This window comes from Sutcliffiella deserti (assembly GCF_020037475.1).
GTDB lineage: Bacteria > Bacillota > Bacilli > Bacillales > Bacillaceae_I > Sutcliffiella_A > Sutcliffiella_A deserti.
The window spans coordinates 115,343-173,013 of record NZ_JAIQDB010000005.1 but is presented as its reverse complement, the minus strand read 5'-3'; the positions used below and the strand labels follow the sequence as shown (position 1 = coordinate 173,013).

Genomic DNA, 57,671 nt, shown 5'->3' with positions numbered 1-57,671 from the left:
ATGAGGCAGTTGCATAATGAATTTCTCGGGATTACTTATTCGTTTACGGTTTACAAGGTAAGACCAAAATTGCTTAGAAACTTGAAAATCTTCATTTATCTTTATCGCTTTGCTTATATCTATTGAACCATCCGGCTTTTCGACCGTGTAGTTAAGTTCACAAAGTGCCGCATGACCTGTTCCCGCATTATTCCACTCGTTCGAACTCTCTTCACCTGCGCTCGCAAGCTTCTCGAAGACGGTAATTTTCCAGTCCGGCACTAATTCTTTCAGCAGTGAACCCAAAGTCGCACTCATGATTCCTGCACCAATTAAGATAACGTCTGTTGTAGTAGTTTGTCTGTTGCTCATATTTACCATCCTTATATCCTAAAATTTGCAGAAAGGATGTATGCGCTTCCGCTCAACTTACCAAGTCGCACATCTTTTCTGAAGAAAATTCACCTAACCATAGTGTATCACTAATTATTTAAAGATTAAAATATTTATTTACTATTATATGAGAGTTAAAACCTCAGGGACACAGGGGCAGGTACCACGACCCATTTCCACTTTACACTATTAAAGAAAATAATGGTTATTATTACCTATAAAGTTACTATAGCACCTTAACTGTGATAACTCCAGTTGTGAAACTTAAACTGTCTTCTTACCCTTCGTTTCCTCATAGTTTTGTCCACACCGTGTTGGTATAGGCGATTTTCATCCCAGCGCGTTCCATATTTCTATGACTCGCGCTACCAAAGGCTGCCTGTCCCATAATAAATTGACAGCCTGTATCTACTGCCTGTTGAATCCGTTTCTGAATGAGGGCAGTGTGAACCCCGTTGTTTCTATAGGAGGGTATAGTTGTTGATGCTGCTAACGTCGCAACGTCATTTTTTCGAAACAGAACGCCAACACCAGCTGGCTCCCCTTTGGCTCTTGCCATATAAAAGGTCCAGTTAGTGCTCTTTGCAAGAACCCGGTTGTTTGCCGTGATATAATCCGTTAATGCTGTTGGCATGCCAAAGCCATTTGTGTAGATTTCGCCAAATATATTAAAGTTAGTCTCAGCTAGTTTTTCAAGAACAATCGATGAAGGCTGCTCATCAGCCGCCACTTTCTCCTCACTCGCTAAGCTTCGGTATAACGAGGTGTAGAAACCGCTTTGAAAAAAGCCTATTTGACTAAGCTTTCTGAAGAGCTCCTCGGTCGCATAGGCTGGGGTGACTTCAAACCTTGCAGGAATTTCTCTACTAGTATAAAAATCTATTATTTCATCTATGTCCCCTATATTTTCATCACTAATTCCCTTTACTGTGTTAAACGATGGACCAGGAATATTTTTGACCGAAAATGCCATCGCATTCCCAAACCTTTTCATCTCCACGCCCATTGCATTATTATTCATTCCTTTTACTCTCATCAATCTGTCTTCCAATGCTTCTATCTCTGACTGCTCCACCATATTTTCCTGAACTTTAAATAGGCTGGACATGTTATCACTCCAAGGGATTTTATATTTTTTGAAAGTTGATTTCCGCGAAAGCCGTCGCAAGATTATTCTACCTTTACACTTTTTCTGGTGCGATGAGGTCCGTATCCGGCGGTGTATAACCAAGCTGCCGCCCCATTTTTACCATTTGGCCTTTGTGGTGGAATTCGTGGGTGGTGGTGTGCGTGAAAAGCCATAAGGTGCTAAATTCTGAGGTTTCCCCACTTTTAAAGGTAAAGGGAATAGTGTGCTCCCAATTATCTTTATATTTAGACAAAAATTCATCAACAATTTCGTCCGTACTCTTGAAAAGCTCTCGCATTTCTTGCACACTGTTCACAGTCTCCGGATCAATTTTGACAATAGATTTTCCGAGCCCATGACTCCCCAGCCAAAATTGATAGCAGCCTGCAATATGTGCGTGCATATCTCGAATAGAATCCCCGCTAAAGTTGGCCAGTCCTTTTACATAATCCGTATGAGACATGTCCTCACAATAGCAAAATAATATTTCCCTCGTACGTTTAATCCAATCATATTGACTTGCTAACAAATCCATCTTCAAAACTCCTTCTCTACTTTGTAATATAGGAATATTCCGACTTTAGTTAATAGTATTATATCGAAACAGGGGAGTGTCTTGTGTTTACACAACCCTTCTTTCTATTATTTCGAAAAACTATCTTGCTCCATTTTCTCCATAATAGCATCTAACTTTTGTTCTATATTATTTAATTTTTCATTTCGATAAGCTGCATTAACCAATAACCTTCTAATAAATAGAGTGAATGAAACACAGCCCGTTATTATAATGCCCAAAACTAAAAGTTGAAAAATCAAATCTATCATAATATATACCCCCTACTAATCCTACCTGTCAGATTCACTTATTTATAATATTTTTCACGTCAGCTACTTTCATAAAGGAGCATCTAGTTTCCCAACAACCTCTTCATTTTCCATATCCACATACACTATTAAGTTCCCTGAAGTAACAGTTTCCGTGTGGTTGAATGTCACCATGTACAACTTTTTCCCCACCAGGTTCGCACCCAGTTGCTTGCCCAGCTCCTCACTTACGGTCAGTTCCCGAACAGACGAATCCTTTGGACTTACCAGAATCCTTTCACGCTCTTCACTTGTTAATTCATTAAAAGCGATCATTTCAATCGGCATTTTCGTTTCTTCATAAAAAGAATTTGCTAGGATAAATAAAAACAAGACACAAACGGAAACCAGTAGTACTCTCATCAGTTCATCCCCTTCTTATGATCGATAATCCTCCTGCTCAAAGTTTAGGTCCGTCTTAACCTCTCCAAACCTGATTTTAATGTTCTTGTTCTTAAGTTTGTAATGGACCGCCTCACTTTCTCCATCCTCGTTTTCAAAAATAAGACTTGCCACTTCATAATAATAGAACGGCTTTTCTGTCCCAAAGTTTCGTGGACCCTCATTAATCGCTTCGATTATCTCATCGATCCGCTCTTTCTCCTCAATAACAGCCACACCCTCATGCGGCATTTTAATTGTTAGCTTTGTATATTCTCCATCTATCACTTTATGGTGATTAAACCAAAGTAAAAAGAGGATGAACAATCCTGCCACGATTAATAAATTTCTAACAACTGATTTAAAACTAATTTTTATCTCCTCCTATTATTTTTAGTTCATTTTTCAAAGCCTCAATCCCACTCATCACTTCTAACAGATTCTGCCCGCCATTCATATTGTTCCTCGCATGAAGCAGCACAGGCCGGATAGACTCCACAGATCGACCGAACTCATACATCCAGTCATACCTCGGAACCATCCATGTATGAAAATGATGCGTCGTGTCTTCATTATAAAAGTAATAAACATATTCGATCCCCAGTACATCCCTTTGTGCCTTCCTGATTTTGGACAGCACTTTTATATAGTCTAGCTTCTCTTCTTCCGTTAATTCGTCAAAGCATTTGATATGGCGTTTGGAGGCCAAGATGATCAATCCCTTTATCGGATATGCTACATCCTGATGTGCATGAAAGTGTTCCGTTTCTAGCACCACACCACCGTCCGGTTCAATTAATCCGCTCGTTAACGCACAGCTCAAACACTCCACTTCCACTGTTTGACCATTTGATAAAGTGATCTGTCGCACACATCTAACCTCCTAGTAAGAGCCAGGAAAATTAAAGTTGATTTCCCCTTTTTCATATTCTTAATATACCTTTTTGAAAAGTTAATCTAGTATTTTTTTTTGAATCCCTTGAGTCACAACAACTCTCAATTTTTTAAAACAAACGTTTGATTGAAAAAATCTATCGTAGAAAAATATACACTTTCGCTCATTAACCGACAGACGGGTCGAGGGACCTGTCCCTCTGACCCAATTATAGCAAAATATAGAAAATTAGTATTTGAAAAAATGAGAAATTTAACGGAGATTTGGCGTCCTGAGGGTTGGAATTCAAGTAAACTGTGTTCTTGTTTTATCGATGATATATACTGAGTGAGGAATTACAACAGAAATGGAATGGTACAGAATACATGGTAGTTGGAGGTATAAATAAGGCAGCTGAGAAGTTAAGGTGGTACTTAGGAGTTGTACGATGTAAGTGTAGTGTCATTAGTTCCTTTCGATGGTAAAAGATGTGCAACTAGGTAGGGATAGGTCCTTAGAGAAACTATTTTGTTCGTCTGTTCTAAAGTGACACTACTTTTCTATAAATTTACGTGCATGTTAGTGCACCAACTCGTCCTTCATGGCACAATTCTAGTCATTATTTTTATGTTTTAAAATAAATACTTCTCTTTCTAATTTGTTGACCTTATTAGCGATAAACTCTACGTCATTCATGCTTGATTCGTTTGTTAATTCAAACTGTCCTCCAATACCATCGAGCTTTGCTTCAATTGTGTTAAAACGTCGATCCATTGTGTTAAACCGTTGATGCATTTCTGTTTTCATATCAGACACTTCTCTTCTCATATCAGTCATGTCTGTTCTCATACTTTTCACTTCTACATTAAGTTTAGTAAGTAAATCGATAATTTGTCTTTCCATGTTAACACCTCCTTTTTCATTATTATAATTGATATTGAGATGACTTTCATTTCTTGCTTTAAAAAGATTTACAGGAAAGACTTTGTAAGGGTCGCAGGGACAGGTCCCTCGACCCAATTTGTTCGATTTTTATTAAATTCATTGGACTGAGAGAAATTCAAGCTTGAAAAACCGGGGATTACTCACTGCTTATGCAAGTCGCACTGGCACAAAAAACCTTCCAAACATAACAAGTATGTGGAAGGCATCGAAAAACTATATCAGCTTTAAAAACATGCTCGAAGATTTTCTTCAGCAGTCCTGGGTTTTCTTCCAAACATGAAAGTAAAAACGAACACTCTTTCCATTGCTCACTTGGAAATAAGGAGTTTCCCCTTTGTTCATATCTATATTAAAGTGTGTTATTTTCATCTACCACACCTCACCTAATTATTTCTTCCAAAACCCCTAGCCTTCTTCATTAACTCATTTACAAACTTCTGTTTCCCCACCTGATAGTTATGATGGCTTTCAGGAAACTGTTTTGCTAATTTCAGTTTTACATCTCCATAAGCCTTTGCATCCTCTGAATTTGCCATTAGATACGCTTTGAAATCCAGATGATCTTTTATATTTTCATGTCCGACCTGAAAAATATGTACATGATGTGTTCTTTTATCCTTCCCTTTTGAAAAATACCTTCTCCCAGCAATTCCATTCTCGCCCTTTGGTTTATACCCAGCTTTTCTTAACGCTTCATTATATTGATCAATCTTTTCAATTTCTTTCACAACGACCAAAATATCTATAATAGGCTTTGCGTAACCAATTACTGGAACAGATGTACTACCAATGTGAAAAATAGCTGTCAATTCCTCTCTCAGAATTTCACTTAGTAATTTTTCTTCTTGATTATAGGAAATTACCCATTCTTTAGTCCATGGCATAATAGTGGTTTTTCTCATAAGAATCCCCTACCTTTTTTAATTATGCAATTGCCTCTTATTGAAACCTATACTACTATAAAAATAGGAAAGGAAGTGATAAAAATGGAAGACAGTAAACACTTATACAAAGAGGGAAATTACCGCTTCTGGCTAGATACAGAAAAAGGTTACCTCCGCTTGAAATTGGATGGCAGTTCTGAGCTATATACCATTCCGAAAGACACCAAGCTTTACGATCGGTTAATGAATGATGTGTTTGGGAAGCAGAAAGAAGCGCAGAAAGAATAGAGTTATAAAATACATACACTCACTAAAAATACCAACAAAACCTTACGTATCAAGGTTTATCGGGGTTTTTAAACTATGTGCTTGAAATCAAACCGGTTCTTTAATTTTGTTTTGATTTCGACACTATCTTCCTTGGATAACCGATTCAAGTATATGGCTTCTTCTTTTCCTTTTTTAAGTTTTAAGTAGAGGTCTTCTTCGATTTGAACAACACTATTTACTTCCGTATAGGGAATAGTTTTTCTTGAGAGTAAATTCCCTCTATAGATGGAAAGAAAATGATCTTCCAATATAATATAATGCTGCTTACTTAGCTTAAAATAATAGGTCGCTTTATACCCTGCCAATACTATCACAGCGACTAGAATAACGATATTGATTGCCTTTGTAAACGCATTTAAATATGGGTCTTGCATGCTAGAAATAGTGTGAATGCTAAAGAACACAATAACAAGCAGCGCGGCTATTCCCTTCAACCAGTGCTTATTGTCATTAAATTTATATTTCATGATAGCCTCCTTATGGAAAGTTATGAAATGCAGATTTTTAAAATTACCTCTAATATCTTCTGGATAGTGAATTATAAATAACCTAATCTTCAAATATATGTATCACAGTATACGCTCTTATTTTACCATATTTTTACTCAATAAATGTGAAAAAGCAGTGAGATTTCAAAGTCGAAATCCACTGCTTCCTTTTGTGATAATCTTCTATTGTGTTAACGTATTGGTCACCATCATCACGGTTACAACAATGGCATAAATGATTCCACCTAGGTAAGGGTTGTTGGTTTCTTTGAAAATACTTCTAGTAATGAAGGCGGAGAGTGGAATAATTATTACGATTGGGAAAAGCCATATACCTACTATTGGGGAAACACTAGTAAAATAGTAGTGCCCTGTTACAAAGAAAGCGGTATATTGAATCGCGATTATAACGGCAGCGCTTAGTCCATTGAAGACGGCGAGTATCGCGATGTTCGACCATTTTTTCTTTCCAGTCAAATAGTTAAACGAGTTTACCGCAATAGAGTTTGCAACATAAAACGCTAGTAAAAACGGAAGATACTTAAGCACCAATACCAGTTTATCCGGTGTGAATGCTTTGATAGCGATAACCCATAATCGGAAATCCGCTTTAAAGAAGTAATCTGCCACAAAAACGATGCTAAATGCTGCTACCGAAACGAGGATACTTAAAAGAATCGTTTTGAAGAGCATATTTGCTTTTATTTTCACGCCGGTCATTTCTAAACTAAAGCCCGTTCCTTTTAGGTAGAACTTATACGTAGCGTATAAAATAGCTAGCGTAACAATACCCATAACCAACGACCATACCCCAATATAGAAAACAGGTGCTTGCGGGAAAAAGTCAGGACGGTTCGTGCTGGCCCACGTAAATAGTTTCAGGTAAGAATAACCCGAAATAATGGCACTCACAATAAGTCCACCCCAGAACCAGGCGATACCCCTTCCCACTGGTGCAGAAGCCGGAGTTACCTTTGCTTTCGCACGTAAACTTTCAAAAGCAGATGTATAAAGCATTACTTTTGTAAAACTTACGATAAACAAGAAGAACCCAACCAATCCAATAAAGTTAAAGAACGTTTTAAACTGCCATACTTGACTGCCCGGCTCCAAATTGCTCGATGAACCTAGCGAGTCTTCAAAAAATTCAAGGCTGTCTTTTACAACCGTTGCAGAAAGATGATTCCACGGATGTATTTGGTTTGGAGTATAAATAACACGACTCACATTCTGTCCGTCTATTTCTTGCTTGTAAATGTTGCTTTCTACCCTTTCCTCTTTAGGATCTGTTCCAAAATGCAAGAACGATTGCGCAAATTCAGTGTGAATAAATTCTCTTGGAGGCGTGATACTTCCATCCTCTGCAATACTACGGAAAAAGAACTCATCATATTGAGCAGCGATAATTCCTACATCTCGCGTTCCATAGTTGTTTGTATATTCCTGGTCACTATTTCTCATACTCCAATAAAGTGGTTCGCCTGGATCACTAGAGTACATCGCATCGTTTGCTACTAAAAGCACGGAGGAAATTAGCCTTTCACTAGGATCCTTCTTATTATCTTCTAACACCGACCAGTTGGCTGCTCTCGCTCCATTGGAGTGGCCTGTTACACCGATCTTTGTTGTATCTACATAAGGTAGACTTGCCATTAGTTCTACGGCATCATACATACCTGTTCCACGATTTGCCCATTCTTCTGGGCTTACAACGTCAGAGTTTCCGTGTCCGTACATGTCAATCGACATCACCACATAACCACGACGGGAATATTCTACATAATTCAAATCCTGCATCTCCCTGTTGTTATACCAACCGTGGCTCGTCACAATCGCTGGTGCTGGATTGTCTTTGGTAGCGCTTTCAGGAATGAGCAGTAAAGCACTCATTGTATAACCAGATGGTGTTTCCCATCTTATATCTTTTACCGTTACCTTCCCAGCTGAAGTTTGTACAACAGCCGCTCCTACCATACTGATCAAACAAAGGATTAATGAAATAGCCAGTAACCTAAGAGACTTACGTTTCCCTTCCATCCCTTTCTTCATCTCCTCTCTATCTCCATCCTTCAAAATAAGAAGGCTTATTTATATAGTAATCACAAAAACTTGTAATATTCCTATTTTAGAGTGAAGATTTTCGGCGGACGAAAGGAAAAATACGGTATCAAAGTTTGCTTATTGCCAAACTTAGATACCGCATTGGATCTCTTATACACTCGGTAACCTCTCCATTTGAAGTCGAGATNGCGGACGAAAGGAAAAATACGGTATCAAAGTTTGCTTATTGCCAAACTTAGATACCGCATTGGATCTCTTATACACTCGGTAACCTCTCCATTTGAAGTCGAGATGCTACCGACCTAAGAGTTTATTAAGATCGTTTTTTTTTTTTTGCGCTGTTGCTGACGAGTAGTTAATTGGATTCGAGAAACAATAACACTCAAAGTAGAGGAAATTATTACAAGAAGAGAACCACTGCTGGATTGTGGAGTTTCTTTCAGGTGCAATAAAAAAGTGGGTCGAGGAACCTGTCCCTCCGACCCACTTTTTTTATATGCTTATGTCTCGTTTCTGGAAGAATAGGAATGTTAGTGCCATAAAGATGGCGTAGTATACTAGTAAGATCGTCAGAGAGAATGGTAGAGTGACGTCTTGCAGTATTTTATCCTGTATTGCATAGACGGTTAAGTCCATGTGAGGGAAAATTAGGAATTTTACCCATGTGAATTTTTCTGCCAAGAAGATAATGATACCACCTAATACGGACGAGATGAACAGTACTGCAATTCCGATACCAACTGCCAATGCCTGACTTTTGAAGAGAGTCGATAGCATGAATGATATAGTCATGACCATCAATAAGCTCGGCAGGTAGTAGAGAATGCTTGTGAAAAATTGGGTTCCGATGGCAACTTCCTTTTGACCATCCATCGTATATACCATGGATTTCATGTTAAAATCTCCAACGCCAAAGAAGATGACACCTACAATATATCCTGCTAACAGAAGTACTGAGAGCATCGCAAAGGAGTATAGAAGTACAGATATATATTTTGACAGCAAGATACTCCAGCGGCGATGAGGACGGATTAATAGCTGCTTGATTGTTCCATCCGAAAATTCAGCTGCTACGTTTGCACTACATAAAATGACCGTAAACAGAGTAACCAAAATTGTCAATCCAAACACCACATCATTCATGAAGTGCCAGCTTACCTTTTCCGTTGGGTTGATGTTCGAATCGATTAATTGCTGTTTTTGATCAATTTCTGATTGATAGAATTCCTTCTCCTCTTCCGGCACTTCCGCCAGAATGGAATCTAATTCCGCTATTTCAGCCTGTGTGTCACTTTGCCAATTTTCGTTTGTCTCAAAAACATTCTGATAGATAAAAGCTCCTGCCACCACACCCAGAACAAGGATCGCTATGTATGCCCAACTGGATATCTTTGAAAATATTTTCATTATTTCATTTTTGATTAGTCCAATCATACCATTTGCTCCTTTTTATCCTTGTTGGTTAATTCTAAGAATCGATCCTCAAGAGTTGCTTTGAGCATAACGATTCCGTAAACATCAATATTTTGTTGCACAAACAGACGATTTATCTTGGCAACTTCTTCTTTACCGATGGATAGGGAAACTTCTGTTGCATTCTTTTTCAATACTTTACCGGAAAGTTCATTTTCCTCTAAAATAGCGAGGGCCGCATCCATATCACTTACTTCAAAAGCATACTCTCTTAATGCTTCTTCACCAGTGCCGACTGATTCGTTCATCGTGGAAATATGTATAAGCTCCCCTTTTTCAATAATGGCAAATCGGTCACACATCAGTTGCATTTCTGATAACAAGTGAGAAGAAACGACAACTGAAATGCCATTATTGGCAAGCAAACGTAAATAATCACGGAACTCACGAATTCCCTGAGGATCAAGTCCATTTGTCGGCTCATCAAGAATCAGTAACGACGGTTCATGCAATAATGCTTGCGCTACCCCAAGACGCTGTCTCATCCCTAAGGAATAGGTTTTCACTTTATTATGAATTGCTTCATTAAGACCAACGAGACTTACCATTTCTTCAATTCGTTCTTTTGTAATTGTTCTAGTTGCCATGTTGGCATAATGCTTAATATTTTTGTATCCAGACATGTACTTATAGAACTCAGGATTCTCTACAATCGCTCCCATTTCACTCATGGCAGTTTTAAAAGAGTCATCCAAATTATGGCCATTAATAATAACACTTCCGCCTGTGCGATTGATTAAGTTGACTATCATTCTGATAATGGTAGTTTTCCCTGCACCATTGGGTCCAAGAAGTCCAAAAATCTCTCCCTTTTCCACTTCAAAACTTACATCCTTAACAATCGTTTTGCTACCAATCTTCTTTGTTAAATTCTTCACTTCTAATGCATAACGAGACATATTCTTTCCCCTCTTTTCAGTAATTACCTGTATTTCTACTTGTTCCATCTTTCACTAGCTTGGAAAATAGATTCACATAATAGAAGTTATGAAGAAATATAGCATCATACTCCAAAAAACAATACTTCTCCCACAATTATACTATACATCCCCTTTCTCTCACACACCCATTACCAACATAACCCAAATCGCTAACCATTTCCAGTTTTTTTGCAACGGTTAACTCCTCCCTTCATTCTCTTACAACTTTAACAAACCAACCCAACAAAAGTATCCAAAACCCCAACTCTGTCCCGCAGTTTTAGTGCAAATGGGATATTTCAGGAGGGGTTTCGGGCAAGTTATACCCTTTTTGTGCTACTCGCATAGTCCTTTAGACCTTACTAAAACACCATTTGTCACCACGGTCCGCCAGCCTTTACAATTCAGTTAACCCTTAGCACCACGAATTACTTACAGCATTACCCCACATCGAGATCTGCACCTCTGATTACCTGAAACAAATAAATCAAGGCTGGAGGTGAAGTCACACTAACTAAACTGCTAACTAAGAGCTACATATCTATCAAGCATCCAAACAAATCAACCAAAGGGATAGGAGAATGCACATGCGAAAGCCAAAAATGAAATCTTTTCTGATAGCGGTCATCGCCGTTTTCATGCTTGCCACATCACTTTTTCAGGGACAGGCACTTGGCGCAGCCACTAAATCAGCAACCGGCAATGAACCAACCATCATCAATGATCAACTCGGAACTGGCGACTCAAAAGTCACACTAATAACAGGGGACATCGTTCATGTAACCACCCTGCCAACTGGACAAAGTGTCATTAATGTAGAACCTGCCGAGAACAACGGTGACGGAGTTCGTGTCATCACAGTCGGGGACGACACCTATGTGTACCCGAATGCAGCAATGCCATATTTGGCAGAAGGAAAACTTGACCACAACCTTTTCAATATTACGAAACTAGTAGAATATCAGTTTGATGACAATAACAGCACCACCGTTCCTGTCATCGTCGTATACGAAGAAAATAAAGCTAGAGCCGCTAGCACAAAAAAAGTAGCTCCAAAAGGATCCAAAAAGCAACGTGAATTAAAAAGTATCAATGCAGCAGCTTTAGAGACAGACAAAGAAGAAGCAACGACTTTCTGGAATGATGTGCAATCCGAAAAGACGGACTACTCCAAACCAGAAGCAGCACAGTTCAACTACGCAATTGAAAAGATCTGGCTGGACGCACGTATCGAAGCAACCCTTCACCAAAGTGTCGCCCAGATTGGGACACACACTGCATGGGAATCCGGTCTCACAGGTGAAGGCATCAAGGTTGCCGTACTCGATACAGGGATTGACCCTTCCCACCCGGACATCGCCCCTCAACTGGATGAAGCAGTAAGCTTCGTACCTGGTGAAGAAGTCCAGGACAAAAGTGGTCACGGTACGCACGTAGCCTCCACCATTCTTGGAACCGGCGCAGCTTCTGACGGCCAAAACAAAGGTGTTGCTCCGGATGCTAGATTACTAGTCGGAAAAGTACTGAACGATTCCGGGTCAGGACTAGCCTCTTGGATTATTGAAGGAATGGAATGGGCAGCGGAACATGCCGATGTCGTAAACATGAGTCTCGGCAGTTCTGTCGGCAGTGACGGAACAGACCCGATGGCAGTAGCCGTGAACACATTAACAGAAGAGCACGGTACCTTATTTGTTATTGCAGCAGGTAACAGCTACGGCGAAGGGACAGTCGGTTCACCTGGTGCTGCGGATAGCGCACTCACAATTGGCGCTGTGGATAAATCGGACAGACTGGCATCTTTCTCCTCCAAAGGACCAAGACTTGGTGACATGGCATTAAAGCCTGACGTTTCCGCTCCAGGAGTGGGAATCATGGCCGCACGATCTCAATTTGCAACAGGAAGTGGTGCCTACACAAGCAAAAATGGAACGTCCATGGCAACACCTCACGTTGCAGGTGCAGCAGCCATCCTTTTACAACAAAATCCTGATGCTACTCCTCAGGAACTAAAAGAAACACTAATGAACACAGCAAAGAAATTACCAGACTACCAGCCATACCATATCGGATCAGGACGCATTGACCTGGAAAAAGCGTTACACTCCGACTTGAGAGCTACAGGCTCCCTTTCATTCGGCTTCTTCCAATGGCCGAATGATGAAGCAGCACCTGTAGAGAAAACAATTACGTACACAAATGACAGTGACCAAGACATCACCTTGGAACTGACTGCAACTTTTGCAGATGCGAACGGCAATGCTGCTCCAGAAGGCATGCTGACACTAGCGGATACAACTGTCACTGTTCCAGCTAACGGAACGGCGGACCTTCAAGTTACAGTGGACCCTGCATTCGGGGAAAGCGGACAGCGCTACCAAGGTCACTTAACAGCCAGTGCCAACGGGGAAGCATTGGTTCACACGACAATGGCTACGGTAAAAGAAGAAGAAAGATACACTCTTACATTAAATGCCACTGACCGCGACGGCTCACCTGCCCTTGCATATGTGGTCATGTTCAACGAAAACATGCAGCCTGAATCCATCGCAGTGGATGGAACAAGAGAGCTTCGTCTGAAAAAAGGCATGTATTCGGTAATGTCCATGATGGACGTTGATGTCGATACAGATCATAGAGGGGTTGCTCTTGTTGGGGAACCGGAAGTGGTACTAGATGGACCGAAGACGGTGGAATTGGATGCAAGAAAAGCCAACGAAATCACGGTCAAAGTTCCTAAGAAAACAGAACCTGTCTATCAACGTATGGAATACTACCAAACAATGGGGACTGGAACAGTTCATAGCGTCTATCTGATGCCTGTCTGGGTGGATAAATTGTATGCTGCTCCTACCAAGAAGACAAAGAAAGGTGAGTTTGAATTTTTGACGCGTTGGCGTTTGACCAAGCCGTACTTTACTATCAACTTCAAGGGGAAAGTACTCGATGATATCGTGATGCCGGGGAGTACTCTTTTAGAAGGTAAACATAACCTGAAAGCCATCTACGCTGGTGAAGGAACAGAAGCAGACTTCGATCGCTTGAATGCAAAAGGCAAAGCGGTTGTTGTGGATCGCAGCAAAACAGTCAGTGCTTCCGAACAGGCCGCGGCGGCGGTTGCTGCCGGGTCAAAGCTATTGATCATTGCAAACTATGAAAACGTGGAATTCAATGAGTCTGTGCATACGCCTGAATATACGGATGTACCTCTGACGGCTGCCGCTATCAGTAAATCAGAAGGGGACAAATTGATTAAAGCGATTCGTTCTGGCAATGTGAAGCTGCAAATCGAAGGAACAAAGGACTCACCATATGTCTATGACCTGGATTATGTCCATCAGGAGAATGTCCCAAAAAAGTTGGCATACGAGCCTAAGAATAAAGATCTTGCAATAATTGAAACAAACTACAATTCCCACGTGGAAACGGACGGCGGAGAGTTCCGATTCGACATGAGACCGTACACAAGAGGCGCAATCGGATTTCAATACAAGATTTCCTTCCCTACCACCAGAACGGAATATGTATCTGCCACAAAAGATACGTACTGGTACCACCAGGCAACGGTTCTTGATGAAACATGGCAGATCCGTCAGCCAAGAGTAGTATATGAAAAAGGGCAAAAGCTTGTTGAGAACTGGTTCTCCCCTGTAGTGCGCCCATCCTTAGGAGAAGGCTACTGGGCTCCTAAACGCCAAGGAGACTCCATGCAGATCAATGTTCCAGCCTGGGCTGATGCTGGTATAGGGAATACTGGTGGAACAGATTATAATATTTCCGTCCAAAACCAAACGACCAAATTATTTAAGGGTGACACGCTTATTCGTGAAGGAAAAGGCCAAGCAGTCAATGGCTTTGATGTCCTAACAGATGAAATGCAGGAATTCCGCGTGGTAACAGAAGCGAAACGGGATGAAAAACGTTGGAATACATCCATCCGCACCAATACAGAATGGATTTTCCAAGCAAAAGAAGAAACAGAAATATGGCAATCTCCACTTCCATTCCTTACATTGAATTATCAAGTGGACACAGATGTAAATGGTGACGCAATGTTGAACAGACCTACCCAGCTTGAAATTTCTGTAGAAAAAGTGAAAGATGCCATCGGCTACGGGAACGTGGATGGAGCAACTCTTGAGGTTTCATTCAACGAAGGGGAAAAGTGGAAAAAAGTGAAGTTGAACCGTAACGGTGATACTTTTACAGCATCCATAACAAATGCAAAATCCGCAAAATCCGTTTCATTAAAAGTGGCCGCATGGGATGACAACGGCAACAAAATCACACAAGAAATCATCAAAGCCTATGGATTACGTTAAATGAACAAAAGCGAAAGGCGCCCGCTTAGAGACGTAAAAACTGGACTGAGTAAAGAGAATCAGGAAACACGAAGAGCGCGCTAGCGATTCGATGCCCGCGCTTATCGTATGGAGATGAGGGAAGTTTGATAGTCTCTGGCGCCTGGAGCTGTACGCTCCTTACCTTTGAGTATATTATTCACAACTGAAACATTTTATTTAGAAAAAAAGCGGAACATGGAACCCAAGTGGATTCTGTGTTTCGCTTTTACTTTTAGAAGTAATTTTCTATACACAAAACAAATAAGCTCTCCTCTACACAAACTGATTATTCCGCCGAAACTTATTGGTGACGGAACCGGCAAATCGATTTGCCTTTTCCATATCGTTATTCTCCATATAATAATCAAATAAAACGACCGTATAGTGCTCTACTGGCAGTACATACCCCTTCTCTTCAAAATAAGGAAATGCCTGCTCCTCCAAGTATTGATAGTACTTCTTCTGATGATCGGAAAGATAATAATAATGCATTTTGAAAAAATGAGTGAATGTTGTATTAGCGGACAACTTAGATAGCTCAACCCCCTCTTCTACCAGCTGAAGAAGCTTTTCCTTTGGGGTATTCCCTTCTTTCGTTAAGGCATTTATATAGCCTTCAAGAGAGCCCAAATAATTGGGATGACTCTTTTCTCTTGCATCCATCGATTTTTCATAAAATTGGCCGGCTTTTTGGTATTCGCCATTTCTTAAGTAAAGATAGGCAACATTATGGTAAAGCATGGCCTTTTGATGCTCAAGGCCATAGTCTTCCGTCATTTCTATTAAACGATGATATTCCCTGCTTAAAGTAGGATGGTCTTCTGATTGCTCGAGTTGAATGACCATGAGCATTTCTGATTCAATGATACGGGAGAAGCTACGTATTTTTGTAAAAAACTGAAGTGCTTTGTTCGCATTGAAGAATGCAAGCACCCGTGAGTTTAGTGAGTGGTATGCAAGAGCCAGGTCATAATAGTACTCTTGATTGGGGTAGTGTTCCAGACTTATATCTTTCAAGCATTCAAGCGCCTTCACGTAGTCATTTTTCATTGATAAGTTATATACACCGTTCACATGCAGTAGCAAGTTTTTTTCGTAGGCGGATAAATCCTTCCAAGTTGACATTTCTTCTATCAATCCATCTGCCATTCTGCCTTCTCCAACAAATAGGTAGTACCTCGTCAGGATAAGAGTGTATAAGCGATAGAAGTCCTGCATATGTAAAAGCTTGAAACCCTCGAGCAGGCGTTTGATGGACTCCACCCTCGTTTTAAGCTTTTTTACAATAGCATTCTGCCACTCTATCAGCAGCTGATCGATTTCCTTGTAATTCTCCATCTCGGCTTCCATTTCAATTCCCAGCCGTTTGCATAAAAAATCGATGGTCTCACCGGAAACCTCCGTCAGGCCCCGCTCTATCTTGCTGATATGGGTACTGGAGCAAATTCCATCGCCAAGATCCTTTTGTTTCAACCCCTGAAATTCCCGATAAAATTTAATAATCTTACCTTCCAGCATGCTGTCATCCCCTGTGCTCATTATCTGATATTTTTATTATCCTACCACAGTTTGAATATCCGTGACAGACAGCTTATCCCAAAAGATACAAGTCAGACATGTGACTTTTAGGGGAGAAAAAAAAGAACAAGCGATAAACAAAAAAATAGCATTATATTATGTGGGATGCTTAATCTCCATTGCATTAAACCATATGAAGACAATATGTCGAGCAGATAAGGAGAGAATTTTTGATTACTTAATTTGTAAAAATCTCTAGAAAAATGGAACAGTAACAGCCCTTACCGAAGGCTGTTACTTTCTATGCCATACCAACGATTGGCACAAAAGGCTTGCTTGCCTTTACCCTTAAGTAAATCAACATAAGAAGTCAGTTTTAGTCTTCTCTTTTTTCCTCCCAAAGCCTAATACGTTCCTCATGGCTAACCTTCTTATGCACTTGATGAAGCATCCATACATAACCAAATGGATCCATGAATATGGCATTAGACACTCCATAATCAGCCATCTCTGTCACTGGCTGCACCTCTGTACAACCCAAATCCATCGCTTTGGTATAGGTTTCTAAAATGTCTGGAACTGTTACATTAACCCAACTAGTTTTAGGATCGTCCGGACTTGGAGCAATAAGATGAAATTTAGGATTTTCATCCAACATATGAAGGTGAACGTCGTATAAAGTAAAAACTACCTCATTTTCACCACGAGGGAAGTTTGAAACCTCCATACGCTTGATATCAAATATATTTTCGTACAATTCCAATGCTTTTAAGCTATCTTTCACAACCATATTTAATTCAACGCCAACCATTAAGAACACTCTCCTTTTACAGATTAAAATATATACTTTGCCTCACGTTTTCCCTATAGTATATCAATACACTTATCCTTCTGCATGTTGCTTCACTTAAAAAATCCAACATATACTGCACTTTCTCTTATGGACGAACATTTCCTGCTAGTCATCTAAAAAGTTAAGTTTCATTCCCATTTTGTTTAAAACTAAAGTTATTGGGGAAATTAAAACCAATTTGAAATACATAATAGGGAGGTACTACTATGTTTAAAAGATTTTTTGGCGTGCTTCAGAAAGTAGGTAAAGCATTAATGCTTCCTGTTGCGCTTTTACCTGCTGCCGGGATCTTGCTGGCATTAGGGAATGCGTTAAGACAAGATAATCTCTTAGATCTTGCTCCGTTTCTTGGCGCTGCCTGGATCCAACAGGTTGCTACTGTAATGGATGCAGCCGGGGGAATTGTATTTGACAATCTTCCTGTCCTATTTGCCGTTGGGGTTGCAGTCGGACTAGCCGGTGGAGAAGGCGTTGCTGCGCTTGCGGCTATCATCGGTTATCTGATTATGAATGCGACGATGGGCGTAGTGCTTGGAGTTGAGGAAGGGATGCTAGATGATCCTGCTTATGCAAATGTCCTTGGTATCCCAACACTACAAACTGGAGTATTTGGAGGCGTGATCGTCGGAATCCTTGGCGCCTTTATGTACAATAAATATTTTAATATCGAACTACCCTCGTATTTAGGCTTTTTTGCCGGGAAACGCTTTGTTCCTATTGTAACAGCGGCCTCCGCAGTTATTCTCGGGATCGCCATGACGTTCGTTTGGCCTCCTATCCAAGGTGGACTGAATACTTTATCCGAAAGTATGATCAACACGAATTTAACGTTATCCGCGTTTATTTTCGGTGTCATTGAACGTGCATTGATTCCATTTGGATTGCATCATATTTTCTATTCGCCATTTTGGTTTGAATTTGGCTCCTACACCAATCAGGCGGGAGAGATTGTTCGTGGAGACCAGAGGATTTTCTTTGAACAAATAAGGGATGGTATTGCACCAACAGCCGGAACCTTTATGACAGGAAAATTCCCGTTCATGATGTTCGGCTTACCAGCTGCCGCCCTTGCTATTTATCATACAGCAAGACCGGAGAAGAAAAAGATTGTAGGTGGAATTATGGCATCCGCCGCTTTAACTTCTTTTTTAACTGGGATTACGGAGCCAATTGAATTTTCTTTCCTTTTTGTTGCACCTATCCTATTTGCCATTCATACTGTCTTCGCCGGACTATCATTTATGATTATGCACATTTTGGATGTCAAAATAGGCATGACCTTCTCCGGAGGGGTAATTGACTATCTTCTATTCGGTGTCGTCCCAAACCGAACCGATTGGTGGCTGGTCATTCCAGTTGGGCTCGTCTTCTCTCTCATCTACTACTTTGGTTTCCGCTTCGCCATTCAGAAGTTTAACCTGCAAACACCTGGACGCGAGGATGTCAATGAAGAAGAAGATGGAGCAACCCCATCCACAGCAGGAGATCTTCCCTTTGATGTGTTAGAAGCAATGGGAGGAAAAGAAAATATTGCGAACCTTGATGCGTGTATCACCAGACTTCGTGTTCAGGTGAATGAGATTAGCATGGTTGACAAAAATCGCCTGAAAAAACTTGGAGCCGCTGGTGTACTTGAAGTTGGTAATAACATTCAAGCTATATTTGGACCTAAGTCTGATACACTAAAATCTCAAATCAAGGATGTCATGGACGGAAAAACACCTCGTCCAGCAAAACCTCAGCCAACAAAAGAAGTGGAACAGCAAATCGAAGAGGTCAATCCTGATGCCTTGCAAACCGATTCGTCAGAAGAAGGGATAATCTGCCCAATTAAAGGGGAAATCAAACCGCTTGGGGACGTACCAGATCAAGTTTTCTCAAGTAAAATGATGGGCGACGGATTTGCGATTCTTCCTACAGAAGGGGTCGTCGTTTCGCCAGTGGACGGAGAAATCGTCAATCTCTTCCCAACTAAACACGCCATTGGCATTCAATCGAACACAGGCCGGGAAATCCTGATCCATGTCGGAATTGATACCGTCAACCTTAAGGGTGAAGGCTTCGAAGCACTCGTTGCCCAAGGCGATAAAGTAACAAAAGGCCAAGAAATCCTTCGCTTTGATATCAACTTCCTGAAAGAGAACGCGCCATCTATTATGACGCCAATCATCTTTACTAACTTACACGATAATGAAAAAGTGAAGCTGAACAAGCAAGGCGAAGTTGGTCTGAAGGAAGACGGAATTGTGGAGATTTCAAAAGGCTAAAGGGAAAATCCGCTTAGAGTATTTTCTAGGCGGATTTTTTTATATGAGCGGTTGCTTTGCAATCATCCCCTTTAAGTAAAAATTGTTCCTACAAACCCATAAAATATAGCTCAACGAGAGCAACGATTGTAATTTGGTTGTACCAACTTACTTAATAATGCGAAACTACCTTAAACTAAACCACCTTAAAAAGCGGCGAAGTCCGGACATTATTGTTGAACATTCTGATTTCCTTGCAAATCAAATGCATCTAGTGTCATTCCAAAACCTGCTGCAGCAGCATTATAGCCGACTGGGAAATTGGGGTCTACGGTATCTCCGGGTCTTTGACCAAATCCATTTGGAAAGTTAAATAAATTATTATACACTTTTATTTGGTCATCTGCTGGGATGTTACTCCCTCCTCCACCACCTGCAAAATAAACTGCCAGTCTCTCATCATCATTATTTGTTATTTCATTTCCTTCTATAAGGAGATTGGTCACAAAACTATAATCCACTCGTGTCGTCAAGATAATTGAACTTCCTGAATTTGTTTCATGATCAATAACATTATCTTGAATAACCAAGCTAGTTGGAGCATCTAAAAATGTGTATAAATTCACAAATTGATTAAAGCTCTCCATTGTATTACCACTAATGTTAATATCACCAGAAACCGTATAGGACGCAAGGTTTGGTTCTATAATGATAGCACCTACACTTGTTGGATTGCCTTGGAATGTATTATCAACGATATTGGTCGTCCCACTTACCATCTGAAGCCTTAAGCTTTGTGTATTTAAAGCATTGTGGATGAATAAATTATCTTCCACTGTCAGGTTTTCTACAAATAAATATGCGCTACGGACGGTTCCCTCAATAATATTGGAACTAAGAGTGATGTTCTCGTATAAGTTATTTAATGCTCTTAATGGTACCGAAACTACCGCATTATCCCCTGTCAACGTTCTATTGCTTATAAAATGAAGACCATTGACTGTTACGTCATCCGTTTCTATTACTAGACCATTCGAGTTGTCAGCAGGAGCAAACACTACTTGAGGGCGTGGGTCGACTACACCTTGCAGGGTCAAGGCTTTCGAAATCACAAGACTTGTCGCAATATTATAGGTTCCCTCCAGTACATGAACTGTTCCACCAACAGCAACTGCCGATATCCCTTCTTCAATTGTGGCAAAAGGACGAGCCATACTTCCATTCCCTCCTACCGATCCCGCGCGAACGTAGATATTTTCTGGATCAACAATAGAGTTTATTGCATAATTTAGAGCAGCCTGGACGCTGTCAACGGAAGAGTAACCAGTCGTAGGACGGTTTTCAAGCAGAAAATCCGCAACATTATTTTTTCCTGTCTCATCCAAGAGATTGTACTGCTCAAGATTCAATCCAAGAGTAGGATCCTCAATAGCTTCGCGCATTTCTTCAACTGTTTCCGCTTCATTGACTGGATTAAGACTAGGATCAATAGGCGAAGCGTCGCCAACTCTTAATATCAGGATAGAAGCATTCGAGTTATCCTGCGTTCCTCCTGTAGTGCTAGGCAATAAAACCGGTCCTGCACTTGTATGATTTCTTAACGTCAGGATATCTCCACTTTCAACAAAAATCATCACCATACCACTGTTCGGCGCAGTAACTGATTCACTACCATAAATGCTTCCTGAAACCTCTTCTCCATTCAGGAAAAGGGCAAATTGATTTGTCCCTTCGCCTGTTACACTGTACCAGACAGAATAGAATCCTTCCGTTGCAAAAATAATGTCACTAGAACCTATAAAATGATCAATTCCATTAAGAGTCCCATTCGAGTCGAAAGTTATATCCCCTTCTACAGGCACTGTTTGAGTAGAAATATTATACACATAAGCAAAACTTGTCGCAAAATCCGGACCTGGGGGGCCAATTGGACCAGTTGGACCTGCTGGACCGGTTGGACCTGCTGGACCTGCTGGACCTGCTGGACCGGTTGGACCTGCTGGACCGGTTGGACCTGCTGGACCGGTTGGACCTGCTTGGCCTGCTGGGCAGGTTGCGCCAGGTGGACCTGCTGGACCCCTTTTCCCCTCTTTACACCGGTGGCGAGAATGATCATTACACTCCCAGTAAACCATTTAATTCCTCTCCTTTCCTCATCCTTATTACATACTATGAAAAATGGGAAAAGCTTGTATGGGACAAGAGGACAGGTCCATCGACCCATTTTTACATTAATTAAGGTTTGAGTGTAGTTTTTTGTCGAATGGTCTTTATATTGCCTCAAATGGATTATAAAATTAAAAAGTGGCTTATATATTTAAAAGTTGGACAATAAATTCAAAAGTTGGCTCATAAAATAAAAAGTCGGACAACAAATCAACCCCGAGGCTAAAATTTGCCGCCCCCCCTAGCTACTGCCAAAAGACACTGAATATCCTATGCAGTCGTACAGTCATGCCCCTTTAGAGGTTAGTTTATAGCATTAAAGCAAGGGACGGGCCTCTGCATCCGATGCAGAGGCCGGTCCTCTATTAATAAAAGGTTGTTTTCGTATTGTTGCTTTTACGTAACCCTCTTTATGAAAAGAGCACAAAAAAAGAGCTCAAAGCCTTTGCTTTTGAGCTCTTTCTATTTATCCCGCTTTAAACTTCGATTCATAGGTCTGCTTATCACAGATAATGTACAACTTCGCATCTTTAGGAATCTTTTCATCTAACCGTCTATTAATGTCGAGCTCTTTTCCATTGGACAGTAAGGTTGCCCCTTTTTCAAGAATGTCATGGAATGCTTGCTTATAGGTGCTCCAGGCAGGGTCTGCAGCGATTTCATAAATATTATCGCCATGCACTCTGCTGGTTAATTGGCTAAACAAATGCGTGGATCCGTTCATCAAGGTTGCCTTGGCGATCAATCGCGATGCTGTTTCTCCTGATAGAACAAATTCGTCTACATTGGCATGAGCGAAGTTTGGAATGCTTTTTTCCTTGCGAATTTCCACAATCGTATAAATGCTACGGTTATGTATGTTCGAAAGCCTTTCTACCGACGACGCGACTAACAAGGTTTTCCCATCCGAAAGCGAGGCATCCTCTATCGTGTCATCGGAAAATATCGTGACAGATTTTGCTTCAAGAACATTCGCTTTCAATAAAACCGCATCCTCACTCGCATCCCCTTGCACATAATCCACCTCTAAATCACATGGATTTGTTTTTTTAGAATCTACTAAAACGATTGCCACATCCGGATTATCCTCTAAAATTTCTGCCATCGCTTTCTCCGTCTTCTCTGTCCAGCCTACAAAAATATAATGATTGGTCTTTTTACTACTCAACTTACCTTCCTCCTTTAACCGTTGATACAGTGACAAAAGATTAACAACCTTTCCAATCAAAACCCCAATAAGTCCTATGCCAAAAATGAACAAAAACATCGCGAAAGTTTTACCAGGAACCGTTGCCGGTGAAACGTCTCCATATCCAACCGTTGTCACCGTCGTCATCGTCCACCACAGACCCTCAAAAAAAGTAGGAAACGTATCTGGCTCTAATAAATGCATGATGAACGAACTTCCGACAATCACTAAAATAGAAATAAGAACAATAGTAAAATTATTTGTTTTGCTTATGCTTTTAAACAGCCGTTGCAAAATCCACACCCTGTGTCACCCCTTCCCCCTCTATATCCTCCATTTTACAAAAAAGAGTACATCACCAATTGTAGATGGCGATTACTCTCTCCCTTGGTTATTCATTAAACTGCCTTTAACCACAATCTCCATTAGTTAAAAATACAGCACACGTCCACATACTTAATATTCCCTCCAAGCCTTCAAATACTTCTCAAGCAAATTGGGATCGATAAGTGTATTAACTTCAAGCTCCACCAGCTCTCCATCTTCATTCACTATTTCTCCATCAACATCCTTACCGAATGAACGCAGTCCGGTTAACACTTCAGTTGATAAAAATTCCGTCTCTACCCTAATAGAAATGTCATCCCAACTAATTGGTTCGCGTTTTGCTAAAACAAACCCCCAATCCCCAAAGCTTGGAATATCGACATGAAGATTAGATGTTTCAAGACCCGCCTCTTGAACTGTCCGATTAATGCTCCAGTACACTTCAGTGGCAAAGGTTGGGCTTGTAGCTTGGATCATGATACTTCCCCCAGGGAGCAAGTGGTTACGAACTAATTGGTAAAACTCTAATGTATATAGTTTATTTAATGATTCATTGTTTGGGTCCGGTAAGTCCACAAGGATCGTTCCGTAAAAGTCCGATGAATTCTTCAGAAACTTAAACGCATCTTCATGAACGACCTTCACTCTTTTATCCTCAAAGGCTCTTTCATTGAGCGCCACAAGATCATGGTTCGTTTTTGCTAATTCAACGACGTTAGGATCGAGGTCAACAAGCGTAACGGATCGAATGTCATCATATTTCAGAAGCTCCCGAACCGCTAAACCATCTCCACCGCCTAAAACCAGCACATTTTCCCTGTTTTCACTTAGCTCCATTGCCGGATGCACAAGCGTTTCATGGTACCGGTATTCATCAGCGGAACTGAATTGGAGCTGTCCATCGAGGAACATCCTCAAATCACCTTGCTCTTTTGTTAAAATAATTTGCTGATAGGTGCTTTGCTCATTATACACAATGGGATCACGGTACAGCCTTTGCTCAAAACTAAAAGCCATTTCCTCGCCGAAAAATATCCCGCTAAAAAGGAGGAGAATAATTAAAATCCCTGCAGATGCGTGCCTCTTCACCCGCTTAATCTCATCCCTGAAATAATATAAAAGCCAAAGAGCAACACATGCATTGATGGTCGCAACAATAAAAGCTGTTTTGACTAAACCAAATTGTGGGCGAAGCAAATATAAAAACAAAAGACCGCCTAACAAGCCCCCAGCGTAATCCGAAAAGAGAACTCTCGCTGCACTTCTGTTCAACGTTTCTCCAATCTCATTCGCTTTCCGTATCAGGATTGGCAGCTCTACACCCGTCAATGTTCCCACTAAAAGGGTGACAAAATAGAGGAAAAACGCATCCGTTCCATCGGCCAAAAAGGCTGTTACACCAAAAAGAATAAACGTAGATACCCCGCCGATGATGGCAATAAGAAACTCAATCCACACAAAGGATATAATTAAATTTCGTGTAACCTTCTCGCTTATGAAAGACCCAATTCCCATCCCAGTAAGAAAAAGGGAGATGGTCAAAGTATATTGTTTAACCCCATCTCCCAAGATATAAGAACCTGCTGCTCCAAATAATACTTCATAGATAATTCCACAAATAGATACAATTCCTGAAGACCAGTAAATGGCATTGGTTTTATTTTGACTAGTTTGCATCTTCCAAGCCCCTATCTGGAGATTTTACGTAATAGTCACCATATTTTAGGTAAGCTATTTTTCTTGGGTGTGTTAAACTCCGTTCTGGATTTTCGTAAAAAATCAATTTGGAAATGAAGAAGATCTTCTCTAAAATACACAAAAAAAGAGCCCGACAGCAACGATTGTATCGGGTTGATCAACTTACCTGTAAGCAATAATCATTGAAAAGAGCTTACGTAATGGACGCGCCAATTACTAAAGCTAATCCAATAGAGACACCTACACTAATAATCGCCACAGAAACATTACCCTTTTTCAATTCTTCTTCAACAGAAAACTTTCTAGTGAATAATTCAAATAATATATAGGCGATCACTTGAAGGACCACACCGATCCCGCCCCACAGTAATGTATCAAGTAATTGCGAGCTGTGATAGATAGAAAATGCGAGGACAATACAAATTCCTATCACTTTTCCTGTAATCGAAAGTGCTACTGCCTGGTTTCCACTTTGAATTTCATCCCAGTCCTTATATTTCCTTGTCATCATTTCAAAAATAACTAATCCAACAATGACAATCGCTACGGCAAGTACAAAATACATTAAGGTTAGTAAAATAGCTTCCATATGACTTCCTCCTTCTTCTATTTCCCAGCTCCAGGTCCGCCGCCGCGAACAGGCGAGCTTCCACTACGGATAGTTGGGGTTTGATTGCTTCCTTTAAAACTTCCACCTGATTTTCCATAACCGCCGTAGCAATTTTCAGGGTTTTGTTGACATCTTAGCTTCTGGGTATCGCCCCAGTCATTAGTACGCAACAGGTTATTCAATACCATGTATAGAAATAAGCCGTCAAAAAAGTCAGGACTATAATTATTTCGTACAAACTTATCGTTCGCTACTTCAATAAAGGTATTGGACGGGTTTTCTTCATCCTCTGTTATGATAACAAAAAGATTGTCATATACTAGAACTTGCTTTCCGTCCTTCCTCTCACTCATCTCCTCGGGTTGTTCATGGGATGTAATATTCGATGTTACGTCATCCATATCCCGATTTTCTGCAATGTAGATTTCTGAAAAATTCGCTGAGTCCCTTACGCTAGAAACAGTATCATAAATTCTATACTCATTGCTGATAAAGTCCACAATGTCATCTTTAAACAGCCCACCATTTCCTGATGAGCATGCAGATAGCAGTAGAGTAAAAGTGAGCAGGAGGCTAAGAAGTGGTTTTCTCATCGGTTCCCCCACTTTCTATTCAGTTTACGCCATTATTCTCGAGTTCTTTTCTTCTAAGCTCTGTTAAACACCGCTGTTACTTTCCGCAAATGGCTTCGCTTTCCGCGGGGCGACCTTGAGCCTCCTCGGGCTATGCCCTGCGGGGTCTCAAGTTTGTCGCTATACCCCCGCTGGAGTCTACGCCATTTGCTCCAATTCACAGCTAGAAGCCACCAAAAACTATATGTTTTCATTTTTTCAGTGGCCTCCACTACCTCCCGTAAGAGTCTACGCCTTTCGCTCCAATCAACAGCTAGGGGCATCGTAAAATCAACCCCAAGGTTTAACAAATCCTTATTCTACCAAGCTAGGAGAAGTTATTCTTTTCCAAGCTTTTTCTTCAATGCTGCAAGTTCATCATCAACGGCATTACCTTTGTCCAATGCTGCAAGTTCATCATCTAAGCTGCGGCTTGAGCTACGAAGGTCATCACTTGTTTCTGCCTCAGCTTCAAATCGCATTACTTTTTCCTCCATGCGCTCAAAGCCTTTTCGCCCTTCATCTCCACCGATGCTCGACATTGCACGATTCATTTTCGTTCTGGTTTTAGCAGATTCCGCTCTTGCCTTCAAGGAATCCTTCTTCAACTTCATTTCATTATATTCGCTTTTCATTTCGTCAAGCTTAGCTCTAAGTGCATCTGCATCTTTTTTCGCTATAATATGAGATTCTCTTAAGGAGTTAGCCGTCGAAAGATACGCATTTTTGTCCTCCAAAGCTCTTCTAGCCAAATCATCGTTTCCAGCTTCTAATGCTTTAATGGCTTGACTTTCACGCTGGTTCATCATCTTTTCAGCATCCTGAAGCTTCTTTTGCAACATCTTTTCGTTTGCAATTTGGTTCGCTACCGCCGTTTCAGCATCACGTATATCTGATTCCATTTCTCTCATAAATTGATCAAGCATTTTAACCGGATCTTCCGCCCGATCAAGCATAGAATTCAACTCAGAATCAACAACCGTTTTTACTCGTTTAAAAAATGCAAACATATCCATTCCTCCTATTTATTATTGGCCTGCAATAATTTTAATTTCAAATTCCTCTATCTCATAACCATGGCTTACTTCCACTTCAGTACCCCATATTTCAACAGATAAGAATTCTTCTTCTTCCTCATCACAGTAACCAAAATACTTACATTCCATATTGTTAACGTTTCTACCTCTGCCTTCACCATTGACTCTAGCTACACCCGACTCATCAAAGTAATACGTTTTACCATTATAGGTTAGTTCTTTAGGCAATGGCTCTTGCAACTTAAGTGTTACCTTCTGATATATCCCTACATTCAGCTCATCGTCCATTTCAGCACTAAGCCAGATGGTTTTATCGGGATGCTGAAGCTGGTAGGCAATCCACTCATAGCCATGAGAATTATAAGTCAATTTACCCACAACCTGATAATCCTCAAGGTCATATTCCACAATATCTCCCACTTCAATGGATAATATTGTTCTTTCCTTAACCTCCCGAACCACCTCTTTGTTTCCGAAAAGCTTTTTGAAAAAACTCATTACAACACCTCTATACTGTGAGATTTAGATTCACATACAATTATACGTCCTCATAAAAAGAAAGTTTCATTTTTAAGCGATTTATTTGATGCTTACTGATTAAGTATATAAGCAATTAGCTCTTGAGGCAATTATGGGTCTGGGTCATGGGGACAGGTCCCTCGACCCACTTTTCTTTAAGTTAGCAAAATCGCGTATTCAAACACTCAATTTCCCATAATTTCTGTTTCCTCGCTCACTACTTAAAGACACTAACTCTCTCCAAATTGCAGTTAGCATTCTTTCAACTCTCCTATCATTTCACTCTCGTAAAAACATTTCTTTCAATCTGCAAGGCCCTTGTCCCTTTCAAAATAGTTGTGTAGTCATATAAATAATTAAAGGGATAAAAGATACTATTTATTTTTAAGAAGTAGGTGAAATAGTAGATTACCTTTATATTGAGCAAGGAACATTTTTTTTGCCATTCAAGAGTGTGGATAGAACGATGTACGACTATTTAAAAAGGAGCAGATTCTTATGAAAAACAACAAAGAAGTAGTTTATTTTAATGCAGAAGGTCAGATGGTAGATAGGATTGACGTCGAGCAACAGACTTGCAGCGGTACGATTGAGTTTTGTGCCAGTACGATCGTTCCAGATGGTTTCACGTTTGAATTTAGCGGATTTGACAGCCTTAGCGTTTGTGTAGACGAAAGTGACCTGAGCTGTGCAACTAGAATTGAAGAGGTAATGGGGACCGCCCCAAACCCATGCGGGGGAACAATTACTTGCCAATTTAATATTGAGGCAATCCGTATTTTGGGTACTGTGAGACTTTTCATTAATATAGGAGATTTAATTCCCAACACACCAGGATTTCGTTTTGGACCACCTTGCAAACTTGGTTTGGGACAGGACGTATCTGTTAATCAGGTATTAGGATACATGTGCCCTCAAGGGTGCATTGATGATTGTGTGGATACTGCAGGGATAGGTGTATTCCGTCCTACCGTTACCATTGACGATTGTGGACGACAGGTTGTCACATTAAGAGGGACTTTATTCCTTACATTTCTTGGCTGTCAATAACAACCCTAAAGAGCCGGCTCACACTTAAGTGAGTCAACTTACATAAAAATTCTATGACCCTATCACTATCTTTCACATCAGCTTGTGAATTTTCACTCAATGTAGAATTGTTGGAATTTAAGTAAAAAAAACTATATTCATTGCATAGTTGGTGATAATACTGGCTATAATGCCTGATAGTTACTATTATCGGGAGGTGGACCATGTATCTTTTATTAGTTTTAGTAGTTTGGACTTTATTTGCTTATAAATTTATAGATTGGCATCGTGTAAAAGACCAATATCCTACAGTTTTATTTTTCATTGCCATCAACATGACGTATAACACCATTTATCATGACCAGTTACTTTGGGCGTTTCAGGGAATCACCGCAGAATGGCTAAACCATACGACGATTAATTTATTTTTCACGTTCTACATATGTCCGGTGACCTTAATTATTTTTTTCCAGCGTATGCCTGAAGCTCGAAATGCAAAGATTATCTATGTAGCAGTTTGGGTTATTTTTTACACCATTATTGAGGCATTATTTGCGCATAAAGCAATGTATGTCTACGGAGAGGGATGGAATAGCTGGCAAAATATCTGGTTAAACGCCATATTGTTTATGTTCTTACTCATTCATTATAGAAAACCAGCTGTGGCTCTTATTCTTGCAATACCAGCAGCAGCACTCTTCTATTTCATGTTTCCGGCTCCACTCTATTGATTAAACCATTCTTGAGGTGAAATTCTTATGTTAGTCCAAAATGTCTTTTCCACACCAGTCTTTTTGGTGCTACTATTGTTGACCTATCTGTCCATGGCGCTTTATTTATTTAGAGTTGATGGAAAAAAATATAAAAAGTAATGGTGAATACAAGCCGAAATATTCAAGTTCGAGGTATACCACTTGATATTTTGGCTTGTTCATTTTCTATATAGAATTAATAATACTTAGATTATATTGCTCGAAACACCCTATTAGCATTACACTATATTGTAATTTGGAAGGTGTGTGAATTGTAATGACGCTTATCAATGATTGGTGTGCTAATTTTAGGTCTAGCAATCTTGGTTATTGGGTTTGCAAAAAAAATTATGGTTGTAGCTAGTTTCTATTATTCCTCTTGCAATAGCTTCGTATCAAATCATTCTTCAGACTAGCCTATAAACATCAGGAATAACATCCCTGACGTTTTTTGGCTTTCGTCATTTCTTAAGTTCCTTTAGAGAATAAAATGTCCCCCGCCAGATTATGCCACCACGAACTGCAGTCAAAAGGGTAGCCCTGAAGATACTGAATATAAAAATGAGAGCTGTAATAGGAAAAACGATAAAGTATCGATTCGCTCCTTTGGTCATCTTATTTGCTGACTGATGATAGGAGAGAAAAATAAGCAAAATACTTATCAAGAACATGGCTTGCGGCATTCCCCTTGTAATAAACAGCGCGAGGAAAGGCCAAATCTGGGAAATGAATAGGCCGCAAATTGCAAATAGAACCATGGAATAACTATAAAAAAGGCCGGCGAATGTATTCTTTTCTAAACCCTTAAGCGCTGAACGCAAAGATGGATACCATTCCACCTCCAGCAATTTCTGTGCGAGGGCGAGGTGTTGACGCTTGCCAGCCTTTTTAATTTGAAGGCCAAGCATTAAATCATCGTCTGGTCGCATTCTGATATTTTGATGCGTTCCAACCTCCTCATATGCCTCTCGCGTTATCAGATTAAAAGCTCCGATTCCAATAGCAGCCTTGCTTTTCTCATCATTTGATTTCCAAGGTCTTTTAAAATAGGAGAAGCCAAACAGAAAGAAGGAAATGAATGCATTTGTCCAAAACCCCTTCCCTTTTAAGTTGGGAGCAAGTGTCAAATGTGCTAGTTTATATTGTTGAAAATAGGTGACTGCTTTCGTGACGGTGCTTTTTTCAAATATAATATCGGCATCAGTGAAAAGGAGGTACTCCCCATTGCTTACACTAAAGCCCTGATAAAGGGCATGGTTTTTTCCCAGCCACCCTTTTTCTATGGAATCAAGATGAATCACTGTCATTCTAGGTTCTTTTCGAGCTAAGCGGTCTATTATCGCTCCCGTTGCATCTGTGGATCTGTCGTTCACTACAATCCACTCGATAGAAGAATAGGATTGTGAGAATTGGGAAAGAAGACTCTCTTCTATCCTTTCTTCTTCATTCCTTGCAGCCACAATAATAGAGACAAGTGGACCATTTTGAAAGAGACTCTTATCCTCCACAACCTCTTCCATATTAGTTAACTTCTTCATTCCAGTAGAAGCGTCGAGCCATACCACAAACCAAAATAAACACGTCAAAACAGCCACGAACAGCATATGTCCACCTCCTTGTATCTTAATCTTAGCAGATTTTTTCTATGAAAGTTTTAATTTGATATTAACCGTAGCAATAATCATAAGTGATACAATGCTCGGTGTTCATTTCCTGAATATTCTGTTTTGTATAACTGCCATATGGTAAAATATAGATTAATAAATCGGGTGTGTGTGAGATGTTTGCTTACTTTTCTATCTTTTACCATCTGTGCAGCCATTTTCTTCTACTTTTCAAACGCTTTTTTTGAAGCAGCATCATGAAATCTATGGCGCAAAATTCATAAAGCTTACGATGTCGGTAGGCTACAAAAGGGAGGCTTTTAACAAACAGGCTCAACTTTTTAGGGGGAGCAAACACTTATTTGGCAGAAGCGAGATGATAGTAAACCTAGAGATCTATTAATGAGATTTGATAGAAAAAGAATTAAAAGGGGAAAATCGATGGAACTAAAAAAAGAAACTATAAGGTTAACAGTAGCAGTTATGTTTGCACTAATATTTATTGTTTTAATGGTCTTTTTCCCAAGGTCTCCGACAATTCATGGATACGGAATTGCAGGTACCCTTGATTTTAACTACCACTTTGATATGAATCTGTACAAAGAAAATATCAGCCAGTTCTTTCAGCACTTATGGATGGAAAAAAGCCTCGGTGGCACAAGATTCCAATTTACGACAGCAGAGGAGGAAATCCTGCGATATTATCCAAAAAGCCTTCTGGTAATTAGCATTGCATTTATTACTAGTCTTTGCTTAGGAATATGGAAGGGCATTTATGACTATAGAAACTTGCATACAAGAAAAAATATTATCGGCAACGGGACAACCTGGGTCTTTCAATCAATACCGGATTTTTTCCTTGTCATTTTATTTTTTTGGATTTCCTTTTATTTTCTTCCGCATGGGGAGATTTTCAGCAACAATAATTGGTACAGTTTTGCAGCTCCTGCTTTGCTGGCTTCCATCTATCCGATGATGTATGTGGCTAGATTAACGAATGTGTCCCTGCTTAATCAGGATGGACAGGATTATATACGAACGGCTTTTTCCAAAGGAAACTCGAGCTCCCAGGTAATTAAGAGGCACATCATGAAAAACAGCCTGGCTGATATTATTTCCCACCTGCCAACAATTATTATTGTCATCATATCTAATCTGCTGATGATTGAGTACTTGACAGGTTTTGAGGGCGCTGCAAACAGGCTATTTGTAGCTTTGGGTGGACGACAATCCTCCATAAGCACAGGTATGTCAGGAAGCATAGAAGCGGAACTTGTCCTCGGACTTGTCCTATGCTTTATGCTCACCGTACTATTTGTCCATATTTTAAAACTGTTCTTGCTGGCGAAATTTATAAAAAAAGGGGGGTGATTCACATATGTTACATAACAAATATCTGCTTACAGGTTCGATCATGCTATTTATCCTAGTATTTCTAACATTTATTGGTCCGTTTGTCCCTTATGTTAAAGAGGGAATAGAGGGAGCCCGTGTTCATTTCCCAGAGCCCGGGGTGATAGAGACCGCTCCGTTCCCACCTTCTGCCGATTTTCCTACCGGTTCCGACCGAGAAGGAAGAAATCTGCTCAGTGTATTGGTCGTAGGTGCGAAGGATACCTTGATGATAATTATATTTATTACCGTGATACGTTATTTCTTTGGAATCTTGCTTGGGATGATTGCTTCCTTTAAAGGAAGATTCATCTCTAATCTACTATATGTGTGGGATCAGACGTTTTCGAGTTTGCCGGTCATCTTTTTTGCAGTTCTTTTTTTCAACCTGCCTTTGCTGCTCTTTATGGAGAACAGGTTCTGGGTCGTCATATTCAGTATTGCTCTAGTTGAGGTGGGCAGAGTGGGTGTCTTGATGAAAGATCAGATCCTTCAAATAAAAAACAAGCCGTTTATAGATGCAGGAGTCACTATCGGGATGAAACCAATAGGACTTTCAGCAAATTACTATCTTCCTAATCTATTACCCTCTCTTGTTGTCAACTTCTGCTTTGACATGGGAAGGGTAGCCTTGATTATCGGGCAACTAGGAATATTATCGATCTTTGTTACCCAGGAATTTGTTCAATTGGCAAGTGGGTACAGTGAAATAAGGAATACCAGTTTCAACTGGCCAACTCTTTTAGGGGAAGCAAGGAAGGATATCTATACGGCATTATGGATTCCGATGAATGCCGCTGTAGCCATTATGTATCTCATCTTTACATTTAATATACTTGGCGAGGGATTGAGGCGATATTTTAATAAACTTACTGCATAACGTGGGAGCTGAATGCTAGAAGCAAAGCGGAACGAGGCTAGGTGAAAAAGGCGACCTTTAAGTTTACTTAACTTTATTAAGGTGGGTAGAATATCTCTTCTTTTATTCAAGGCTGTGTTAAAGTTGCGTGTTGATAAAAGTGCTATTCTAGCGATGATTGGAGCAAAAGGCGGAGACTCCAACGGGAGATAGCGGTAGACTGGAGACCCCGCAGGCACAGCCGAGGAGGCTCCAGCACCGCCCCGTGGAACGCGTAGCCTTTTGCGGAAATCAACAGCGGCGTTTAACACAGCCATTCAAAAAAAGACCCCATTTTGGTTAAAGGTAAAATTAAAGGTGCTTTTTTCAGCTCTGCTTCACACTTAAGATGGTTACTGTCACAAGGATTATCCCCATTCCTCCAAGCTGGGGCAATGTAAGCAGTTCACTCAGAACAAGGAAACCAAAAAGGGATGCAGTGACCGGTTCCACCATTGCAATGATGGAAGCCGCAGTCGGTGAGGTTCGTTTTAAACCGGCTACATATAAGAAGAATGACAGGCCCGCACCGAATACTCCTAAAAGAATCATCCAGAATAAGTCAGATGAGGAAAAGACGGAAACTGCTTCACTGTGGTCAATGAAAAACAGCATTATTATCGTAAAGACAAGGAATGCAATCGTTAGAATACCTTGTGGCTGTCCGTGCTTGGATGCATATTTAAACCCAAAGATAAACAATGCATACGATAAGCCTGCGCCTAACCCTGTAACAATTCCAAGCATCGTGATGTTGTCAGCGCCAATCTCGTAAACCTCTGTCAGCAATACTACTCCACCCATCACAAAACCAATAGCCAGCCATTTATAAAAGGAAGCCTTCTCAAGACGGAATAGAAAAGAAATAAGGAAAACAAAAATAGGCGCAGTGTACATCAATGTTGCTGCTACGGCAATACTGGCCTCTGAAATACTGACAAAATAAAAAGCCATATTACCAGCTACTCCAATACCTGCCACAACAGACCATAACAGCAGCTGCCTGTTCCACTTGCTTGGCTTGAACAAGAACCATATAAAAATGAAGAGTAACCCCACAGTTCCCCTATAAAAGGAAATCACCAAGGGATCCCATCCTTTATCCATTAAGAAGCCGCCAAGTCCTCCAGTAAGCCCCCATAATATTGCTGCTAGAATAACAAGCCATAACCCACCGAACCGCATAAAATTACCTCCACAGATCCTATTTCACATCCATAAAGATTGCTATACCTCTTACACACGGTTCTAAAACTTAATTTGGGCTGCTTGTTATCGGTCCAAGGTATTTTCATCATCCATCCTTCTTAAATTGCTACACCTGTAGGAAAACCACCTTCTAAACATTATATAATTTTTATAAAATAGCAATTTAAAAAGTATCCTAAACAGAACAGTTGTATCAGTTGATCTGTTTGATTTTTTAAATGGGTTCAATCAAACGTTTGTTTAAAAATCACTATGCTTATAAACTTTTAACCACAACTTTTCTTGCTATGAATCTAGAAAGATTCTGCAATCCTCCACTAAAAGCATCTCGGACCCAAGCCTTACCGGGGATTTCGAGTAAATTTCATGACAAAGTAGTATTATGGTATGATGTTTAAGTTGTATTTCTACCATATAACACATCTCCATTCAGCTAGGAAAAGAGGTATTTATGGACTCTACAAAATTAACGAGGCAACATTGGTTGCTCATTTTAACACTTTCTTTATTAACGTTTGTTCTTGGTACAAGCGAATTTGTGATAGTAGGAATCTTGACGGATATTTCTTCTAGCTTTGATATGTCAAATGCAAAAGCAGGTACACTTGTTTCTGCGTTTGCGATTACGTTTGCCATCGCAACCCCAATCGTGATGTCAGCAACTAGTCATTTTCCAAAGCGTAAATGGATGTTGTTTTTAATAGCGGCCTTCATTATCTTCAATGCTTTGTCCGCCATTTCGACAACCTACAGCATGCTACTCACTTTTCGAATAATGACGGCAATTGTTACGGGAGTTTTGATCTCTCTAGCCATGATTGTTGCAAGTGAAACCATGCCAGCAGCAAAGCGTGGACTTGCGATTTCATTCGTTTTCGGCGGCTTTACCCTTGCGAATGTGGTTGGCGTGCCAATTGGAACGGTGATGGCATCCTGGTTCAGCTGGAATGCCACTTTCATGTTGACTACTTTCCTTGGAGGAGTGGCCTTCCTGGCTTCCTTTTTCGTCCTGCCAGACAAGCTCAGCCAAATACGCAGTTCGATACGGGATCGGGTTTCTTTATTGACCAATCCACGAATACTGATCGCTTTTTTCATTCCTGCACTTGGATTCGGGGCAACCTACGTTGTATTTACGTACCTAGTTCCTATACTGAAGGAAATGGGAGCTCCTATCTACTCCATTAGCCTAATATTATTTGGTTATGGATTCATTTCGATTTTCAGCAACATCCTAGCCGGTAAAATCGCCAGCCACAATGCGATCGGCCGCCTTCGGTTTGTCTTTCTCGTGCAAGCCGTTGTTCTGACTAGCTTATTCTGGACAACCGGTCATTTTGTACTTGGACTTGTAAACATTGGAGTTATGTCTTTAATGGCTATTCTCTTGACAACATCCACACAACTTTACTTAATAGACCTTGCCGGAATCTATCAGCCAAAAGCCACTGGACTCGCTGCCTCCCTCATGCCTGTAGCAAGCAACGTCGGCATTGCCTTTGGTTCTGCCTTAGGTGGAGCCGTCTACCACCAGGGCAGCCTACTGAATGTCACCTGGGTTGCCGGTATCGTCGCAGTCTGTGCAAGTCTGCTTACTTTCCTTAGTTATTATTTGGATCAAAAAGAAAAGACTGCTTGAGGGTATCAACGCTTGGCATATATGAGGAGATGAAGAAAGTATCAAAGAATGTCCGTTATTCTTTGATACTTTTTTTTTGCTATTGGTGAATTAAGGCTACTTTTACTTAGGATAAGGTTAACGTCAGTGCAGCTTCCTTATAAGTTATCTTTTAACCTACTAGTAATTTATTTCTAAAATGTTTCCATCCGGGTCTATAACATAGAATACAGAATTTACGGAATCTCTTCTTACTTGAAAGTTTTGTGATTCTAATAGTCGATAATAATAAAAAATTTGCTTCGGGTTAGATTCCTGAATTGCCCTTGAGAGTGCTATAATAACCTCTTGGTTAGGCTTTAGAATTCTCCTATCTATATCATTTACTAATTTTAGTTTCTTCCTAGAACGGTGAAGTGCTGTTTTAATAGCTTCATTACTTACTCTTAACATTACAGCTATTTCTTTTGTTGTGTAGCCAAATACATCCTTCAAGGTAATAAGCATAGACTGTTTTAAAGGTAAGGTTGAAAGTAGAACTTCAATTAAACTATAATAATCTATAGAATTATCATACTCTTCTCCATATAAATCTTCATTAAAATGAACACTTTCTTTCTTTCTCCTCTTTTCATCGATAAAATGATTTTTAGCTACAGTACATAAAAATGAAAATGTAATCTCTCTTTGCGGTTCGGTATTTTTAATTTTATAAACCTTTAGCATCGTTTCTTGTACTAGATCCTCTGCTATCCAATGTGACCCTGACAACTTCAAGCAATATTTATAAAGTTTATTAATCTCAAACTCTAAACCTTCAAAAACCATATCTTGTCACCTTTATATAAAAATTTTATTTATAAGTGTAACTTTTTCACTATTATATACGTTATAAGTAGGAATTTCATTTTAAGGAGGAAAATAATGTTTAAAGTAGGTAGTATATTTATTCCAGTTACAAACATTGAAAGATCTACAGATTGGTATGTAAAATTTCTTGGTGTAAAAAAAATTGATAGTTGGGAAAATGGTGCTGGCTTTTATTTACCAATAGGGTCAACACAATTAGCTTTGGTTAAAGTTGAATCCCCACAGTCCACTGAGTTTGTCACAAAAGGTAACCAGAAGAATTCTTATTATAATTTTATCGTTGATGATATTGAAACTGCCCATCAGCATTTTAAAAACAATGGCATAGTTACATCCGAAATCGATGATTTTGGTGGGATGAAATTTTTTGATTTCTATGACTTAGATGGTAACCCTTTTAGTGTGGTAAATGAAGTTGACGGGTCCCCATACCACTCAGATAATGTTAAAAAAATGCAAGAAAGAGATATGCAGAATAAATAAATGCTTTCTTTACCAGCAGGAAAGCTTTTGTATTGATGTGCACTTCTTTAATGACAGAGTCCCTTTATCCACCTCTTTGTTCCTATCAAAACCACTCATGGCTATGGGATTTTGTATAATTTTAAGTGTCTGACGAATGACCGACTTGCCTACATTTAATTCTTCAAAAGATAACACTATAAGAAAAGAATACTTTCTAACGGAAGCCGGTCACATGCACTTCTATTTGAAATAAAAAGGTTGAAAGAAATAATATCATGGCTTGTAAATGGTGGAGGGGGATTAAGGATGACTAAAATAGTACGACGTAATATTTTCAAGAATGTATTTCTGGACTATGAAAAAGAAGAGAATTGGATAAACAATATGTGCAAACAAGGACAGGCACTTAGTAAAATTACTAATAATTATTATTATTTTGAGGCATGTGAACCAGGGGAATTCTCGTATCGAATTGAATTCTTAAAAGAAGCAACAACCCCAGAAAAAGACACTGACTTAGACTTTATGAATGAGATGGAGATTGAGCATATCGCTGCCATTAACAGATGGCAGTATTTTAGAAGAAAAGCCCTATTAGGTGAGTTTGCTATTTATTCAGATATACAATCAAAAATAGATCATTATCAAAGGATTAACATCATCTGGTATATACTAGCAGTTATATTTATATTACCGACATTTTTTTTAATATCTGATCTAATTGTAAGTTCTTTTATTGAGATGGAAATAAACCTCTCAGATGCATTAATGAATATTACTCTCTTAATTATTGGACTATTTTTCCTCAAAAAAGCACTACCGCTCACAAAGAGAATTAGTGTTTTAAAAAAAGATCAGAATCTTTATGACTAACCCTGTTCGTCAGAAGAAAATTTCAATCATTTCTTTGCTTATAACTTTTAACTTCAAACCCCTTCTCTATTGCTATCGAAAATTTGCTTATTCTAAGGACGTGAGGAACGTTCATATGTTACACTTTTTCATGAAATAGAGGCTGTGTTAAACACCGCTATTGATTTCACCAAAAGACTTAGCTTTCCAATGGGCTGTGCTGGAGAAACACTCAACACTCATCCTTTTAACAGAGCTAAAACAAAAAAAATGCAAAGAGACTGGCCCTCCCGCCTCCTTTTCAACATAGAAGCAGCAGAAGAAGGAAATTTGAATATAAATTTCGAAGATATTTCACAAAAACAAAAAAACTTCCTTCTTGCTAGGGCATTCAAAAATTTTGCGATGTATGAAAATATTAAGATGTTCTTCTAATTACATAGTGATAGTACACTACATAGAGCTTCTATAATTGAGCAAAACTTCCGAATGTCCCAGATTAGAACCGTCCCCTTGCTTTCTTGCTTTTCATAATGTATAGCCCATTTCTATACGCACTTCATTCTTCTTTACATCTTCATTTGAATAAGAAATATTATTAAATCCAATTAATTCAAAACCATTTTTCTTATAGAATTGGATGGCTGGATAATTAGATGTTTGCGTTTCTAAGGTAATCGCTCTGACACTCAACTCTATTGCTCTCTTTTTAGCTACTTCAATTAAACTACTACCAATCCCATTTTTCTTGAATCGATTATCTACATATAAATCATGAATTAATAATGTATTATTCCATTCCATATGTTGTATTACCATAACAGCAGCTTCTTCTTCGTTAAGCTCCGCCAAAAAAACCTCCGAACCTTCCTTATATGGCTCAAAGATTTCTTCTTCATAATTTTTTTCAAAAAGCTCTTTAAAAGTTCCTTCTATTAAAGAGAAATTCCAACCCTTGTCATTACTTTCAAAATAGAATTCATAATATTTCTCTGACGTATATTTATAAAATACTTTTTTACCTGTAGGATAATTTTTCTGATAGATTTGTCGAATAGTTACCATAGTGATCTCTCCTAAATCTATATTTAAAAACCTCATTTACTGGTACGGTTCAGCATTTTGGTTGTAGTAAAACAGATATTGCTACCTTATTGATTATAATAATCCCAAACTCTCAATAAGCAAGTAAATCCCTGTAAACAATAAGATTATATATGTAAATATACGAAAACCATTTTGATTAATCCTTTTAAATAATAGTTGTCCCAAATACAATCCTATAAATACCAAAGGTAAGGCCCATAAACTTGATAACCAGATTGTCTTATTTGTTCCAGCAAAAATCACTTGGATGATTAAACTAACAAAGTATATAAATAAATAAAAGGCTAGTGTAGTACCTCTTAATTTTTCTTTTTGAGTATCTGTTCCTGAAAAATATAATAATAATGGCGGTCCGGGCATACCTATACTTGTTGTGAATGAACCTGATAGTCCACCAACAATTAAATCTCTCTTCTTATTTTGATTAATTCGAAACTTAAGAATGAGCATTATTGTTAATACTAAGATAATAAGACTCACTCCCAACTTTAATCTATTTATATCAACTAACAAGAAAATCATAATTCCAATGGGCAGACCAGTAACACTTCCTATCACAAATCTTCGAAGGATGCCAAAATCAATATCCTTTCTAATTTTCATTATTAATGCACTAGAAATAATTAAAGACAATATTAAGTTTATTTGAATTGCCTCAATTGGTTCAAATATTAAAAGAAGAAATGGAGTAGCCAAAATTGAAAATCCAAATCCTGTACTCGTTTGAAGTACGGAAGCGATTAAAATGATTATAATAAATGCGATTATCTCCATAAAACACCCACTTTCCTATAACAAAAAAAGATACCGTTAATAAACAGTATCTCTTCTACAACTATTTTAACATTCCATTAATTTTTCGACTATCCAAAACTAATTCCACTCTTCGTTTTACCACTATTTGTGGTACAGTTCACCGTGGTTAATTAAGAGGCAAAAACAGCATTGGTTGAGCAATCCAATGTTGTTTTATTATCTCTTCCAAGCTTGTAGATTAGATCTGGTGGAAAAAATGGTCGATTCATCTACTCTTTAAAGCGTAAGCTTGCGATCACCTGTCCCCTTGTCCCTTTTCACTTCCGTTTACTTACTTATATTTATTTAATATATCTTCTGGAATATGACAATAATCATTTGGACATCTTGCTAACCTATCTTGATGTTCTTCTGCACTTCTCACATAGTTTGTAAGAGGTAATACTTCAACAACGATGAGGTCATAATCCTTTCTCTCACTAAGAAACGCGTTCGCCTCTTGTAAGTGTTCAGGCTTTTCACTATATACTCCTGTTCTGTATTTCTCACCAACATCCTGTCCTTGTTTATTCAAACTATAAGGATCAATAATTTCAAATAAGTATCCCATTAAATCCGTAATCGTTACAACTTTGGGATCAAATTCTGTTTTTACACATTCCGCATAGCCATCATAATCACCCTCAAGAATATGAGTTGTTCCATTCGCTCTTCCCGCTTCTGTAAATGTCACACCCGGTAAAGTTTTTATAAACGCTTGTACTCCCCATAAACATCCGCCTGCAAAATAGACTACTTCCATATTGACTCTCCTCTTTGTTTAAAACACCAATATTTATTCTAAGTAATTAAAAAAATAAAAAACTGCAGTTACTAATGTTACCGTTCCACCATGATTAATTCTGAAAAAACATAAAACAGAGGCATTAACACCTCTGTTTAACCTTTTCGAGAATTACTCCATTTCACTGTCCCCGTCTGTTCCCATCAACCTTCTCTTTCAAAATTATCAAGCAATGCCCGCACTTCATCTGTTGATTTCGTGTTCATCAGTTGGTTTCTTAAGTTGCCAGCTCCACTGAATCCTTTGACATAAATTTTGAAAAAGCGATGAAGTCCTGAGATAGAACGTGGTACTTCTTCTGCATATTGATCTTGAAGATCAAGCTGCAGTCTTAAGAGATCCAGGTATTCTTTACTGGTATGCTCTTTTGGCTCTTTTTCAAAAGCAAAGGGATTTTTAAAAATACCTCGACCGATCATAACGCCATCAATGCCATATTTTTCAGCAAGCTGCAACCCTACTTGGCGGTCAGGGATGTCTCCATTAATTGTTAGCAGCGTATTTGGTGCGATACGGTCACGTAATTTTTTGACTTCCGGTATTAGCTCCCAATGCGCATCTACTTGGCTCATTTCCTTTCTTGTACGTAAATGAATAGAAAGATTCGCAATATCCTGTTCGAGAATATGTGTTAGCCACTCCTCCCACTCATTTAGCTCGTTAAAGCCAAGTCGTGTTTTCACGCTGACAGGCAGGCCGCCCGCTTTTGCCGCTTGAATAAGTTCTGCCGCAACGTCAGGACGAAGAATAAGGCCACTACCTTTCCCTCTCGTTGCCACATTCGGTACAGGGCAGCCCATATTAATATCGATGCCTTTAAATCCTAGCTCTGCCATGCCAATACTCATTTGACGAAAATACTCGGGATTATCTCCCCAAATATGTGCCACCATTGGCTGTTCATCTTCTGTAAAAGTCAAACGTCCACGCACACTTTTCATGCCCTCTGGGTGACAATAGCTGTCTGAGTTCGTAAACTCTGTGAAAAACACATCCGGTCTACCGGCTTCCCTTACTACGTGACGAAAAACGACATCTGTCACATCCTCCATTGGTGCAAGTACAAAAAACGGTCGTGGTAAATCACGCCAAAAATTATCTATCATTTCAAACTCAAATCCTCTCACTATGGATACAACTTCTAACTTTCAGGCAAATGTTCCATTCTTCTACACTTATCTCATGCTTAGTATCAATTACGAGTACTGTTAGACATTTACTATTTGTGAAAAACTATTCTAAAATCGATAATGTTTATTTTAACGGATTTCGGTCCTTAATGGTATTTTTACAAACAAAAAAGCAGATGGTATAGATTTCCTCTATATCAAATACTTTTCTATCAGAGAATTGGGGCAATTCTTATGGATCAGTCGAAAGTTGAAAATAAAAATCAAAGAGTTTGCAGATGAGACTTTTGAAGAGTTTCGAGATGGTTAAAGGAACAATAAACCATTTGAGGTGTGTAATATTGTCAGAAGATATAGGGTGGGTAGAACTTAGTACAAGTAGTTAGGATGTATAAAATATACTCCTACAGAACGCCTATCATTTAAATGATGGTATAAAGTTTCGTTTCAATCATTTCTTTATGTGCCTGCTCGTTATCACGTTTCATAATATTTAGTATGTCTTTTAGTTCATCCTGTTCTTTTTTCACCGTTGCTATGTCTGCTTTTATTTCTCCTTGATTTACTTTCAATTCAACTATATCTCTATTCATTTCTCCTTGATTTCCTTTCAATCCAATTATATCTCTATTCATTTCTTCTTGTCCTACTTTCAATCCAATTATATCTCTATTCATTTCTTCCTGTGTTGCCTTCATGCTTCCTACCATTTGAATCAATTGAGACAACATGTCCTCCATTTTATTAAAACGCTCTTCCATTTTCTTCACCTCCTTTATTGATAGTATAATGCAGAAAATAATCGGTGAAAAGAAGGAATGATGGGGCGGTTTCCCCATCAAACTTTATCCCTATGCATCTTCCACAACTCTAGCCACTTCATGACCGCACTTTTTGCATTTTCCTCTTAAAAGAATTCCAAATTGATCATCTACAATTGTAAACTTATCAATTGTAGCAACATCTGTACAATGTGCACAAAAAACGTTATTTCTTAGTTGACTTCTGATCTCTTTAGGAATAGAAAGCCATTTTTTATTTGCATCCATTTAACAACAACCTTCTTTCGTTAGAATTAAATTAATATCTCTGCGCTTATTACGGCATCTGTTCCCCCTGACGCTTTTCCTTTATAAAAAGCACTCCAATTAAGCCGAAAAAAGAGAAGATTACGGGAACGAAGAAACCGTAGTAGTATCCAATCCCTATGCTACCAGAAGTTGACTGAAAATGATCCAATATAGATCCAATAATGCTAGGCAGCAATACGGCACTTAGAAATCCACCCGTATTCGCAAACCCCGAAACAATGCCGGTTTCTGTGATAGGAAAAGATTGACGGACGACTGCAAAGGTTAAGGAATTTGACCCAAATCCAAAGCCAATGATAAAGAAAAGCAGAACGAGTAAGGATAATGGTGGATGCCCTTTAAATAGAAGAAAGCTAGACCAACACAATAGAACGGTAAGATGGAAAAAAATATATGGCCGTTTAATGGTACCTAAACAACTAGAAATCCAGCCAATTAGAGGTGCCCCAATAAGTGCTCCAACGAGACTAAACATAATAAGCTTACTTGCACCTAAGCGTGTCATTTCATACACATCCATTGCATACGGCACTGCCCACGAACCGATAAACCCGATATACCCTCCGACAAGCCCAAAGTGACAAAGGAATAATGCCCACGCCTGCCGATTCGAAAGGATTCTTCTTAGTAAAACAGCTATTTTTTCATGCTGTATTTTATTTGTTACTATTAGCGATCGATTCGATTTTTTCACAAGTATATAGTAAAGAAAAATATTACATAAACATAAGAGTACTCCAGCTGAAAGAAATGCTCCCCTCCAGCCAAGTAAGACAATCAATACGGAAAAAGGAAAAGTTGCCACAAGGAAACCCATGCTTCCTGTCATTCCTGCAAACCCAATTAGTCGCGTAAATTCCTTTTGGTTAAACCATTGGCTTAAAATCAAGATCATACTTACCCAGATTGTCGCATCCCCTATTCCCGTAAGTATTCTAGCAAAAAGCAGGACAAATTCATGTGGACTAAGACTATAAATGACGGTACCTATCCCTGTAAGAGCGGTACCTATAACAATAAGTAAATTAGGCCCGTAACGATCAGCCAAAATCCCCATTGGAATTTGCAAGCCTGTGTACACAAAAAATTGGATGCTTATTATTAATCCAACCGTTGATGCTGTTACACTAAAATCTGTCATCAACCTATCTGTAATTAATCCCGGAGCCGTTCGCTGGCTCGAAATTAATAAATAGGTAAACAATACAGAAGTAAATATAACCCACCTTAATTTACCATTTTGTTTGTCCAATACTATCTACTCCTGTTAGCTTTTACCTTATATATATGGGTTTCGTGTAACAGTAGTAACATTAATTATCTATTAATCCATTAAAAAAGTATGTCCTTTTATGAATTGCTTGATTTGGCGATTAAACAATACCATAAAGAACATACTTTTTCTTTTTTACTATTTTCATTAGAAAGGGCTCAATAGGCCATTACATAGCCATTTCGTTCCCCTATGCTTTGGAAGCAGAGAGCCGTCCCCTGCTTCCATTACTTCCTCCCATTCATTTCAACCGTTTCATTAACACCTGCTTCTTCTGCACTTTGCCCTGTGATGCGTTTCAACATAAAGGCCGCTTTTTTCGTAAAACTTCCGGATTCCCAATATTCGGCTGCTTCCGCCTTTACTTTAATCAGGACAACGCTTGAATCATCATAAGAAGTCTGCATAATCTGCTCGTATACTTTGCTCCACAGTTCCTTTTTCTTTCCTAGATCCTCAACAATTTCCGCTCTGCCGCGGACAGAAACATAGGATTTGCCTGCATAAGTGACATTGACACCCTGCTCGTGTAAAATTTCTTCATATTTATCTGTCTCTTTTTTAGTAAAAAACCATAAGTCCCCATCGAACTCCACTTCTTGTGTTTTCATAGGGCGAGAAACAAGCCCTTCTTCAGAAACCGTAGTCAACATGGCCGTGTCAATATCTTTAATTAACTCTCTTAGCGTTTCTATTTGTTCTTGCATATTAAATAGTCCTCCTTCTCATAAAGCTTTATAGATGTATATTACCCCTTATACAATCATTTAAAGTATTCGATTAAAAAACTAAGTGAGAGAGGTTAGGGGACAAGGTGACAGGTATAAAATCAACCATACATAGATAAATTGGGACACTGTACCTGTCCCTCTGGCCCTTAAATGGTAAAACAATAGGAAAACGTGAGGACCTTCCCCGTTTTTCTAATTGAATAGTCTCCTTGTACTGTGAAATAGATATTTATAAATTTCACATAAAAGTTTAGATTTTTGCCAACCTATATTTAGGGAGGTGAAATACTTATGAATAATAAATTAGATAAAATAATTGAATTATCAGCGTGGATCATAACGTCGATATTATTAATTAAATATGTTCCTAAAAACAGAGTACGGGAAGCCCATACATCCTTTTTGTTTAAACAAGTCATTACATGGCTTTTCGGTTTACTTGTAGTTGAAAAAGGTCTAATTTCATATCCTAATCGTCTATTCTTTAAAAAAACAATCAAATCGAGCTTTACATTTGAATACTTTGTTTATCCTGCGTTATGCTCATTATTCAATTTATATTATCCAGAAAAGAGTAATAATGTTGTAAAACTAATTTATTACTTTATCCATACATCTATAATTACATGTTTCGAAATATTTGCTGTTAAATACACTAACATAATTAAGTATAACAATTGGACATGGTATTGGAGCTTTATAACAATGTGGTTATCTTATTACATATCACGCATTTACCATAGATGGTTTTATAAAAGTAGATCTATTAACAATAGAATTTTCTACAATATTTTTAAATACTCGAAGGAGTAGACAGGAATTTCACAAATTCCCTACTCTTTTTTTGTTGCATTTTATGATTCTGTGTAGCAAATGACTTTGATATTTGGAGAGAATCCTCCCCTGCTTTCACAAAGATGGGACGAGAATGAGCGTAGCGAAAAAGTATAATTTTCAGAAATATCTTTTTAATTATTAATTCACGGTGGTCATGTTAGACTTACACCGTACATGAGAGAAGTACAATTGCCTTTCCTGAAAAGAAAAACATTTTCTTTTAAGCTATGTTTCTAGTTAAATGAATGGAGGAGAAACTAATGAAGCACTTATTACTCAGATGGAATCAAATCAGCCTTGTTAAACGAATATTAATTGGTATTGTTGCCGGTATCTTATTAGCTGTAACGATTCCAGATGCGGCGAACTGGGTCACTATTTTTGGTTCCTTATTTGTAGGAGCATTAAAGGCCGTTGCACCGATACTAGTGTTGTTCTTAGTGATGTCAGCCATCTCTAAGCTTAAGAGTGACAACCAAACAAATATGAAGTCCATCATTACTCTTTATGGAATAAGTACATTGTCAGCCGGGTTTATAGCAGTTGTTGCAAGTTTTATTTTCCCAGTTAATTTATCCCTTGGTACAGGTGCAGAAGGCCTTACACCTCCGGGCGGAATTGTTGAAGTACTTCAAACATTACTGTTAAATATCGTTGATAACCCAATAAATGCTCTAATAAACGCCAACTATATTGGCATACTTACCTGGGCAGTACTCCTTGGTCTTGCGTTAAGAAGTGCGAGTGACAGCACAAAAGAAATGCTGGTTAGTTTTTCTAATGCCATCTCTCAACTAGTAAAATGGGTTATTAATCTAGCACCTATTGGAATTATGGGACTCGTGTTTGATGCGATTGTAGCAAATGGCCTTTCAGCCTTGCTTGGGTATGGAAAATTACTAGCTGTTTTACTCGGTTGTATGTTCTTTATCGCTCTTGTGGTTAATCCACTTATTGTATATATCAACATCCGAAGAAATCCGTATCCTCTTGTTTTCAGAGCTTTAAGAGAAAGTGCTATTACAGCATTCTTTACACGTAGCTCAGCTGCAAACATTCCAGTTAATATGAGCTTATGTGAAAAACTTGGCTTAAATAAAGATACGTATTCAGTATCGATTCCATTAGGCGCTACCATCAATATGTCCGGGGCAGCCGTTACGATTTCCGTGTTAACTCTTGCAGCCGTCCATACATTAGGTATCCCGGTTGATTTTGGAACTGCTCTTATTCTGTGCGTCCTAGCAGCTGTATCTGCGGCAGGAGCATCTGGTGTAGCCGGTGGATCACTACTTCTTATTCCTCTAGCATCTAGTTTATTTGGAATTCCAAATGATATTGCGATGCAGGTCGTGGCTGTTGGTTTTATTGTCGGTGTTTTACAGGACTCTTGTGAAACTGCGCTTAATTCTTCTTCTGACGTTATTTTCACAGCAACAGCTGAATATAGAAAAATGCGTAGAGACGGAAAAGAAATCAATATTAACGCCAGGGATTCACATTTATAGTAGATTGGTTAATTGGAAATGTAGTTTTTAACTCCCCCAGGACACGTTGTCTTCCTCCAACGGTTCCGGGGGGCTTTTTTATATATACCGAAAAACAAGGAAATAAGGATGAGTGGGATATATTTAATATGCATGCCAGGTTAAAGGTTATTTTTTGCTCGTTTTTAGTTTGAGCTTGTTTACGTGTGCATGGGGACGGTTCCCCGCTTCCAAGGAAGGACAAGGGGAAACCTCTAGCCCTTCGCTGGTTAACTGAAACTACTAATATAATTTGATAGAAATCGTGGCATAGTTCTCATATAAAAAAGTATGATCTTCTATGCATTGTTTGGTTTGGAGATTAAACAATACCATAAAGAACATACTTTTTCTTTTTTTACTATTTTCATTAGAAAGGACTCAAAAGTCTATTACATAGCAATTTCGTTCTTCTCTGCTTCGGAAGCAGAGAACCGTCCCCTGCTTCCTTGCTTCCACTACCTCGGAAGTTTCAGCACCGTTCCATCGCTTCCTTGCCATTTGGTGATGGATTGGATGTCGAGGTGGTATTTGGTACTGCTGTCCGGCAGTGTTGTTTGGATGGTGAAGGTGCCATCGCTTTCGATGCTGGTATAGATAGTTTCGGGTGTCACCCATTCTTTGTCGGTTGTGATTTCACTTGTCATGCTTTCGATGTTCTGGATGTTTGTTTTTCCAGAGATGGTCACAACCTTCGTGCTGCCATTTCCAGGTTCTGAAGTAACAGATTCGATTGTCCAATCATTCAGCTTCACATTGGCCGATTGATCTGTCAGTTCAAACTGCGTGTTGTCTGGCTCCTGAAGCCGGAAGCCTTCGATTTGGAGGGACAACTCTTCGCCAGCTTTCAAATATTCGTCTGCCGGCATTCCCTCCACCCGATTAGCAAATTCAAATTCCATTGTAAAGGCTTGCCCCATATTCGAATGCAAGGTTCTGCCATCAACCTTTAGTTTCTTTCCATCTTCGGTAACCACAAATAATTCCGGTTCAATAATGGGATAGACATCCGATTCATTCCCCCGTCCCTTCACAATGGTTTGTAGCCGTTCATTCTCAGCTCTACTATAATCGGCTTGCAGCGTCAGCCTGTAGGCATTCTGTGAGGTTTCCCACTCTAAGACTTCTGTACGGAAATTATCATATTCCAACGTTTCCTGGATAGGGTGTTTTGCGGCATTCGCTTTCGCCTCCGTTAGATCCACAGGAATGTTCACTTTCCAGTCTCCATCCCTCATAAAGAATTCATCGAAATGAATTTCAACATGAATATTGTCCGGAAGAATGTCGATTTCTGCAGGCTTGATGACAAAAGAGCTTTGACCTTCGCCTTTTGAAATTTCCCTAAAAGGCAGCTCCACTCCCTTATCATCCGTAATTTTCCCTCTAGGTAACGGCCAATGATCCTTCTCCACTTGACTAAGGTGAACGACATTATTTTTTCTAAGATATTCCTCCAGCAGCTCTTCGTCTGGTATCACTTCATAGAATACTTCTATCTTTAATGGGCTGGCGCTGACATGATGAACCAAAATCTGCACTCCATCCACATAACGAGTATCTTTCATTTCTTCTACTGGCGTTTGGATATCATTTCCGCCAGTATTCGGCTGCGCTCCGCCGTAAAACGCTGCCCCTACTCCAAATGCCAGCACAATGCTTGCTGCAGTAATCAACTGATAGGTCCAGTTCCACCTTTTCTTTTTGGCCGGATAGGGCGCAAGCTTACTTAGCACTTCCTCATCAAAGCCTACAGGCAGCACTGGTGAGTTGATGGCTTGCTCCAAAAAATGATCCTCCCGTTCCAAAGCTGCGACCACATCCCGGCAGGAAGGGCAAAATTCAAGATGCTTGTCGATTTTAATTTTTTCTTCCTGGCCTAATACACCATCCACATAGGCAGCCAGCTTATCGGTTTTGATACATTTCATGAAAATAACCCCCTTCCTTGCGTTCCATGTTCTCCCGCATTTTTTTCTTAGCCCTGTGAATTTTGTTTGCCACAGTCTGAACCGGGATATCTAGCATTTCCCCGATTTCCTCATAGCTCAAATCGTTGGTGTATTTCAGAAGTACAACAAGGCGATCCTCTTTTGATAAAATAGCCAAGAGCTTCTCAAGGTGCTTGTATTTTTCCTTCTGGAGGTAGACAATTTCTGGTGTGAGACTGCCACTCTCCTTCTCATCCAAAAACTCAACCGTTTCCAGTTTCTTTTTACGGAACGTGTCCATGCAATGATTAACGGATACCCTGTAAAGCCAACTCGAAAAGCTCCCTTTCCGGTCATATTTGCCTAGCTGCTGATAGACCTTGATAAAACACTCCTGCACCAGATCCTTCGCGTCCTCAGGGTTCTTCACCATCCTGAGCACTACCGCATAAAGTCTGTTTTTATAACGATTTATAATAAAAGCAAACGCCTGCTTATTCCCGGCAAGCACCTGCTCCAGAAAATAAATATCATCCTGCTGCTCCAAAATCACATCCCCCTTCTGCTTCGATTCTCTCTAACTATTATAACGGGTGGAATGGAGAAAAAATTTCAAAAAAAGAAAAAAACAAAAGGGAGATGGCCCTTTTCTTCAAGCTAAAAAAAACAGCCATTCCTAAATGGAACGACTGTATTCCTTATTCCGTTAATACACCAGATTAATTTAATAACCATTTTTGGAAACGCCCCCGTGTTTCCCGCTTGACATATTTTTCTAAGCACTATAATATGGGGATGAATTAAATATATGCACTAGGGGTGTTATTTAACTGAGATGAGTATCTACTCAAACCCTTTGAACCTGAACTAGTTGAAACTAGCGTAGGAAAGTGTAAAACTCTAATACATACTTAAAGAGCGATGTGCTTTTTTCTTAATATGTAGTTATTTGTTTTTACGCAACATTCCTATGGGAAGGTTGCGTATTTTTATTTTATCTATCATTTTATTATGTATGTTTCATCAAAATTTAAAGATATGGGGGTTGTTATGATGACAAGAACAGTACTAGTAACAGGCGGTAGTAGAGGTTTAGGGGCAGCAATTGTAAAAACATTGGCACAACAAGGGTTTCAAGTGGTTATTAATTATTATAAAAGCAAAGATGCTGCGGAGAAGCTAGTTTCCGAGATTGGCGAAGAGAATTCAATTGCCATTCAGGCTGATGTAACAAATCGTAAAGAAGTAGAGGCAATGACAAAAAAAGCAACGGAATATTTTGGTCAAATAGATGTTGTAGTCAACAATGCGTTAGTAGACTTCAAGTTTGATCCAAACGAACAGAAACCCTTCACAGAACTAACCTGGGATGATTATCAAAGACAGCTGGATGGTACTCTTAAAGCAGCATTTAATGTAATTCAGAGCGTCTTACCTCAATTTATGGAACGACAAAATGGAAGTATCATCAGTATAGGTACTAATTTATATCAAAATCCTGTTGTACCCTACCACGAATATACAACAGCTAAAGCTGGATTAATAGGTTTTACACGTAATATCGCATCTGAATTAGGAAGATATGGTATAAAAGCGAATGTAGTTTCCGGTGGATTATTAAAAACGACTGATGCCAGTGCTGTAACAACACCAGAAGTATTCGATCTAATTGCTCAATCAACGCCATTGAAGAAGGTTACCACACCTCAAGATGTAGCCAATATGGTCGCTTATTTATCTTCGGAAAATGCGAACGGTATTACAGGTCAAAACTTTACAGTAGATGGCGGTTTGACAATGAATTAATAGCATAAATCACCAGGATAAACTTCAAAAGAAACACTATTCAAAACAATCAGTGATGATATTTTTTGAGGTGTAAACAAATGGTAAAAACGAAAGAAAAACATCTAAACTTAGGTGTTTTGCTGTATGGTTGTGGACATCATCAAGCTGCTTGGTTAATGCCTGACTCAAGCGTGGAACGTATCGGAGACATCTCTTATTATCAGTCTTTGGCACAGTTAGCAGAAAAAGGTTACTTTGACGCAGTATTCTTTGCTGATAATCAATCATTCCAAGGTAAAGATCCTAGTGATATGCCGGCATTTTGGTTTGATCCGATAGTCAATTTAACTGCCATTTCTCAAGTGACAAATCATGTGGGATTAGTTTCAACAATTTCAAGTACTTTTTCTAATCCTTTCACAGCTTCACGCCAACTATTAAGTTTAGATCATATTACAAAAGGACGTGTTGGTTGGAATCTCGTTACATCCATGACTGATTTAGAGGCATTAAATCATAGCATGGATGAACTGCCTTCTCATGACAAACGATATGAGAAAGCTGATGAATTCGCTGCTCTAATGAATAAATTATTTCTTTCATGGGACAGTAATGAGTTTTTGCATCAGCGAGAAGAAAGAAAATTGATCAATCCCTTAAACATTCAGCCCATTAATCACGAGGGTACTTATTTTAAAGTGCATGGCCCCTCCACTACGCCAAAAAGTCCGCAAGGCAAACCAGTATCAATGCAAGCAGGGGCATCTAAACAAGGCATCGCATTAGCCGCCAAATATGCCGATGCTGTTTATTCCGTCTCGTGGAACCTAAAGCAAGCAAAAAAATTCCGCGAAAAATTAGATAGACAAAGCGAAGGCAGCAATAGACATATTAAAGTATTTCCAGGCTTAGTAACCTATGTCGGTCATACTCATGAAGAAGCTTTGGCCAAAAAATCAGCATTAGATGAACAATTACCACTTGCAATAGCTTTAAAACAGTTAAGCTTCTTTATTCAGCAAGATTGTTCTAATTGGGAAATTGATAAGGAAGTACCTCCATTACCCCCAATAGAAGAATTCACTGGTCCAGTTGGACGTTACGAAACAATACTAGAAATTATTAATGACACACAACCTACAGTAAGAGAATTATTAGGATATCTTAATGCAGGTGGGGGACATCACACGCTGATAGGTACACCCCATGAAATAGTGGATCAGATGGAAGTCTGGTTTGAAGCAGGTGTGGCTGATGGATTTAATCTTATGCCTCCTACACTACCTGATAGTTTAGAAGACTTTGTTGAACTGATTGTTCCTGAAATGCAAAGAAGAGGTATTTTCAGAAAAAAATATGAAGGTCACACCTTCCGTGAACTTTTAGGATTACCCCTGTAGAATCCTTAAAGCACGGGGGTGGTTCTTGAAGGATGTACATGTCTCAGATATATAAGGAGCGGGACACTGTACCTGTCCGAGGCCACTGAAAAAGTACATAATTTTAGGTTTGAGTTAAACACCGCTGTTCCTTTCCGCAAATGGCTTCGCTTATCCAGAGGGCGACCTTGAGCCTCCTCGGGCTATGCCCTGCGGGGTCTCAAGCTTGTCGCTACTCCCCCGCTGGAGTCTACGCCTTTTGCTCCAATCCACAGCTTGAAGCCACCTAAACTATATGTTTTCAGTTTTTCAGTGGCCTTTACCTGTCCCTCTGTCCCTTCGATGGCCAATCCCTTGTAAACACTGAAAATACATTAGTCCATTCTTCTATTACTTTAAAAGGAAATTGAGGTTAAAGACATACTAAGAAGTACATAGTTAAGTTATGTCCATCTACAATAACCGCTCAGCTAGGATACTGGGTATTCGTTCGAATCAAATATTTAAGGCATATTTATTATTTTAAACTTTAAGTGTGTGTTTTTATAAAAAGGAAAAAAAGAAAAAAGGAAGCAGAGAACCTTCCCCTGCTTCCTCCATTTACTCTCCCTCTCCCATATCCTCCTCTGGTACTGGTACGGATATTGGTGAGGCAGAATCATTCCTGCTGATTTGGACTTCAACTGTATAGGTCATATTTATGAATTGATTGAATGCACTCATACCTACAATGGTTCCTTTTATTTCTGGGGAGTCTACATATTTCACAATGTAATTAACATTGGCTCCCTTTGATTGGTAGTCTTCATAAAATAACCTTGGTAAATCTCCATCCAATTGGCCTCGATAATCTCTTAAATACGGGCGCCCTAGTGAATACACTACAGTGACAGCTGTTTCCTCTTGGCCCATCAGTTTTGTGCCAGCTTCAATAGATTGAGAAATGAGCTTCCCATATGAGACATCCGAGTGGAATTTTTGTTTTACCGACAACATCAATCCTGCTTGCTCACTCGCTTCATCTGGTGTGAGCTCTCCGAAATTTGGTACGATTGTTGCCTTTCCTAAGGATACTTTCACCTTCATTTGATCCTTCTTGGCGATTTTCTCCTCCGCTTTCACACTTTGACTTATGATCAAGTTAGCTTCAACAGTGGTGGAATCTTCTTCTTCATACTCCATCTCAATCATGTTTGTTTTAGCCCATTGTTCTACTTCCTCTTTTGGTTTGTTAGAAAAGTCTGGAACAGTGATATCCTTTGCAAACACTTCTTCGCCCTTAGACAGGAACACAGCAGCACTATCTTTTCGTTTATATTCCTCAGCCGTAATATTGCTATCTCTTATTTCCAGTCGGATGAATTCCCCTTCCTTAATTGAATCACTGAATTCGTGTACAACTTTGAGATTCTTTGCATGATTTTCTTCAATCCAATTTTCAATATCTGGTTGAGACAGCAGTGAAAAATCAGGAAGTGGAATAACATCTTCAGGGTCTGCCCCTTTGCTGCTTACAAATTGAACCTTTTTTCCTTTGCGAATTTTATCTTTTTCTGAAACACTTTGAGAGATAATTTGATTTTCCTCATACTCAGTACTATACTCTTGGGTTAATTCCATTTCTAAGTCGTTGTCCGTAGTCCAAGTACGAGCTTCGGAAACTGGCTTACCAATGAAGTCCTCCATCTTTACATGGACCATTTGGTAGTAAATGAAAAAGAGGAGGATACCAGCAAGTACTGATCCAGCGATAATAATCCCTTGCTTACGACGTTTTTTCCTTCTATAGTCAGGGTCCACTTCTACCTCTTCATCTGACCTACCGGTGTCAGCATCCCGTTGCGCCATATTGGAATAATATCTACTTTGTGTAGTTTGGTTTTCAGAATTACTACTAGATGACGGTGCAGGCTCTACCTTTGTCTCTTCTTGTATGTTTTCACTTTTTGGTTCATTCTTTCCCCCAGAACTCTTTTGCTCGTTCTCCAATTTATCATAATTATCTTTATTAAACTTGGATAAAAAGTCACTCATAAGAGGCCAAGACACCCTTTTTCAGTTGGAAGATATGATCAGATTGTTGAGCAACTTCTTGGGAATGTGTTACCACGATGACGCACTTTTGATGTTCGTGTGCTAATTTCTTAAAAATAGCGATAATCTCTTGTTCCATTTCTTCGTCCAGGTTTCCTGTTGGTTCATCTGCAAGAACCAACTCAACATTTGTCGCTAAGGATCTTGCAATAGCGACACGTTGCTGTTCTCCACCAGAAAGCTGATTTATCCTGCGATCCGCCTTACTTTTACCAATACCGATATAATCTAGCAGGTTGTATGCGACAGTCATTTTATCATCAGGTAATGGGTTTTCTGTGATGGACATTGGAATTAATACATTCTCCACTGCTGTAAAGGTAGGGATTAGATTATAGTTTTGAAAAATGATCCCCACATTATTGCGTCGATAATGATCGTAACCAATACCTTTAATATCTTGTCCATTAAACAAGATAGATCCATTTTGTGGCGTATCCAAGGCGCTTATAAGGGATAAGAAAGTACTCTTTCCAGATCCGGATTGTCCTAAGATGGTATAAAATTTTCCTTTATCAAAGGAAATGTTTGTATCTTTTAATATAAAACGGCGATTCTCACCATCTTGGTAGAAATAACTCAAGTCTTTCACTTCTAATATCATGTTTCATCACCTTTCAGGTTGTAGGTTTGCAAAATGTAAAAAAAGTTACATACAATGTTTACTCTTTATAGAATAGGGGTATCTATCAATATTATCCCTGTCCTATTTACATCATTATCTTTCTAGGATTCAATCGAATGATATAAATAAGTGGTAGGATGGTTGATAATAGAATTGTTGCAATACCTATACCATAAAATAAAAAGATGAAGGAAGAATCCAGTGTCACTTGATACGATGCGATTACGTCATCTGTTGTCAAATTAGATTGAAAATCTGTAATCGGATAATAGTAATCATCGTTGGTTTGACCTTTTTCCTCGTTGATCATCGTTTCCGATACTCCTTGGGCTAAATAGTTACCAGTGAATAAAGACAAAGTGATACCAATAAGAGAGATGATCATCACTTCTAATATGATTTGTCCAACTATTCTCCCGCGACGTTCCCCTAGTGATAAGTAGATGCCTAATTCACGTTTACGATCACGTAAGAACAGAAGAACGACAAGACCAATAATCAAAACGGTTGTGATAATTGCTGCAATCAATACATAGTTGGATAGTTTAGACATGGATTGGATTGGAGCGGATATCGTTTCGTATTGATCACTAGCTTTTCGTACTATATACAAATCAGGTAGCAATGGCTTTACTTCTTCTTCAAATGATGCACTATCTTCCGGCTTGTTTAATACAAAAATAGGAGTATAGTAGTCGGACATTCCTTCATTTTCCATCATTTCTGCTAGTTCCGGGTCAGACTTTATATACTCTTCCATTTGTGCTCTACTTTCAGCTATTACTACTTCATTTGGTACATAAATCGTATTTTGAAGATCCATATCCATCCAATCATACTGCCCTTGATCTTTGTTGGACCCTTCTTCTTTTTTCACCGACTGCGGCTCGAAAAATCCTATTACTTCTAACACAACATCACGAATAGAAGCAGGTTTGTCACTGTCTGGACCATAGATTTCGCTATTTAATACGAACGTATCACCAATTTGAAGACTATTTTTATCAGCCAATTTTTTAGAAATAATGGCTACCGAAGAACCGTTCTCTATTTCTTCTGTATTAAAAACTCGACCATCACTCAATTTTGATTTTTGTTCCTCAAAATCAAGGACAGGTGCAAAATTAATCCCTTTTAACTTAAAATCCATACTTATGAAATCACCCATGTCATGCTCTTCAAAATCTTCTTGATGTTCTCCTCTATAGCTTTTAATCGTTTTTGAACCTAATTGAATTATTGCATTATAGTCATAGTACTTTACATAGGATAACCCGCCGATCTTCTTAATCAGGTCGAGATCTAAGTTCTTAATCTCATACTCTCCCCATTCTTCCTCTGACATTTCATTCAAAGCCTCATGATCAAGCTCGACCGTTGTTGCTGCTCCTAATTTTTCTTTAATACTTGTTTCTACATTCCCCGTTGCTTGTTGAATGGAAATTGCTCCTGAGATCAAGTTGCCCAGCACAAAGATGACCAACAATAAAATAATGGACTTTCCTTTGTTTCTTGTAATGCTCAACAATCCCCGTTTGATAAAATTCATGTACTAACCCCCCCATATAATTAGGATGCAACAACTCACTTTGGTTACAGTAAATTTCTTTGAATTTTTTATATGTATAAACCAAAGAATTTCTACTTCTCTCACGAAATCCAATTCCTAGAAAAGAGTAGTTTAAAGCAACTTCGAGCTATTTCTTTTACTTTCGCCTAGTAACGACATTGCTCCCCCATATATAGACGCAGTAAAGTAGCAAAAAGTTCCATAAATTTTCAAAAAAAACCAAAAAATGATTGTTTTTTTAATATTTTAGGAGATTCTTATGTAAAGATTACTAAGTTAGTATTTTAATGGTGGTCGGACTTGTGTGGAAATAGGATAATTTTCGAGGAGAAATTAGGGAAATTAGGATAGTACCCACAAATTTGCGATTGTTATCAGAAAACTCAACAAGTAGCCATTCATCCAATCCTTTCACGCTTGGTCTTTTTTAATTTGAACTATAAATACACCTTCTGTTAGAGA

At 39.1% G+C, this 57,671-nt stretch carries 52 protein-coding genes and 1 riboswitch (1 of these 53 cut by a window edge); of the genes, 14 read left to right on the top strand and 38 right to left on the bottom strand.

Annotated features, from left to right (window positions below; translation table 11 throughout):
* From K9B36_RS11630 to K9B36_RS11590, 9 genes are all read right to left on the bottom strand, one after another.
* On the bottom strand, nt 1-351 hold the beginning of the coding sequence (locus K9B36_RS11630) for a malate:quinone oxidoreductase (RefSeq protein WP_223702231.1). Its footprint begins 1,200 nt before the window's first position; only the first 351 of its 1,551 coding nucleotides appear in the window; the start codon lies at nt 349-351; the stop codon falls past the left edge of the window.
* 313 nt (nt 352-664) lie between these two features.
* Nucleotides 665-1,480, bottom strand: a complete 816-nt coding sequence (locus K9B36_RS11625; protein ID WP_223702230.1) for a GNAT family N-acetyltransferase — start codon at nt 1,478-1,480, stop codon at nt 665-667.
* A gap of 73 nt (nt 1,481-1,553) precedes the next feature.
* A complete protein-coding gene (locus tag K9B36_RS11620) occupies nt 1,554-2,036 on the bottom strand; it encodes a DinB family protein (protein ID WP_223702229.1) in 483 nt (160 codons plus the stop codon).
* Between the two features lie 107 nt (nt 2,037-2,143).
* Complete coding sequence (locus K9B36_RS11615) at nt 2,144-2,326, bottom strand: DUF4083 domain-containing protein (protein WP_223702228.1); 183 nt, start codon at nt 2,324-2,326, stop codon at nt 2,144-2,146.
* Between the two features lie 69 nt (nt 2,327-2,395).
* Nucleotides 2,396-2,728, bottom strand: coding sequence for a hypothetical protein (locus tag K9B36_RS11610; protein ID WP_223702227.1), 333 nt, complete (start codon nt 2,726-2,728; stop codon nt 2,396-2,398).
* Between the two features lie 15 nt (nt 2,729-2,743).
* Nucleotides 2,744-3,082: a hypothetical protein gene (locus K9B36_RS11605; RefSeq protein WP_223702226.1), complete on the bottom strand. Its 339-nt coding sequence runs from the start codon at nt 3,080-3,082 to the stop codon at nt 2,744-2,746.
* Nucleotides 3,083-3,113: 31 nt separating this feature from the next.
* The gene (locus K9B36_RS11600; protein ID WP_223702225.1) at nt 3,114-3,617 is read right to left on the bottom strand and encodes an HIT family protein; all 504 of its coding nucleotides are present in this window, start codon (nt 3,615-3,617) and stop codon (nt 3,114-3,116) included.
* A 615-nt stretch (nt 3,618-4,232) separates the two neighbouring features.
* Nucleotides 4,233-4,523 (bottom strand): hypothetical protein, encoded by a 291-nt coding sequence (locus tag K9B36_RS11595; RefSeq protein WP_223702224.1) that lies wholly within the window; start codon nt 4,521-4,523, stop codon nt 4,233-4,235.
* Between the two features lie 425 nt (nt 4,524-4,948).
* Nucleotides 4,949-5,467, bottom strand: a complete 519-nt coding sequence (locus K9B36_RS11590; protein WP_223702223.1) for a GrpB family protein — start codon at nt 5,465-5,467, stop codon at nt 4,949-4,951.
* A gap of 84 nt (nt 5,468-5,551) precedes the next feature.
* On the opposite strand from K9B36_RS11590, the gene K9B36_RS11585 reads away from it, so the two are divergent.
* Nucleotides 5,552-5,737 carry a hypothetical protein gene (locus K9B36_RS11585; RefSeq protein WP_223702222.1) on the top strand — a complete coding sequence of 62 codons (186 nt, stop codon included), beginning with the start codon at nt 5,552-5,554 and terminating at the stop codon, nt 5,735-5,737.
* A 68-nt stretch (nt 5,738-5,805) separates the two neighbouring features.
* On the opposite strand, the gene K9B36_RS11580 is transcribed toward K9B36_RS11585, so the two are convergent.
* From K9B36_RS11580 to K9B36_RS11565, 4 genes are all read right to left on the bottom strand, one after another.
* Entirely contained in the window at nt 5,806-6,246 is a 441-nt protein-coding gene (locus K9B36_RS11580) for a YdbT family protein (RefSeq protein ID WP_223702221.1), read from the bottom strand.
* A gap of 204 nt (nt 6,247-6,450) precedes the next feature.
* A complete protein-coding gene (locus K9B36_RS11575; RefSeq protein WP_223702220.1) occupies nt 6,451-8,316 on the bottom strand; it encodes an alpha/beta hydrolase family protein in 1,866 nt (621 codons plus the stop codon).
* Nucleotides 8,317-8,820: 504 nt separating this feature from the next.
* Nucleotides 8,821-9,762 (bottom strand): ABC transporter permease, encoded by a 942-nt coding sequence (locus tag K9B36_RS11570; protein ID WP_223702219.1) that lies wholly within the window; start codon nt 9,760-9,762, stop codon nt 8,821-8,823.
* A complete protein-coding gene (locus tag K9B36_RS11565; RefSeq protein WP_223702218.1) occupies nt 9,759-10,700 on the bottom strand; it encodes an ABC transporter ATP-binding protein in 942 nt (313 codons plus the stop codon). The genes K9B36_RS11570 and K9B36_RS11565 overlap by 4 nt, the downstream gene beginning before the upstream one ends.
* Nucleotides 10,701-11,308: 608 nt before the next feature.
* Between K9B36_RS11565 and K9B36_RS11560 the strand changes: the two genes are divergently transcribed.
* Nucleotides 11,309-15,043 carry a S8 family serine peptidase gene (locus K9B36_RS11560; protein ID WP_223702217.1) on the top strand — a complete coding sequence of 1,245 codons (3,735 nt, stop codon included), beginning with the start codon at nt 11,309-11,311 and terminating at the stop codon, nt 15,041-15,043.
* Between the two features lie 294 nt (nt 15,044-15,337).
* On the opposite strand, the gene K9B36_RS11555 is transcribed toward K9B36_RS11560, so the two are convergent.
* Both K9B36_RS11555 and K9B36_RS11550 read right to left on the bottom strand, forming a co-directional pair.
* Entirely contained in the window at nt 15,338-16,582 is a 1,245-nt protein-coding gene (locus K9B36_RS11555; protein ID WP_223702216.1) for a helix-turn-helix domain-containing protein, read from the bottom strand.
* A gap of 376 nt (nt 16,583-16,958) precedes the next feature.
* Nucleotides 16,959-17,393, bottom strand: coding sequence for a VOC family protein (locus K9B36_RS11550; protein ID WP_223702215.1), 435 nt, complete (start codon nt 17,391-17,393; stop codon nt 16,959-16,961).
* A 248-nt stretch (nt 17,394-17,641) separates the two neighbouring features.
* Between K9B36_RS11550 and ptsG the strand changes: the two genes are divergently transcribed.
* Entirely contained in the window at nt 17,642-19,702 is a 2,061-nt protein-coding gene (gene ptsG / locus K9B36_RS11545; RefSeq protein WP_223702214.1) for a glucose-specific PTS transporter subunit IIBC, read from the top strand.
* Nucleotides 19,703-19,911: 209 nt separating this feature from the next.
* On the opposite strand, the gene K9B36_RS11540 is transcribed toward ptsG, so the two are convergent.
* From K9B36_RS11540 to K9B36_RS11510, 7 genes are all read right to left on the bottom strand, one after another.
* Entirely contained in the window at nt 19,912-21,816 is a 1,905-nt protein-coding gene (locus tag K9B36_RS11540; RefSeq protein ID WP_223702213.1) for a DUF1565 domain-containing protein, read from the bottom strand.
* A gap of 497 nt (nt 21,817-22,313) precedes the next feature.
* Nucleotides 22,314-23,339, bottom strand: coding sequence for an ion channel (locus K9B36_RS11535; protein ID WP_223702212.1), 1,026 nt, complete (start codon nt 23,337-23,339; stop codon nt 22,314-22,316).
* Nucleotides 23,340-23,492: 153 nt separating this feature from the next.
* Nucleotides 23,493-25,040, bottom strand: coding sequence for a polyamine aminopropyltransferase (locus K9B36_RS11530; RefSeq protein ID WP_223702211.1), 1,548 nt, complete (start codon nt 25,038-25,040; stop codon nt 23,493-23,495).
* A gap of 214 nt (nt 25,041-25,254) precedes the next feature.
* The gene (locus tag K9B36_RS11525) at nt 25,255-25,650 is read right to left on the bottom strand and encodes a DUF350 domain-containing protein (protein ID WP_223702210.1); all 396 of its coding nucleotides are present in this window, start codon (nt 25,648-25,650) and stop codon (nt 25,255-25,257) included.
* 17 nt (nt 25,651-25,667) lie between these two features.
* The gene (locus K9B36_RS11520) at nt 25,668-26,264 is read right to left on the bottom strand and encodes a DUF4247 domain-containing protein (RefSeq protein WP_223702209.1); all 597 of its coding nucleotides are present in this window, start codon (nt 26,262-26,264) and stop codon (nt 25,668-25,670) included.
* Between the two features lie 356 nt (nt 26,265-26,620).
* Nucleotides 26,621-27,292: a PspA/IM30 family protein gene (locus tag K9B36_RS11515; protein WP_223702208.1), complete on the bottom strand. Its 672-nt coding sequence runs from the start codon at nt 27,290-27,292 to the stop codon at nt 26,621-26,623.
* An 18-nt stretch (nt 27,293-27,310) separates the two neighbouring features.
* Nucleotides 27,311-27,817 carry a DUF4178 domain-containing protein gene (locus K9B36_RS11510; protein ID WP_223702207.1) on the bottom strand — a complete coding sequence of 169 codons (507 nt, stop codon included), beginning with the start codon at nt 27,815-27,817 and terminating at the stop codon, nt 27,311-27,313.
* A gap of 519 nt (nt 27,818-28,336) precedes the next feature.
* Here K9B36_RS11510 and K9B36_RS11505 point away from each other — a divergent pair.
* Together K9B36_RS11505 and K9B36_RS11500 are read left to right on the top strand one after the other, a co-directional pair.
* Nucleotides 28,337-28,888 (top strand): hypothetical protein, encoded by a 552-nt coding sequence (locus K9B36_RS11505; RefSeq protein WP_223702206.1) that lies wholly within the window; start codon nt 28,337-28,339, stop codon nt 28,886-28,888.
* A 203-nt stretch (nt 28,889-29,091) separates the two neighbouring features.
* Nucleotides 29,092-29,598, top strand: a complete 507-nt coding sequence (locus tag K9B36_RS11500) for a CBO0543 family protein (protein ID WP_223702205.1) — start codon at nt 29,092-29,094, stop codon at nt 29,596-29,598.
* Between the two features lie 482 nt (nt 29,599-30,080).
* Here the strand turns inward: K9B36_RS11500 and K9B36_RS11495 are convergent, their stop codons facing one another.
* Nucleotides 30,081-31,223 (bottom strand): glycosyltransferase, encoded by a 1,143-nt coding sequence (locus K9B36_RS11495; RefSeq protein ID WP_223702204.1) that lies wholly within the window; start codon nt 31,221-31,223, stop codon nt 30,081-30,083.
* Nucleotides 31,224-31,664: 441 nt separating this feature from the next.
* Here K9B36_RS11495 and K9B36_RS11490 point away from each other — a divergent pair, with 441 nt between their 5' ends.
* Together K9B36_RS11490 and K9B36_RS11485 are read left to right on the top strand one after the other, a co-directional pair.
* Entirely contained in the window at nt 31,665-32,594 is a 930-nt protein-coding gene (locus tag K9B36_RS11490; protein WP_223702203.1) for an ABC transporter permease subunit, read from the top strand.
* A 7-nt stretch (nt 32,595-32,601) separates the two neighbouring features.
* Complete coding sequence (locus K9B36_RS11485; protein ID WP_223702202.1) at nt 32,602-33,495, top strand: ABC transporter permease; 894 nt, start codon at nt 32,602-32,604, stop codon at nt 33,493-33,495.
* Nucleotides 33,496-33,840: 345 nt separating this feature from the next.
* On the opposite strand, the gene K9B36_RS11480 is transcribed toward K9B36_RS11485, so the two are convergent.
* Complete coding sequence (locus K9B36_RS11480; protein WP_223702201.1) at nt 33,841-34,698, bottom strand: DMT family transporter; 858 nt, start codon at nt 34,696-34,698, stop codon at nt 33,841-33,843.
* Between the two features lie 475 nt (nt 34,699-35,173).
* Between K9B36_RS11480 and K9B36_RS11475 the strand changes: the two genes are divergently transcribed.
* A complete protein-coding gene (locus K9B36_RS11475; protein ID WP_223702200.1) occupies nt 35,174-36,361 on the top strand; it encodes an MFS transporter in 1,188 nt (395 codons plus the stop codon).
* 159 nt (nt 36,362-36,520) lie between these two features.
* Here the strand turns inward: K9B36_RS11475 and K9B36_RS11470 are convergent, their stop codons facing one another.
* Nucleotides 36,521-37,168, bottom strand: a complete 648-nt coding sequence (locus K9B36_RS11470) for an RNA polymerase sigma factor (RefSeq protein WP_223702199.1) — start codon at nt 37,166-37,168, stop codon at nt 36,521-36,523.
* Nucleotides 37,169-37,264: 96 nt separating this feature from the next.
* Between K9B36_RS11470 and K9B36_RS11465 the strand changes: the two genes are divergently transcribed.
* Together K9B36_RS11465 and K9B36_RS11460 are read left to right on the top strand one after the other, a co-directional pair.
* Nucleotides 37,265-37,693: a VOC family protein gene (locus K9B36_RS11465; RefSeq protein WP_223702198.1), complete on the top strand. Its 429-nt coding sequence runs from the start codon at nt 37,265-37,267 to the stop codon at nt 37,691-37,693.
* A 288-nt stretch (nt 37,694-37,981) separates the two neighbouring features.
* Nucleotides 37,982-38,548: a DUF2812 domain-containing protein gene (locus K9B36_RS11460; RefSeq protein ID WP_223702197.1), complete on the top strand. Its 567-nt coding sequence runs from the start codon at nt 37,982-37,984 to the stop codon at nt 38,546-38,548.
* 507 nt (nt 38,549-39,055) lie between these two features.
* Here K9B36_RS11460 and K9B36_RS11455 read toward each other — a convergent pair.
* The 8 genes from K9B36_RS11455 to K9B36_RS11420 form a co-directional block, all read right to left on the bottom strand.
* A complete protein-coding gene (locus tag K9B36_RS11455; protein ID WP_223702196.1) occupies nt 39,056-39,592 on the bottom strand; it encodes a GNAT family N-acetyltransferase in 537 nt (178 codons plus the stop codon).
* Nucleotides 39,593-39,685: 93 nt separating this feature from the next.
* The gene (locus K9B36_RS11450; RefSeq protein ID WP_223702195.1) at nt 39,686-40,408 is read right to left on the bottom strand and encodes a sulfite exporter TauE/SafE family protein; all 723 of its coding nucleotides are present in this window, start codon (nt 40,406-40,408) and stop codon (nt 39,686-39,688) included.
* A gap of 313 nt (nt 40,409-40,721) precedes the next feature.
* Complete coding sequence (locus K9B36_RS11445; RefSeq protein ID WP_223702194.1) at nt 40,722-41,192, bottom strand: peptide-methionine (S)-S-oxide reductase; 471 nt, start codon at nt 41,190-41,192, stop codon at nt 40,722-40,724.
* A 185-nt stretch (nt 41,193-41,377) separates the two neighbouring features.
* Entirely contained in the window at nt 41,378-42,361 is a 984-nt protein-coding gene (locus tag K9B36_RS11440; RefSeq protein ID WP_317889873.1) for a tRNA dihydrouridine synthase, read from the bottom strand.
* 425 nt (nt 42,362-42,786) lie between these two features.
* Complete coding sequence (locus K9B36_RS11435; RefSeq protein WP_223702192.1) at nt 42,787-43,125, bottom strand: hypothetical protein; 339 nt, start codon at nt 43,123-43,125, stop codon at nt 42,787-42,789.
* A 90-nt stretch (nt 43,126-43,215) separates the two neighbouring features.
* A complete protein-coding gene (locus tag K9B36_RS11430) occupies nt 43,216-43,413 on the bottom strand; it encodes a hypothetical protein (protein WP_223702191.1) in 198 nt (65 codons plus the stop codon).
* A gap of 49 nt (nt 43,414-43,462) precedes the next feature.
* Nucleotides 43,463-44,707 (bottom strand): MFS transporter, encoded by a 1,245-nt coding sequence (locus K9B36_RS11425; protein WP_223702190.1) that lies wholly within the window; start codon nt 44,705-44,707, stop codon nt 43,463-43,465.
* A gap of 248 nt (nt 44,708-44,955) precedes the next feature.
* Entirely contained in the window at nt 44,956-45,435 is a 480-nt protein-coding gene (locus tag K9B36_RS11420) for a pyridoxamine 5'-phosphate oxidase family protein (RefSeq protein ID WP_223702189.1), read from the bottom strand.
* A gap of 315 nt (nt 45,436-45,750) precedes the next feature.
* On the opposite strand from K9B36_RS11420, the gene K9B36_RS16985 reads away from it, so the two are divergent.
* On the top strand, nt 45,751-46,272 hold the full coding sequence (locus tag K9B36_RS16985) for a CBO0543 family protein (protein ID WP_317889872.1): 522 nt from the start codon (nt 45,751-45,753) through the stop codon (nt 46,270-46,272).
* A gap of 284 nt (nt 46,273-46,556) precedes the next feature.
* Nucleotides 46,557-47,804 (top strand): serine/threonine transporter SstT, encoded by a 1,248-nt coding sequence (gene sstT, locus K9B36_RS11415; RefSeq protein WP_223702188.1) that lies wholly within the window; start codon nt 46,557-46,559, stop codon nt 47,802-47,804.
* A 476-nt stretch (nt 47,805-48,280) separates the two neighbouring features.
* Here the strand turns inward: sstT and K9B36_RS11410 are convergent, their stop codons facing one another.
* Entirely contained in the window at nt 48,281-49,753 is a 1,473-nt protein-coding gene (locus tag K9B36_RS11410; protein WP_223702187.1) for an anti-sigma factor family protein, read from the bottom strand.
* Nucleotides 49,731-50,300 carry an RNA polymerase sigma factor gene (locus K9B36_RS11405; RefSeq protein ID WP_223702186.1) on the bottom strand — a complete coding sequence of 190 codons (570 nt, stop codon included), beginning with the start codon at nt 50,298-50,300 and terminating at the stop codon, nt 49,731-49,733. Before K9B36_RS11405 ends, K9B36_RS11410 begins: the two co-directional genes overlap by 23 nt.
* 258 nt (nt 50,301-50,558) lie before the next feature.
* A riboswitch (TPP riboswitch) is annotated at nt 50,559-50,659 on the top strand.
* Between the two features lie 147 nt (nt 50,660-50,806).
* Between K9B36_RS11405 and K9B36_RS11400 the strand changes: the two genes are divergently transcribed.
* Together K9B36_RS11400 and K9B36_RS11395 are read left to right on the top strand one after the other, a co-directional pair.
* Nucleotides 50,807-51,559 (top strand): 3-oxoacyl-ACP reductase, encoded by a 753-nt coding sequence (locus tag K9B36_RS11400; RefSeq protein ID WP_223702237.1) that lies wholly within the window; start codon nt 50,807-50,809, stop codon nt 51,557-51,559.
* 80 nt (nt 51,560-51,639) lie between these two features.
* Entirely contained in the window at nt 51,640-52,941 is a 1,302-nt protein-coding gene (locus tag K9B36_RS11395) for an LLM class flavin-dependent oxidoreductase (RefSeq protein ID WP_223702185.1), read from the top strand.
* Between the two features lie 579 nt (nt 52,942-53,520).
* Here the strand turns inward: K9B36_RS11395 and K9B36_RS11390 are convergent.
* The 3 genes from K9B36_RS11390 to K9B36_RS11380 form a co-directional block, all read right to left on the bottom strand.
* The gene (locus K9B36_RS11390; RefSeq protein ID WP_223702184.1) at nt 53,521-54,954 is read right to left on the bottom strand and encodes a PASTA domain-containing protein; all 1,434 of its coding nucleotides are present in this window, start codon (nt 54,952-54,954) and stop codon (nt 53,521-53,523) included.
* Nucleotides 54,947-55,618: an ABC transporter ATP-binding protein gene (locus K9B36_RS11385; protein WP_223702183.1), complete on the bottom strand. Its 672-nt coding sequence runs from the start codon at nt 55,616-55,618 to the stop codon at nt 54,947-54,949. Before K9B36_RS11385 ends, K9B36_RS11390 begins: the two co-directional genes overlap by 8 nt.
* A gap of 106 nt (nt 55,619-55,724) precedes the next feature.
* Nucleotides 55,725-57,188, bottom strand: coding sequence for an ABC transporter permease (locus K9B36_RS11380; RefSeq protein ID WP_223702182.1), 1,464 nt, complete (start codon nt 57,186-57,188; stop codon nt 55,725-55,727).
* Nucleotides 57,189-57,671: the final 483 nt, after the last annotated feature.

Excerpts from the sequence above, each read along its gene's own strand:
- K9B36_RS11625 (WP_223702230.1), bottom strand. The coding sequence starts at position 1,480 with ATGTCCAGCCTATTTAAAGTTCAGGAAAATATGGTGGAGCAGTCAGAG.
- K9B36_RS11620 (WP_223702229.1), bottom strand. The coding sequence starts at position 2,036 with ATGGATTTGTTAGCAAGTCAATATGATTGGATTAAACGTACGAGGGAA.
- K9B36_RS11615 (WP_223702228.1), bottom strand. The coding sequence starts at position 2,326 with ATGATAGATTTGATTTTTCAACTTTTAGTTTTGGGCATTATAATAACG.
- K9B36_RS11610 (WP_223702227.1), bottom strand. The coding sequence starts at position 2,728 with ATGAGAGTACTACTGGTTTCCGTTTGTGTCTTGTTTTTATTTATCCTA.
- K9B36_RS11595 (WP_223702224.1), bottom strand. The coding sequence starts at position 4,523 with ATGGAAAGACAAATTATCGATTTACTTACTAAACTTAATGTAGAAGTG.
- K9B36_RS11590 (WP_223702223.1), bottom strand. The coding sequence starts at position 5,467 with ATGAGAAAAACCACTATTATGCCATGGACTAAAGAATGGGTAATTTCC.
- K9B36_RS11585 (WP_223702222.1), top strand. The coding sequence starts at position 5,552 with ATGGAAGACAGTAAACACTTATACAAAGAGGGAAATTACCGCTTCTGG.
- K9B36_RS11580 (WP_223702221.1), bottom strand. The coding sequence starts at position 6,246 with ATGAAATATAAATTTAATGACAATAAGCACTGGTTGAAGGGAATAGCC.
- K9B36_RS11575 (WP_223702220.1), bottom strand. The coding sequence starts at position 8,316 with ATGAAGAAAGGGATGGAAGGGAAACGTAAGTCTCTTAGGTTACTGGCT.
- K9B36_RS11570 (WP_223702219.1), bottom strand. The coding sequence starts at position 9,762 with ATGATTGGACTAATCAAAAATGAAATAATGAAAATATTTTCAAAGATA.
- K9B36_RS11565 (WP_223702218.1), bottom strand. The coding sequence starts at position 10,700 with ATGTCTCGTTATGCATTAGAAGTGAAGAATTTAACAAAGAAGATTGGT.
- K9B36_RS11560 (WP_223702217.1), top strand. The coding sequence starts at position 11,309 with ATGCGAAAGCCAAAAATGAAATCTTTTCTGATAGCGGTCATCGCCGTT.
- K9B36_RS11555 (WP_223702216.1), bottom strand. The coding sequence starts at position 16,582 with ATGCTGGAAGGTAAGATTATTAAATTTTATCGGGAATTTCAGGGGTTG.
- K9B36_RS11550 (WP_223702215.1), bottom strand. The coding sequence starts at position 17,393 with ATGGTTGGCGTTGAATTAAATATGGTTGTGAAAGATAGCTTAAAAGCA.
- ptsG (WP_223702214.1), top strand. The coding sequence starts at position 17,642 with ATGTTTAAAAGATTTTTTGGCGTGCTTCAGAAAGTAGGTAAAGCATTA.
- K9B36_RS11540 (WP_223702213.1), bottom strand. The coding sequence starts at position 21,816 with ATGGTTTACTGGGAGTGTAATGATCATTCTCGCCACCGGTGTAAAGAG.
- K9B36_RS11530 (WP_223702211.1), bottom strand. The coding sequence starts at position 25,040 with ATGCAAACTAGTCAAAATAAAACCAATGCCATTTACTGGTCTTCAGGA.
- K9B36_RS11525 (WP_223702210.1), bottom strand. The coding sequence starts at position 25,650 with ATGGAAGCTATTTTACTAACCTTAATGTATTTTGTACTTGCCGTAGCG.
- K9B36_RS11520 (WP_223702209.1), bottom strand. The coding sequence starts at position 26,264 with ATGAGAAAACCACTTCTTAGCCTCCTGCTCACTTTTACTCTACTGCTA.
- K9B36_RS11515 (WP_223702208.1), bottom strand. The coding sequence starts at position 27,292 with ATGTTTGCATTTTTTAAACGAGTAAAAACGGTTGTTGATTCTGAGTTG.
- K9B36_RS11510 (WP_223702207.1), bottom strand. The coding sequence starts at position 27,817 with ATGAGTTTTTTCAAAAAGCTTTTCGGAAACAAAGAGGTGGTTCGGGAG.
- K9B36_RS11505 (WP_223702206.1), top strand. The coding sequence starts at position 28,337 with ATGAAAAACAACAAAGAAGTAGTTTATTTTAATGCAGAAGGTCAGATG.
- K9B36_RS11500 (WP_223702205.1), top strand. The coding sequence starts at position 29,092 with ATGTATCTTTTATTAGTTTTAGTAGTTTGGACTTTATTTGCTTATAAA.
- K9B36_RS11495 (WP_223702204.1), bottom strand. The coding sequence starts at position 31,223 with ATGCTGTTCGTGGCTGTTTTGACGTGTTTATTTTGGTTTGTGGTATGG.
- K9B36_RS11490 (WP_223702203.1), top strand. The coding sequence starts at position 31,665 with ATGGAACTAAAAAAAGAAACTATAAGGTTAACAGTAGCAGTTATGTTT.
- K9B36_RS11485 (WP_223702202.1), top strand. The coding sequence starts at position 32,602 with ATGTTACATAACAAATATCTGCTTACAGGTTCGATCATGCTATTTATC.
- K9B36_RS11480 (WP_223702201.1), bottom strand. The coding sequence starts at position 34,698 with ATGCGGTTCGGTGGGTTATGGCTTGTTATTCTAGCAGCAATATTATGG.
- K9B36_RS11475 (WP_223702200.1), top strand. The coding sequence starts at position 35,174 with ATGGACTCTACAAAATTAACGAGGCAACATTGGTTGCTCATTTTAACA.
- K9B36_RS11470 (WP_223702199.1), bottom strand. The coding sequence starts at position 37,168 with ATGGTTTTTGAAGGTTTAGAGTTTGAGATTAATAAACTTTATAAATAT.
- K9B36_RS11465 (WP_223702198.1), top strand. The coding sequence starts at position 37,265 with ATGTTTAAAGTAGGTAGTATATTTATTCCAGTTACAAACATTGAAAGA.
- K9B36_RS11460 (WP_223702197.1), top strand. The coding sequence starts at position 37,982 with ATGACTAAAATAGTACGACGTAATATTTTCAAGAATGTATTTCTGGAC.
- K9B36_RS11455 (WP_223702196.1), bottom strand. The coding sequence starts at position 39,592 with ATGGTAACTATTCGACAAATCTATCAGAAAAATTATCCTACAGGTAAA.
- K9B36_RS11450 (WP_223702195.1), bottom strand. The coding sequence starts at position 40,408 with ATGGAGATAATCGCATTTATTATAATCATTTTAATCGCTTCCGTACTT.
- K9B36_RS11445 (WP_223702194.1), bottom strand. The coding sequence starts at position 41,192 with ATGGAAGTAGTCTATTTTGCAGGCGGATGTTTATGGGGAGTACAAGCG.
- K9B36_RS11435 (WP_223702192.1), bottom strand. The coding sequence starts at position 43,125 with ATGGAAGAGCGTTTTAATAAAATGGAGGACATGTTGTCTCAATTGATT.
- K9B36_RS11430 (WP_223702191.1), bottom strand. The coding sequence starts at position 43,413 with ATGGATGCAAATAAAAAATGGCTTTCTATTCCTAAAGAGATCAGAAGT.
- K9B36_RS11420 (WP_223702189.1), bottom strand. The coding sequence starts at position 45,435 with ATGCAAGAACAAATAGAAACGCTAAGAGAGTTAATTAAAGATATTGAC.
- K9B36_RS16985 (WP_317889872.1), top strand. The coding sequence starts at position 45,751 with ATGAATAATAAATTAGATAAAATAATTGAATTATCAGCGTGGATCATA.
- sstT (WP_223702188.1), top strand. The coding sequence starts at position 46,557 with ATGAAGCACTTATTACTCAGATGGAATCAAATCAGCCTTGTTAAACGA.
- K9B36_RS11410 (WP_223702187.1), bottom strand. The coding sequence starts at position 49,753 with ATGAAATGTATCAAAACCGATAAGCTGGCTGCCTATGTGGATGGTGTA.
- K9B36_RS11400 (WP_223702237.1), top strand. The coding sequence starts at position 50,807 with ATGACAAGAACAGTACTAGTAACAGGCGGTAGTAGAGGTTTAGGGGCA.
- K9B36_RS11395 (WP_223702185.1), top strand. The coding sequence starts at position 51,640 with ATGGTAAAAACGAAAGAAAAACATCTAAACTTAGGTGTTTTGCTGTAT.
- K9B36_RS11390 (WP_223702184.1), bottom strand. The coding sequence starts at position 54,954 with ATGAGTGACTTTTTATCCAAGTTTAATAAAGATAATTATGATAAATTG.
- K9B36_RS11385 (WP_223702183.1), bottom strand. The coding sequence starts at position 55,618 with ATGATATTAGAAGTGAAAGACTTGAGTTATTTCTACCAAGATGGTGAG.
- K9B36_RS11380 (WP_223702182.1), bottom strand. The coding sequence starts at position 57,188 with ATGAATTTTATCAAACGGGGATTGTTGAGCATTACAAGAAACAAAGGA.